Origin of the sequence: Tolypothrix sp. PCC 7601 (genome assembly GCF_025677855.1) — a bacterium.
In the GTDB taxonomy this organism is placed as follows: Bacteria; Cyanobacteriota; Cyanobacteriia; order Cyanobacteriales; family Nostocaceae; genus Aulosira; species Aulosira diplosiphon.
Genome location: NZ_CP064880.1, coordinates 57,672 through 115,342, shown reverse-complemented (window position 1 = coordinate 115,342; position 57,671 = coordinate 57,672). Strand labels below are relative to the sequence as shown.

Genomic DNA, 57,671 nt, shown 5'->3' with positions numbered 1-57,671 from the left:
GTAGATTTAGGACAAAACCACGTTGATGATTATGTAAATAATTGGGTCGAAAAATTAAGGTTATTTACTCAAGAAGATAAATACTGGGACTGGATATTTAAATTAAGATATATTGCTAATCAAGAAAATCTTGAAGGTTATGCAGTTGAGTGCGAAAACACAACTCAAGGTTTAATGATAATAGAAACACAAATGCACGGTTCCCGGTTGAATATTGGTAAGAGACTAGTTTATGTTGATGGTATTGCAACTGCCCCCACTAACCGAATTGAAATTCAGCGTCCGCCTCAATTCAAAGGTGTTGGTCAAGCACTTTTAAATTTCGCCAGAATTAGAAGTGTTGAGCTAGGGTATGAAGGTAGAGTTGGGTTGCATTCTTTACCAAGGTCTGTAGGGTTTTATGAAAAACAAAATATGTTTAACTGCGGGACTGAAGAAGAATACGATAATTTGGTTTACTTTGAGTATGGGGCATTGAGACAGAGAGCAGGTGAAAATTTATGAATCATCAACAGCAAAATAATAATTCTCAGGTGAACGAGCCAGTAACAACCCAAGAAGCTATAGATTTACTTTTTGGTGAAGGATGGCTCGATGAGGCTGTTCGTATCGAAGATGAAGCCAATTGCACTATTGGTGCTGGTTTAGATTGGGGTAATGCACTACCACCTTTAATGCTCAACCTTCCTTTATTTGGTCGCCTATCAACGCTGCGTGTATCACTTAACCGTGAAATCAGACTAATAATTGAAACATGGGATTTAGGTGTAGGTACAAAAGCGGCAACAGAGACTGCAAGGAGACGCATTAAAGAGCGGTTACTATCTCCTGCGCCTGAGCTATTACCTCACTTAGAAGCCACCCTACTGCAAGATGATTTATACGGTGAAGAGTTTATATCTAACCGTGAAGCTCTCAAATCACTACTTGCAGTACTGCTTACTGATTCTGATAGAGCAGAAATTGCAGAGACAGCTGCTAATTCAGTACGCGCACAAGTTATGTCGCAGGTAAATTTTTCCGAAAAACTTTCTGCTTAAATACTTAATATAAAAACAACAATATTGCATCAAATTCATCAAAGGAGCAACTGCAAGAGTAGTAGATCATCTGCGTCAATCATTAGCTTGCTCCGCTAGAAATCCGCACCGATATCAAAGACTTATATTTTATTTTTTGGCGTAACCTGCATTGTTCAATTACAATAATCAGTGCATATATATCCTTTTTTAAAAGTTAAGAGTCCCTTAACTACGCAAATAAATTTATAAACAAAACTGAATATAAAAAAATTAAGTATATTATGATAAACATTAACGATATAATCAAAATTATTTTTGTGTCACCCAAAAGGACTGATTAATGACTAGCAAAACCCGCAGTCGCTATTCTTCAAACTGGGATACTATCGCACTTGAGGTCAAATCAAAATCCGACTGGAAATGCACGCGCTGTGGTATACAATGCTTACGCCCAACTGATAAAAGAGATGGGTTAAATCGTAGAGAACGCAGTATTAAAACTTTAGTGGTTCACCACTGGAATTATCTGCCCGAAGATAATCGAGTCGAGAATCTCGCGGCTTTATGCACAGCTTGTCATCTGCTGTTCCATACGCGACGACGGGGAAACATATCACCAGGACAACTATCTTTGTGGTAGAAAAGCCAGTGGTTAAAGACAAATCAGTAGTAGATAGTTATGAGAAAGGTAAAAAATAAATATTATCTTTCTAAGTCAATATCACAACATTTGCTAACGCAATAACTTCATTGAAAAATTGAAGTTGTATAGACATGAAAACTACTACTAATTCTAATCTAAAAGCTAACAAAAAATTAGTAACCTCTGCCCAGCAAATTCAACAAATAAGCACCTTAATAAGCGAGGCGGATTACTACGACTATGAAGCAGAATTAGCACAAGAAAAGTCAGATTACTATCACTTGCGGTACGGGTACTAGATTCAATCTCCCTTCAAGCATCAACTCTTCCTAGTCAACAAGCAGTAGCAGGTAAATAGGTAACTGCTACTGGCTTTTCATATCAAAAAGTAAATCATGACTCAAGCAATTGAACGCGAAATCAATCAACTCACGCTCAAAGAGTTAAGTTTAGATGCTGCTAAACTCTGGTCACAGATAGAAGAAGCAAGCGAGTTAGGCGAAGAAGGTAAAGTAGAACAACTCGTACAAGAACTGATGGGTGTTCAAGATGGTATCGAAACTAAAATCGATGCGATCGCTTGGGTAGTTGACCAGCTAAATCTTGACCTTGAAACCTGGGAAGAAAGAAAAGTGCGAGTAGCCGAACTCCACGACCGGGTAATCTCACGTCGTAAAACTCAACTTGAACAAATCAAGCGTACCCTGATCCATCTACACGAGATTGGATTAATCAGTGACAAAAATATTGGTAAAGAAAGGGTAATTGAAATCAGGGATAACCCACCCAAAGTCGCTAACTTACTAGTAGAGGTAGACGATCAAGAATTTCCTGATGAATTTAGAGTTATTAAGTACCAAGCTAATAATAAGGCAATTCTTGAAGCCTATAAATCTGGTAAAGATATTAGCGATGTTGCTGAGATAACTATTGGGAAACAGGTAAGGTTTAAGGTGCAATCAGCTACTAAGGGGCGCAACAAGAAAAACCACAACTAATGGCATACGCCTCAACCATATAAATCAAACACAGGTATATCCCATCATTTTACAAATATATCATCAAATGGTTAAGAGTCAAATCTTAATCATTTTTATTTTTTCTAACAACTATACCTCAATTTTAAGCTTATTAAAAAAATCATCAAAACTTTGCTTAAATTTAAAATCAGTGAATATACAATCGGTAAAATAGTAAATATCAATTTTAGCAGCAGTAATTATGTGCCGAACTAGGTACAAACATCGTTACGATAGGTTGGTATATTTAACCTTCTGTAATGTGGTTCAGTAGGTAATTGCAATTGATTATGTATTTTCTAATTTCCAACTATCAAGATGATAATTCAAACTAGCCTTAAGTTTAATCTTCAGGTATGCAATCACCACAAATAAAAATTAAATATTAGCTATCGGGAGCCACCTTCAAATGTCATATCATCAAAATCGAAGTATAGTTATCCGTAACGCTATTATCAACAGTTTGTTTATTATTTGGTGTTTAGTTTGGCGTACTGGTTTGGGGCTAACCTTTTTCATCATCTATGCTTCCCTGGGCTACATATATAACTGGCCATTCTACCTTCCCATTTCGATTATTTTAGGATTTGTCCCTTGGGGCTGGAAGGTGCAAGAAGAAAGAAGGATTAGAGAAGAAGAACAAAAAATTAGGAATTTGAAAAATAAAATTGAGGATGGTGTTATCTATGCCAGAGCCGAATCAAATGTCGAGATAAATTACAGGGGAGTTATCTTCCTAAAATCAGTATTTGGTCTATTTGTTAGCGGATTTTTGGGAATAATACTTGGCTGGAAAGCTATTTTGGAAATGATACTACAGTTAGTTGATAATATTAGAACAGTTGTTAAATATATGTAGAGTGACATCTTTATCTAAGTAAACTAAGCGTAAGATATTTCATTACTATTACACCATTAATTTTTTATCGTATCTTTACTTCAGAGTAAATTTACACAAGCTCACGCTTTGATATAAATAGAAAGCTGGTATACCGCTTCATTAAATAGCCAGTTACTAATTATATCAACAGGAGTTCAAACAATGGAATTAGCACAGTATATGCTAACAGGGCTTCTCTACATTCTTATTTACGGATTTTCTACTCTCTTCATTTTCCAATTCTTGCTAGAGATATCTATCGCTTTTGAAAAGCACTGCAACTGCACTACACCTATAAAACATACTGTAACTCAACCCGAAAACTTAACTGATAAATCCAAACTTCGGATATCTAAAAAAAATCAAGTATCTACAAACAAACATATCACTGTTCAACAGTTAAGAAAAAGATGCTCACGAGCTGGAATAAAATGGAGTTACGCTATTCAAGTTCCTAAAACAGGCAAAAAACGACATCTCAATAGAGAAGAAATGTTAATAGCCCTAAGCCAGATTAAACAGTCAGCATAATAAAATATAAACTGATAGTAATTAATTCTATTATCAGTTTATATAAAATGGACAATTACTGTATTTGTTGGCGAAGAAAAAATTCTAGTAAAGACGCAACACCCCTAATTTTCAATCATCCAAATTCTAGACAAGAAGCAATGATGAAAGGTGATTATGGAGAGATGGAATTATGGGATAACCTAACTGCTGCTCAAGCAGAAGTAAAAAAATTTAATCACAGATATCCCAATCTTTTCTTTTGGGTAAAAGAACCAAATGTCAAATAATCATCCCTACAAAATGATTCCTGATAGAGTTATTAAACTAGCAGAAAACCAGATTTTTGTATTTGGCAGCAACACACAAGGAAGACATGGTGCTGGAAGTGCTTTATTTGCGCGACAGTACTGCAATGCAGAATACGGTAATCCCCAAGGACGGCAAGGACAATCCTGGGCGATCGTGACCAAAGACCTAAATAAGGGTATCCGGTCAATTCCCCTTCCCCAAATAAAATCCCAAATTGAGAAACTAGTCGAATATGCAAAGACTCATCCTGAACTAGAATTCCTAACAACTAGGATTGGATGCAATCTTGCAGGATACACTGACCTAGAGATAGCTTCCCTGATTAGCAATTTCAATCTTCCTCCTAATATCTGGTTGCCCCAAGAGTTTGTTGATTTCCTCATAGAAGATAAACCAACCCTAAAAGTAGCATTTACAGGAAACAGTCACAAAAAATTTGATGAGGAAGGATGGAAGCAGGTGCGTAACCGACTTGAAGCTATGATTGTTCGTGCTTGCGATCGCGCCCTTGAGTGGGGTTACAAACGCATCCAGTTCTATTCAGGCATGGCATTGGGAGTTGATACCGCAGCAGTAGAGATAATCTTAGGACTCAAGGAGAAATACTCCATTGAGATAAACCTCACTGCTGCCGTACACTGCATCAACCAAGATGCCAAATGGAATAATCTCGATAAGCAGAAGTATCATTGGCTCTTATCCCAATGCGACGCTATCAAATTTATTTCCAACTTACCTTATCAAGAAACTGGAGGAATCAAATGTTTAAATGCTCGTAATCGATGGATAGTTAATCAAATAAAAAATGCCCACGATATGATGATTGCTATCTGGGATGGGCAACCTGGAGGAACAGCTAATTGTATCGCTGATGCAGCAAAATTAAACCGGAGAGTCATAATTTATAACTGGGTTACAAACACTTATCAAAAGTTGGGAAATTGGTAAATTAATCAGCAGTCTTATTGATTGCTGATTCATGCTTACTAAGCATATCTTTAGTAATAGATAACATTGAAGTAGTGGATATCCAAGAAAAGATTGGGAAAATCAGGAATAATTACTCACCGTTCGCGTAATTGAGTCAGGAAATAAAAAATTAAGTCAAATGGCTAAAAGCTTTGTCATACATGAATAAAACACATTAACCATTGGGATATCTAGCCTTTGGAGACAATGACCGATAGAGTTCGACGACTTAGTTGAATAGCGTAGCCTAAACGTCTCAAGTCATTTCCCACTAGCACGACATCAGCAGTTTCCAACGCCACATCAATTTTGCCCACAGCAAAACTGACATCTGCGGCGGCTAGAGCAGGGGTATCATTGATACCATCGCCTACCATACCTACAACACTAGAACGACGCAGCTGATGAATAGCTTGCAATTTATCTTCCGGTAGTAATTCAGCCTGGTACTCCTCAATACCAACCTGCTGGGCGACCTGTCGTGCTACGGTTGAGCGATCGCCCGTCAGCATCACCAGTCGTTTGAGTCCAATGCGTTTGAGCAGACGCACAGCTTCTGCGGATTCCAGGCGTAATCCATCCGCCAAGGCGATCGCTCCTACTAATCCTTGTTGTGTTCCAATTAACACTGGAGTCTGTCTTTGAGATTCAATTTCAGCCAACAGAGATTTAGCAGCCACCGAAAGTTCAATGTTGTGTTCCTCAAACAATCGGCGATTGCCCACAAAGTAGATAGCTTGTCCAAACTTTGCCCAAATTCCCTTACCAGGAACAGCAGTAAAGTCTTCTGGAGTCTCCAAATCCAATCCTTGAGCCGTTGCCTGGGCTACAATGGCTTTTGCCAATGGATGTTCTGACTGTTTCTCTAAGGAGGCAGCAATTAGCAATACCATGTTGGCACTCATCGAACCCAAATGATGTACCTTCTGCACCACTGGCAGTCCTTGAGTAATCGTGCCAGTCTTATCAAAGGCTAAAGCTGTGAGCCGTCCAGCAGTCTCCAGCGCATTTCCACCTTTGAACAGCACTCCTTTATGGGTGGCGGCTCCAATCGCACTAATCAGTGAAACAGGTGTAGCAATGACCAAAGCACAAGGACAGGCAATTACCAGCAATACCAAAGCTTTGTAGAACCAGAGACCGAACGGCTGGGCAAAAAACAGAGGCGGAACAAGGGCGATACCAGCAGCCAGGAGCAAAACAATAGGAGTGTAAATAGCAGAGAAGCGATCAACCCATTGCTGAATGGGCGCACGGCTTTCTTGAGCCTCTTCAACCAGATGAACAATCCGAGCAACAGTTGTATGTTTGGCAGTATGCGTGACCTCAACTTCTAAAAACCCTGTCTGATTCAGGGTTCCCGCAAACACTTGGTCTCCTTTTTCCTTGTTTTCTGGCAGAGATTCCCCGGTAATCGGAGACTGATCGACTGCACTTATCCCAGACATGACTATGCCATCGAGAGCAATCCTTTGTCCGGGGCGGATGGTCAAAATTTCCCCTACTGATATACTTTCGACTGGAACAGAAAGCTCTTGCCCATTCCGCCTCACCGTTGCGGTGGCAGGAGTTAGATCCATTAAGTCTCGAATCGCGTTGCGGGTACGACCGAGTGTGTAATTTTGCAGCGTTGTTCCGAGCGCAAAGAGAAAAATGACGAGTGCGCCTTGAAACCACTGATTCAAAATTGCCGCCCCGATCGCTGCTAAGGTCATGAGCAGGTTCATATCAGCACGACGCAATTTGAATGCAATCCAGGCTGCCCTGAGAATGGGTGTGATGGCAACAATTAAACTGATAACATAGAATCCCTGAGCAACCAGAGGTAGTGACAGTAGCTGTTCTGCAATCAACCCCAGTATTAGCCCAACGCCACTCAAAACAACCGTTTGTCCCCGGCGAGTATAGAGCCAGAATTGCCATCCACCTAGATCAGACTTGCCAGATGGCAAATTATCAGCCTGGTTTTCTGTGGAAACATCTATATTATCTAGTTCGACTGTGTAGCCCAAATCAGTAACACACTTAACTATGTCGGCTTCACTGGCTTGTTGCGGGTCATAAATTACGTTCAACCGTTCTGAAGCAAAGTTAACCGTTGCCTCAGTTATTCCCGGTAACTGCTGTAAATTTGTGGCAATAGTTTTAGCACAGCCGCCACAGTCCATGCCGCCTATATACGCTTGTAGAGTTTGAGCCGATAGTGTTTGAACTTGAGTGGTCTGATTGGGAATTGGTTCAATGCTGTAACCCAAGGCTGTAACCCTATCTCGAATAGTGGCTTCATTCACCTGCTGCGAGTCGTAAGTTACACTAAGCCGTTGGGTAGCAAAACTGACTTTAGCTTCAGCAACTCCGGCAAGTTTTTGTAAAGTCGCTTCGATTGTCTTAGCACAACCACCGCAGTCCATTCCACCGATTTGTGCCTGGAAAATTTTCAGTGCTGAAGCTGAGTTCATCTTGCCAGCCTTTCAAAAACGTGCTTTTGTTGAGGTCAAACGTATCAGTAATTGCTGATATGTAATATATTATCAATTAGTGATATGTTGTCAACGTATCAGCCGTTGGTAATATGTCATGGTGTAAAGCACACAATAAGCAAATGACTACCTGTACTAAAACGGCAGATTTGAAGGCCAAACTCTTTCGAGGATTTTCTGATCCCTCTCGTCTGTCCATCCTTAACACGCTGCGTAACGGTTCACTAACGGTAAGTGAAATCGTTGACCAAACGGGTCTTAGCCAATCAAACGTATCTAATCATCTCAGTTGTCTGCGCTGTTGCGATCTGGTGGTACGCAAGCAGCAAGGACGGTTTATGTACTACGAGCTTGCCGATATGCGAATTGCGAAGCTTTTAGATTTAGCGGATGAATTGCTAGCAGACGTAGCCAAAGGCGTTCGTCAATGCTCTCACTATGAACTGTCAACAAAGTTGACGACCAGCGTTCAATGAGCAAGCCAGACTATCAAAAAGACATCCAGAGACGATTAGACCAGGTAGCAATCGCATTCTCTGGGCTTTGTACAATCCATTGTTTGCTAACTCCCGTCTTATTCATCTTCTTCCCAGTTCTGAGTGCAACATTCGTCATAGGTGAGGATTTTCATGACCTTCTATTGTGGTTTGTATTGCCCGTCAGCTTATTCGCTCTATTGCTAGGCTATTTCCGGCGTAGAGACAAAGTGGCACTCTTGTTAGGGGCGATCGGTTTAAGTCAGCTAATCATTGCTGCAATTTTTGGAAACGAGTTTTTCAATGAATTGAGTGAGGTAATCGTAACTTCCTTGGGTAGTTTGATTTTAATTGCTGGACATATCCGAAATTATCAATTGTGTGCTTGTGATGAGTGCAAAGTATAACGAGGTAACAAGGTCTAACTCAATAAAAAACTGGCAGTCTTACAAGTATTAAAGAGCTAATTTCACAGCTTGATTATTGTTTCTAGCTTCAAGGAGTGACATGCTTGAGAGCAAGGTTCGGAATCAATATAACCAGGTAGCATCAATCTATGGCCAGCGTTGGAATTATTACATTTCCAATACCCTATCATTTCTTAAAACCTGGGCAAATTTACCTCCTACCGCAACTTTACTAGATATTGCTTGTGGAATTTGATAATCCCAACGTTGCTTTAAACGAGATGAAGCGCGTTCTGAAACAAAATGGCAATCTAATTATTTTGGACTGGTGCAAAGATTTTTTAGTTTGCCGTGTTTGTGATTGGATACTCCAGCGCATTGATCCAGCGCATCAGCAGTGTTATACCCAAGCAGAATTTCACCAGTTGCTCTCTAGTGCTGGGTTTTGTGTTCGACAATCCTCTACAGTCCGGTTTAGATTGATTTGGGAATTGATGGTTGCAACGGCTACAACTCACTCAGTTCAGAGTTTGAATGCGTAATATAGCTATTCTGCGCTCGCTCTGATTCAAGCTTGAGAATCTGCCCTTCTCAGGCTCTGTTCTCATTGAATCGCTCCCTGGAAGCATGAACTTTCCTCAAGGCTTTCTTAGCGTAGTGAGAAGGTGGTACGGTTAATTATGAAAGAATTATGAAAAAGCTCTAACAATGGCGCTCTCCGATCATCCTCCTAGCTTGCCAGAGGTTCACCGCAGTATCTCGATTCCTGCTGCTAAAGGCTTTTGGCGTAAGTTGCTGGCATTTGCGGGGCCAGGATACCTCGTTTCCGTGGGGTATATGGACCCTGGCAACTGGGCAACGGATATTGCTGGAGGTTCGCGATTTGGTTACACCCTGTTGAGCGTAATTCTGCTCTCAAACCTGATGGCAATTTTGCTGCAATCGCTCTGTGTGCGATTAGGTGTTGCCACTGGAAAAGATTTAGCGCAGGCTTGTCGAGACTACTTCAGTCCACGTATTAGCTTAATGCTGTAGGTGTTGTGTGAGATTGCCATTGCTGCCTGTGATTTGGCGGAATTATTGGGAAGTGCGATCGCCCTACAACTGCTGTTTGGCATTCCGTTATTGTGTGGCGTGTGCATCACGGCGCTGGATGTTTTGGCGTTACTATTCTTGCAAGGTAAAGGCTTTCGCTATGTAGAAGCACTCGTCATTATGCTGGTAGCAACCGTTGGTGTGTGTTTTGGCGCAGAAATTTTATTCTCTCGACCCGATGTGGGCGGAATTTTACAGGGCTACTTGCCCAATCGGGAAATTTTGCGAAACCCAGAGATGCTTTATATTGCGATCGGGATTTTGGGCGCAACTGTGATGCCGCATAATCTCTATCTACACTCGTCGATCGTGCAAACTCGCGCTTGGCAACCTACACCTGAAAAGAAATGGGAAGCGATCAAGTTTGGCACGATTGACTCGACCGTTGCACTTTCTTTTGCATTATTCATTAACTCTGCCATTCTGATTGTTGCCGCAGCGACCTTTCATTTCTCTGGCTATCACGAAGTTGCGGAAATTCAGGATGCGTATAAGCTGCTATCCCCTCTGCTGGGGGTCAGTGCTGCCAGTGCCATTTTTGGATTGGCGTTGCTGGCATCCGGACAAAGCTCGACACTGACCGCAACTTTGGCGGGACAGATTGTGATGGAGGGCTTTTTGAGATTTCGCCTTCCACCCTGGTTGCGTCGATTAGCCACTCGCTTGTTAGCAATTATTCCGGCTTTGATTGCGATCGTGTTTTTTGGTGAGCAAAGTACCGGGCAACTGCTCGTTTTCAGCCAGGTGATACTGAGTTTACAGCTTTCGTTTGCAGTGATCCCACTGGTGATGTTTACGAGCGGTCGCCGCTTAATGGGTGAGTTTGTCAATCCAAGGTGGTTAAAAGTTTTGGCTTGGGCAGTGGCTTTGATAATTGTTGCGCTAAACGTTTGGCTACTTTTACAAACAGGAATGAGACTATTTCCCTTTTTAGGACTGGGCTAACCTTTTGATGGAGTCGATTAAATTTCAAAACTGATGAACGCTAACCGCTTTCAGCAAATTGTCTATTGAATACTTTTTCACATCCTTAGTTTTTCCTTTGGGCAAGATAACCTTGACGGTAATCACTCTTCTTTAATTTGGAAGCTTGACGTGCAGACCACTGACGCATAGGAGTAACTTTCTCTACATGAAGTAGCTTCTGGCGATAAGTATTATTATCTGTCAGTTGGGCGATCGCACCAGCAATAAATCGAGCGCAGCGTTCTGGCTGAGATGAGACTTGTTCTTCTGCAAACCGGATAACCAGCCAGTTTGCATCAACAAAACACTTGTTTCTATAGTCATCCTCACCGATACAGTGAGTAGGCTTCCCAGTCGCAAATGAGATAGGTTCATCAACTTCCAAGTCTATGTGTAAGCCAGTATTTGGTTCAATCAACAGAAAATCAGCCGTAAATGGTAGCCGATGCCCCAGTGGAAGCATCATCTGCTGGGGAGAAACAATTTCACCAAAATAATGTTTGAGAACATTTTCAAACAGCCCCTCACTTGCCCCAATTGGTGCATCTCCTTGTCCAGACGGAAAAACTAAAGGGGTAAACTGTTTTTTCTCTTTCACTAACTCTGGAATAACAACGATTGGATATTCCGGTGTCTTTGCCATAACTGAAAATCGAAACACTTGGAAAATCAGAGTTCTTGGCAATTATCTAAATTCACAACACCATTACACAATCAACAAAATACTGAAAAGAAACCAACTTTTTTCTAATTTTTTGGATTTAGAAATTAGAAAATTATCAGTTATCGTACAGCATCTCTTCTAGATAAGATTGCTTCTGATTACGCTACAAGCAACTAAGATGAAGTCTAGCTTTGAGTATCTAGAAGACCTGCTTGCGGACAATTATCCAATCATCGCCTGTGAATCCCCCCTCCAAGAACGTCACCGCTTCCTCATTCGTCTTACTACTTCCTGTCAGCAAGTAGGTAAAAAAGTCTATATATGGAATTTAAGCGAGGACAGTATTAAAGAATTGGTCGTAAGCACCGAAAATAATCTTATTCTTCAAGAGTTTCATGACTATAAACCTTCGATCAAACAAAATACAGAAGATTATTTTCAAGTACTCAATTTTTGGAGAATTTATTCTGGCACTGGAGTACTAATCGTTGAGAATATTTTTCCTTGGTTAAAAGAAAGCATAACTAAAGATACTGAATTTCTTCTTCTATCAGAATGGATTAAGTCATCGCTAGTTAATCTAAAATTTCATACAAACAAAATTGATAAGACTACCATATTACTAGGAGCCAATGCCGAGATAGCCAGCGAGATAGCAGCAGAAATACCCCTTTGGAGTCAAGAATTACCAGATACACAAGAAATAATTGCTAGTTTAATTAGCAGTAATTTATTTCCTTTAATTTATACTGAACAAGACTATTTAGAAATTGCTAACGCTAGTGCTGGGTTGTATATTTATGATATTATTCATTGCCTAACTGATATTAGAAAAAATCATGACTTAGGAAATTCCAGTGAGATAGCAAAGCTTCTACTGGCAAAAAAAATTCAATTACTCAACCGCTTGTATGACATCGAATTCTTACCTCCACCAAAAGTCGAACTTGGTGGGTTAGAACTCATGCAGCAGTCATTCAAAAAGTTCAAGCGATTGCTTACCCCGCGTGCCAAACAATACAATCTGCGCGTACCCAAGGGGATTATGCTTGTGGGGCCACCGGGGACGGGAAAATCACACTCAGCAAAAGCCTGTTCCCAGAATATGGGTATTCCCCTCATCATGGTCGATTGGGGCAACTTTAGAAGTTTTGGCAACCAAGCAGAAATGAAACTCAAACGCTTGTTGCGACTGGCAGATAGGCTCAACCAAGTAATTTTGTACTTCGACGACTTTGATAAAGGCTTCGCCGGGGATGATGACCTCGCCAAACGGCTGGCTGGTCAGCTGTTGACGTGGATGCAAGAGCGTACGTCAGATGTACTGGTCATTGCGTCAGTTAACCGCATGGAATGGTTGCCACCCGAACTCACCCGTGCTGGACGGTTTGACTATTTATTTAAAGTAGACCTGCCCAATAATGGGGAAAGATATAGTATCTTCAAACTGCACGCTGCCCGGTTTGACGAACGCTTTCGCAATGGCGGCGACCCCTGGAGTGAGGAACAGTGGCGCAGAATTCTTAAAGCCACCAATCGCTGTGTAGGTGCAGAAATCCAGACAATTGTAGAACGCGCCGCTAGTACGATATTCTGCGAAACCATAACAGAAGATACCTACTCAGAAAGCCAACTCTCCACACTTGAACTAACAATCGAGGCATTACTAGAAGAACGCCGCCAGATTAACCCGCTTGCCATCCGCGAAGCCGATAGAGTCGAGTCGATGCGTAACAAAGCTGACCAACAAGCTTTACCTAGTAGTCCCCTCGACGAAAGCAAGTTTGCTGTTGGCAACATTGATATTTTCAGCTAGCACGCCTCATCAATCAATTCAAAGTTTCATCATGTTTGGACGAAAGCAAATGTAACCAAAACATTTCAACAGTTCATAATGCTTGCCATTTCTAACCACCTTACTATCTTATTTAGCTAAAACTATGGAAGTTACAAGACAAACTGCTCAAACCAACATTCAAACTAAACAAGCACAAAATCTTGAAAAAAGCCTATTTTTCAAATTCATCAAATTTATCAAATTTGTTGGGCCAATTGCTGGTTTTACTGCTGCCCTCTCACCCCTACCGCTATACTTTTGGACTCGCCAGCCCCAGTATTTACCTATTGGTGCAACCTTTACCAGTAACAATCAAACAGTTCAACTCGAATTAGCAGACGATAGAAAAGAATATGCCCACGGTCTCAAATTTCGTAACTCGATTCCTGAAAATCACGGAATGTTATTTGTCCTCAACAAACCTGAAAAAGTTAAACTTTGGATGAAGGATACGTATATTCCTTTAGATATGATATTCCTCCAAGACGGAGTTATCAAATCAATCGTAGAGGCAGCTCCCCCTTGCAAAACCAAAACCTGTCCTAAGTACGATTCCATCTATCCTGTTAATCAGGTTATTGAACTACCTGCTAACAGTACTAAAACCCTCAATCTCAAAGTAGGTAAGAAACTCCAACTCAATTTCAACCCAAACAAAACGCAGAATTAGTTGACGGAGATTTGAGCCATCACAACAACCTAGCGGTAAATAACCGTAATTACACTACCTCATATATCAATGTTTGACCCCCGATATAGCCTATATCGGGGGTCAAACATTATGAAATCAACCACTGATTTAATTATTGGAAGTTGTCAAGCAAATTTGTCTGAGTTTTTACTGAATGATTTACTGAAAAAGATAGTGTCTAAAAATAGAAAATTTTTAGATGATTTTACGGTTATTAATCCCATAAAATAATTTCACAAGTGAGAAGTTGGAGCAGATATTTACTCCAATCAAAACTTTGGTAAAAAGCAGTGTTTCGACCTTAGTTACTCTACAAAGTTTCATCCACTAATTTCTGAAATAATCTTTTTATGAGAACAGACTACGAATCTGATTTTGGTAGTGATCGCGCTCCTTCCCACGAAGAATACGGATACCCTGCTTCCACCCGTCGCAAAAAGCGCAACTGGAAAGAAAACGCCAGCATCGCCGGACTAATGGCAGTTGGTACTGGTTTGATGATTGCAGATATCTCACTCCACCACATGGTGATGGCATCACTCGCGTTTGGAACTGGCATCGTAGCGTTACTACCCAAGGAAGCAAACTTGCTACTTTCTAACTTTGAGAAATGGCAGCGCAAGTATGGCATCAATATTTATACTGTTCTGTTTTGCTTGGTAGGTGTAGTATTTATGTTTGATATCGCCACTGCACCCGCAAACGCCCAGTTTATGCAAAACGCAGAGGACTTCTTCACAGAGTATTTTACTGGTGTCAATGAAGATATTATTAGGTACGTATTTGCGGTACTGCGCGGTTTGTTCCTAATTTATCTGGGTATTGGTCTTATTAGGGTTGTTCAAGCAGCCAGAAACGACGAAGATTGGCAAACGATCGCCCGTACACCAATTATCGTTGCCCTCACAGTTGTAGTCGGAGACTTGCTTGCAGGACTGGTAACAGGCTGATACGTCACTCGTCAAAAAAGCCACCACGAGTGGCACAATTCCACAAGTGCCACTCATCAAGATTTCAAAAACTGACTTTTGTCTTTCGTAATAATGGGCAGAGAACGGGAATTTCGTACTGTCAACCGCGTATTAGGAGAACAGCCGCGCCTTGGGCCATTCCCCGCCGACCAAATTGTTCCCTGGAGTGCGATCGCTCTCATCTCCTACATGGTAGTCAAGGGTTTTATGCAAGCTTCCTGGCTGGCAACCGGAATGGTAACTGCTTGGGGATGGGCAACTTGGTGGACGGTAAGTTCCAACAAAGCTTTTTTTGGTAAGTTTGTCGGCACACCCCGCATCACCCGTGGCTATAAACCTTTTGTTTCTCTCGTTAATCCTCTACAACCTCAATCCCAGAAAAAGCACCAGCTGAAAAAACGCAGATAAAGTTGCTCAAGTAAAAAATATTACCGAACGAAACTACAGGCTATGAGTTCGACCGCCTCCACGAAAACAAAGGACAAAATTGGTAAAAAATCCCTTGATACCGAACAATTAGGTGTTGTCAAAAACCTAACACCGTTTGAGGATATTACTCATTTAGCTGGGATTGCAAGTATCTCGCTTGCTGGTCGTAGAGATATCGGCGCACTCATCCTCCAGAAAAAAGAAGATATTCAAATTAAGTTCTGCTTCGACGTACAAGGAGTCCACCCATCTTTACCAGAAGAACAGATTCTCCCGATTTTTGAAAATATTGAGGGCGGACTCAAAGAACTTCCCGAACGCGAAACCTTAACAATTCATCTTGGTTCGTTCACTGATGATTTTCTCCGACAGCAAGAACTAAAAAAGATAGAGGATAAATGCGACCTAGAGCAATTAACTTTATTAGTGCGATCGGAACGTCTGCGAACAAGAGAACTCACTAAAGCGGGAACTCGTAAAAATAAGTTTTTACGTTTCTGGTGTACCTATAGTGTCCTGGCTTCTGAAGATAGTCGCTCAAATGATGCAATTGAAAAAACTATCAAACAATTGCAAAATGCTTGGTTCCAATTTACTGGACAAATTCACGGTGTTCGGCAAGAACGAATCGAAACAATTTTACGGGATAGTTTTACCTCTGGGTTTCAACGGTGGGAACAACTTTTGACAAACTCAATGGGGCTTTCAGTGCGAGCAGTCACCAGTGAGGAAGTATGGTCAATTCTTTGGAGTCAATTTAACCGTAGCGATGCACCCAAAGTTCCCAATCCCCTCATATTAGATGAAGAGGGACTTCGAGAAGTTCAAACTAGCGATTTCCACATTCGCCACCTGATGCTAGAGAACGAAAAATCTGTCCCGTTTCTCGATCGCAGCTGGGTAAGACTGCAAGACAAGTATATCAGCGTTCTGCAATTTAGCGAAAAGCCCCAAGGCTGGGTAGATGAATACGCCCAGCTTCGATATCTCTGGGAGGTAATATCCAAAGAAAAAATCTCCGATACTGAGATTATCTGCCAGCTATCTAAAGCCAACCAGGGACTTGCCAAAACTGCTCTGCAACGGATTACCAAACAGTCAATTACCTCCAGCGCGATGTCTTCTGAGAAGGGGTCAATTGACGTAAAAGCCAATATGAACATCGAGGAGGCAGTTAAGGCACAAGAAACTATCCTCAGAGGCAGTCTCCCGATTCATACTGCTGTTGTTTTTTGTGTCCATCGTCACAGCCGTCAAAAACTTGATGAAGCTTGCCAATACCTTTCTAGCTGCTTCTTACGACCTGCTGTAGTTGATAGAGAAATCGAGTATGCCTGGAAAACATGGTTACAATGTGTACCTGTTGTTTGGGAAAACTTACTTACAAGACCCTTTAACCGTCGCCTCCCCTATTTCTCATCAGAAGTTCCCGGACTCATGCCGATAGTCAGAACAGCTACAGGAGATAAATCCGGGTTTGAGCTGATTGCCGAAGAGGGAGGAACCCCAGTACATCTTGATTTGTACAAGCAGCACAAGAATCTCGCCATTTTTGGTACTACTCGTGCGGGTAAATCTGTATTAGTAGCAGGTTTATTAACACCTGCCTTGGCTCAAAACATTCCCGTAATTGCACTTGATTATCCTAAACCCGATGGTACTAGCACGTTTACTGACTACACCAAATTTATGGGAGAGGAAGGAGCATATTTCGATATTAGTAAAGAGTCGAATAATCTATTTGAATTACCAGATTTAAGGGGATATGAACCTGAAGTTATTAAAGAGAGAATGACTGATTTCAAGGAATTCTTGAAATCAACATTAATGATTATGGTGTTAGGGACAAATCCTGTAGGTGTAAGTCCGACAATGGTATCAAATATTGAAAGTATCATTACAATCACAATTGAAACTTTTTACAACGATGAGGATATCAAACTTCGGTACAAGCTAGCATTAGAAAATGGATTGGGTACACCTGAATGGGCAGATATTCCCACACTTAAAGATTTCTATAATTATTGTTCGCCTGGATTTATCAAGCTGGATTCCATCACCAATAATAGTAAAGAAATTCTCGATGCCCTTGACCAAATCAGATTGCGATTAAAGTTTTGGCTAAATTCACGAGTTGGGCAATCAATCGCCAATCCATCTAGCTTTAGAACTGATGCTCGATTGCTTGTATTCGCACTGCGATCGCTTGGGAGTGAAGCCGATGCCGCAGTCCTTGCCCTGAGTGCTTATTCCGCAGCTTTACGTAGAGCTTTATCATCTAAAGTATCAATATTTTTCTTAGACGAAGCACCAATTTTATTCAATTTTGAGAGCATAGCCGAGCTAATTGGTAGGCTCTGCGCTAACGGTGCAAAAGCAGGTATACGTGTAATTTTATCTGCCCAAGAACCAGAAAGTATTTTCCAAAGTAAGTCTGCTTCCAAGATATTTGCTAACATCACAACCCGCCTGATTGGTCGGATTCAAACATCGGCAGTTGACCCATTTGTGAACAGGTTTAAATATCCTTATGAAATTATCTCGCGTAATAGTACCGAAGCATTCTTTCCGAAACGTGAAAGTATTTATTCACAGTGGTTACTTGATGACAATGGCAAACTTACTTTCTGTAGATATTATCCTGCTTATTGCTTACTTGCAGCAGTCGCAAATAACCCGAATGAGCAAGAATTACGCACTCTATTTCTCAATAAATATGCCGATAATCCAATGCTGGGTATGGTGAAATTTTCAGAAAGTTACATACAAATGCTTCGGGGAGATGAGTTAAGCCAAGAAGCACAACAATTATTGGATAACAATAACAATCAGCAATTAAAGTCAGCATAAATTATAGAAGAAAAACTAAGAATAATCTGGATTTATAAAAATAAGAATCAATAATTCATAAACAAGTGGCTTAACTTTGATTGCCACATTGATTATTTTATCCACCAAAAGTATGAAACCAAAATTCAAGTTTACTAAGAAAGGAGTAATAATCGGGTCAATAATTGGTCTGGTTACATTACTCAGTACAGCCCCCAGTTATGCCTTTTCAATTGACGATTTCTTCAAGGTTTTAGGGAAATTCAATAACTATTTTGAGGAAACCAAAAAAGAACTCACCTCAGTAACTAATAAATGGGGTGGGATGAAAAGCGAAGCTAAAACTGCTATTCAGACTGGCAGTATGGATATGCCAGATCCAGTAAACTCAGCCGAAAAGCTCAAAGAGCAACTTAAGAACAAGGGTAACTGGAATGAAAGCAACACAGTTGAAGCTGCGGTCAGCGCAGCCAACGAACTGGAGAGAGAAACCACCCGCGCTACGATCGCCAGCGTCTTAGGGGAAGTCGGTCAGGAACGTACCAAAAATGAGATAGAAGCAACTGAACAAACTGTAGCCGAGGCCAAAGAACTCGCAGAATCTGCACAACCAATGGATGCTTCACAAAACATCCTCAAGGTCATTGCTGCCCAAAACTCACAAATTGTCTCAATGTTGGGTCAATCTCGCATTGACGGACTGCAAACACGGCACGATGCCCAGCAAACTAACCTAATGCTATCTCAACTTGCCGAACAAGGGGCAAGCGATCGCCGTCGTCAAAACCTGATGATGGACGGTATCAGCGCCCAGTATATCGAAATCAGTGGGTTTAGCAGTCTCAAAACTACCGCAGGTGAATAATTCACCCTAAATAGTTGGTCATCTCTGCAATTGAGATGACCAACTCTCTATCAGGTACATAATACAGACCATGTTAGAACATCTTGTAATTGCAACCGACCCATTTTTTGGGCAAGACATTTTAGAAAATGCGTCAGCTGGAGCGCAATTAGTAGCAGAAGGTTTCAATGAACTTTGGCAGGAAACCCTCAACGGTAATTTGTACGGCTCGATGTGCAAAGTTGGTCAGTTTTTTGCGATCGCTACACTCACCCTGTTTATGGTTGAGTTAGGCAAAAACTGGATAAATCAAGAAGATATGAAAGCTCTCTCCAGTTTGATATGGCCCATTCTGGTTATCGGACTACTAGCTAACAATGGCACTTTACTCAGAAGTGGAACACTCGCCATTCGGGGATACATTAATACTGTTAATAATGACATCCTAGAATTTACTGCTGCCGGAGCCAACCTAGAAGTAGCATTCAACCGCGCAGTCGGCAATATTGCCCTCCAGCAGCAAGTAGGGGCGGCAATGGAAAGATGCCGCTCCATCCCTGGTAACACGCAAGATTCAATCACCTGCTTGCAACAAGCAGAAGCAGAACTCAAAACCTCTGCTCCCGATCTATTTAAAGGAGAAGCCCCCGATAGCGGTAGTTGGGAATTTAACCCACTTCAAGCTTTATCTGATGCCAAAGACGCGCTCGAAAATCTCTCCCCTGGTCAAATCGCCGAAAAGATTGGTAATACTATCACCAGTACAATCGGTTCGATGATTACCGGATTTGTCGCAGTCATCCTCCTCGCCCTCAATAACGCTTACCAATGGGGTATCGAATTCACGATGCTTTTAACTGCCCTACTTGGCCCGTTGGCAATAGGCGGTTCGCTACTTCCCTTTGGCGCAAAACCTATTTTCGCTTGGCTAACTGGTTATTTCACCGTTGGAATGGCGAAACTCTGCTTCAACATGATTATTGGTTTGTGCGGACAACTTATCGCTAATTCCGAACAAAATCAACCGATGATATTTCTGCTTTTTGTTGGGTTAGTTTCTCCTATCCTTGCATCTGCATTAGCCGCAGGTGGTGGAATAGCTGTTTGGACAGGATTAGGTAAAACAGTAGCATTTGGCTCTGAAATTGCAGCAGGAATCGCTACTGGTGGAGCAAGTACAACTGCTACGGTTGCTGTCAATGCCACCAAATTTGTTAGTTCCAAAATCAAAGTTAAAAAGTAATTAACAAATAAATATGCTTAAACCTAAGTCTAAATCTCAATCGGCTCGGCTTCTCAGTTATGGGCAATCTACCTCCACACCTATTGCAATGGCGATCGCCGTAACAGCAGGAGGAACTATCTTATCTACCCTATTGCAAATCATAAATATTGGCATGAGTGCTAGCACAAATCATCATGTCAAAGGCATGACGATTGTTCAACTCCAAGATGGGTCTATTTCACCTGGTAAATTTGCCGCTCCCAACGAACGCGAAGCCGAAACTATCAAACGCTTTATCTCAGATAGCATGATTAAAATGTTCGGCTGGAACGGAATAATCGAAGCAACAGAGAATGGCGAAAATGTCACTAAACCTGATAGGGGAATAGATATTCAAACAACAAAAAATAGTAGAAAAAAAATTCCTACTAGAGCCTGGGAAGCTGCATTTGCACTATCTGAAAATCAAGATTTTCGGGCAAATTTTCTCAAGAAATTAGCAGAAATTGTTCCAAGTGGTGTATTTAACGGTGAAGTTCAAGTTTCACTCGTCACCCGCCATATCTCTGAACCCAGAAAAATTAAGGATGGGCAGTGGGAAGTCGATTATATCGCTACGCTCGTCAGCTTTAATAGAAACGAAAACCAAGGCAAAGGAATCGCTTTTAACAAAACAATTACTGTCGAAGCTGTCGATACTCCCAAGTTACCAAATAAGCCAACTGAACTCGATAAGAAAATTTATTTAGTACGAGAACCAGGTTTAGAAATTACTCAAATCGTTGATTATAACCTCGGTAAGAAATAAAAATCATTAGTCAAGTATAGAACTATGTTACAGCTAGAGAATGAGGCTACCAATAAACACATATCTTCCGTAAATAGTCTTTTACCAATCGATAGTGCAGAAGAAGATGAAGTTGAAAATTCACAATTTGAGGTGGTTGAAGAAGGTGAAACTGAAGTAGAAGACCCCGCGTTAATCCAAACTAAACACGACTTTGTTACATCTCCCTGGTCAAGGTTAGGAATTATTGGGGGTGCATTCGGTGCTGGGTTTCTAGTTATATTTGTTGTCCTCAACGGCATGATGAATGGGGGTAGTAAAAACGCCAAAAAACCAGAATTAACCCCTACCCCAACTCCCACAGTTGCCGCATCTGAGAAAAAAGAAGGCGATGTTTATGCCAAGCTTGCTCTCGCCAAGCAACAGGAAGAACTTGATGCCCTAAATGGTCAAGCTAACACGGGAGACAAAGAGGAGAAAAAGGAAACTACTGAAGAACAAGCCAAAAACCAAGAGAAAACCCGTTCTATTCGACAACGAAGGGTAGTTGCTCAAGAAACTCCCTCTACTTCCAGAAGACGTGTATACAGGGAAGAAGCACCCGAACGTGTTAGATCAACACGTAGAGTAGTCGCCTCACAGCCAATACCACCTCTGCGTCCTAGCGCTCCTCTGCCAAAATTTGCCAAACAAACAATTGCTAGCAACCAGAGTGTCGCCAAAGACCCAATAGCTGAACTCGAACGCCTGCGTAACCTGGGTTCGGTTGGTCGAGTTGAGTATATGCTAGCCAGTACTACTATCAGTGAACCTACAAACACGACAGTACAAGAAGTTACAGCTAAAACTGAAGAAACATTACGCCCAGCAGAACAAAATAGCGATCGCTCTCGTCGTCGCCGTAGCCGACGCAGCGAGAATACCGAAACAGTTACCAATACCCCTAATCAAGTTGAAGAACTGCGCCCGCGTTGGCAACCTGTAACCACAAACAACAGTACTCCTGAGTATAGCAATACTGATGACAAAGATAACAATCAAGCCGTGCCAGTTATTTATAGCTTCTCGGTAAAAGAGCCACAAATTAGCTCAGAACTTGACAAAGAAAAGTCCGTAGAATCCAGTTTTGCTAGTAATAAAGAAAACAACTCCACTCAGCAAATCGAACAAGTTGCAAATAACTACCTGCCAGAAGAAGCGCAGATACTCCAAGAAACACAACCGCAGTATTTAGTTGTCGGTTCGTTTGCAAGTGCAACCCTGGTAACTCCGCTCGTTATGCCCCAAACCAGTAATAACGCTCGTTCCCAAGAACAGACAAATACCTTACGGTTTGTCGCCCGGTTGGACGAGCCGCTTTATAGCAATACTGGTGAAATAGCCATTCCCGCAGGAACACAGGTAACTATCGCTATGATTTCGGTTGATAGCACATCAGGTGTGCGTGCCGAAGTCACGGCCATCCTCAAAGACGGCACAGAATATCCTCTATCACCTGGAACAATATCAGTTTTGGGAGAGACAGGTTCGCCCCTAATCGCCAGACCTTACGACGACAAGGGATCTGAAATTGCCAAATATGATGCCACATTAGGAACAATAGCTGGTCTTGCCAAGGTAGGGGAAATTATTAACCAGCCAGATGAAGAAGTCACAGAAGATTTGCCTTTAGGTGGGACAAGAACTCGCAGTCGCAATAATAACCGCAACTTAGGAGCTGCTTTCCTTGAAGGTGCTTTTGGCAAACTTGGCGAAACAGTCAGCAAGCGTACAGAACGCGCTACTGACGAAATCTATCGCCGCCCCAATGTTTGGTATGTGCCTAAAGACACCAAAATCACAATCAAAGTCGATAGGTCAATCAAGCTGTGAAACTAAGAGATATAGCAGATTTTAGTTTAAGGATGCCTTGGGCGATTGCCTTTGGTGGGTGCCTCACCATCGCCTCAGTGCTTGCACCAAACCAACTTGTACTAGCAAATACTATCCGTCAAGTTGCAGCGTCCCAGGTGTCAGGAGAAAATGCCCAATTGCAGACAGTTAAGGTCTGGCCTGGACATGGGGTATCAATATCGTTCTACAACACCAAAGAAATTATCAAGAAAATCTGGCTGGATGACCCATCTAGGTTTGTTTTTGATGTAGACGGATGTCTTGAGGGCTTGGGTAAGTGTTCTAGTAACAGCACGGGCGCTGGACTAATTCACGTTCGCCGCATCGAGACAGTCAAAATCCCCGGTTTACCACCAGCTCCTTACGGGGCGCACATGACGGTGATTACCGAATCTGGCTCAACAAGGAAAAGCTATCACTTCCGGATTGTAGCGGGCAGTGGCACACCAGAGTACAGCCAAATTGAAATTATTGGCGATACTCCCAGCAAACCTGAAGAAGTAAAACCAAAAGTCAGTTACACCGCATTATCTGATAGCAGACATATCGCCAAAGGGATGCAAGTTGCTCTCAAAAACCAGTGGGTTACGACAGACAGCAAGCTCTGGAAGCGTCTGAACCAACTTGTGGAGTTGCGATCGCAAGGAGAGGAACTTGTCGTCGCCGCCAGCACCGCCGGAGTATCAATGCAATTGGTTGAAAAACTCATGCTGTTGGGTGGAAAGCGCTTGTTAGAAATACCACCACAGCGCAATAACCCTCTCACAACAACAAATCCAGGTAAAACAAGTTTTAGATAACAGTGATGTATACCGAAAATCTGGCCACTAACAACCAAATTTTAGATACTACAGCAGAGGTAACTGCGATCGTACCAGTGAGAGCTGCAAGTCAAGAAACTACTCACAACAAAACCGACCGAGGGCTTGAGTATCGGATAGAAAAGTTTAATAAATTACGCTACCTAATGGTTGCAGGACTTATTGCTGGGCTTGCCCTACACGGATTAATCCGATATGGAGGTAGCTATAATATCGGCAGTCTCTTATTCGGCGATAAAGCGGTAGCTCAAACAGTTTCATCGAAGTATTCAAATTTGAACACTTCGATAAACAAGACAAAACAAACCAAACAGCCACAGCCAGTTGCAACTAAATATGTCAACGGCGCACCTACTCCCGATTGGAGCAGTATCACGTTTAGAAACATGAAGTTTGGCGGTGCTGGCAGCGTTGAATTCCCTAATATCAAAAACCCTGGTATGAAGGAAACACGCACCTGGAGTGCCGGACAAAGCCTTGCCGAAGTCATGGAACTGGGTGATTTTGAAGCAACTGAGTTCAAAATTGAAGATTTCACGCTTAAAGATATCGCTGACATCACGGGCATTCAACTTAAAAATCTCAAACTGTCAGATTTTGAAACACTCGATTGGCAAACACTCGAAGACCTCGCCGAAGCAATTCCTAATTTAGAAGATTCAGAAGTCGGAGCCATTCCACCAATTCAAGAACTAGTGACCAAAGTTACAGGCAGCACCGCAAGCTACCAAACTGTTGGTGAAGTGCTGGACAATTATCCCCAACTGGGAGAAGTGGAACTTGGTGAGTATGTCAAACTCGATAAGTATAAACTCACCAGTATCCCTGGTATTGAGGATGCACAACTAAAAGACTTTACTAACTGGCAAAATACAACAATTAACAAGATTCCGGGATTAGCTGATGTACCGTTCGATCAGTTCCCCAGTGTTCCCATCCCCGATGTTAGCTTTATCGGCAAAGTAGACTTACCTCTCGGTTCGCTTGAAAGCGGACGTTGGAAGTCTATATCTGGTAGCTATCAAGCTGGGTTTAATGTCCCGTGCGAGAAAACCTGTGGTCACATCGAAGTTTCGGGTAGCGATATTGTGACTGGCGCACAATGGATGTCCGGTAAAGACCAAAAAGTTAAAGGCGGATTCGGCATATTGGGCAGTCTCAACGGTGGAAAAGAACCCACAGGTCGCCACCCCTTTGGGAAATCATTTAAACAAGTCATCTGGGACATTAACGAAGCGGACGGCAGTATCACCACCGCGATGTTCTTCCGTATCTGCAAACGGGGGTGGGTTGACTTAGGTTGCTCGCCCTACTTCATTGGCCCAGTTCCCTTCTTCACCTACCGCGAGATAGACCCAATTATCCTTGGTACGCCCCTCACCGTACCAAAGAAGTAAAAAGTGAAAAAGCAATCATAGAAGAATTTATCCTCTTTAATTTTTGACTTAGAGAAGACACACCAGATAACTAATGAAGAAATATGCAACTTCACTGCACCGCATATTTCTTCCATTTCCTCATGCAATTAACACAGATTAATATGAATAATTATCTGTTTGCAACCGCTAAAGCTAAGACAATCAGAGAAGTAAAAGCAAACAATAAAAATAGCAATACTGACTTTAGTAAATATACAGATAAGTTCATGTCACCTCAAGGTTTGGCACTTGCCGGGGGAATTGGCTTATTGTTGCTTTTACAGCTTTTTAGTAATGGTAAAAAAGGCAAGCTTGCTACTAGCTATTGGGGTGGAGCAAAGGAAACCGCCCAAGCTAAGAAAAAAGCTCTCAAGCAAATCGTCGCTCCTAAATGTGATAGCGCCAGTTTATATATTGGAGTACACAAATACAAGGGTCAAAAATTACCCCAGGGGAGTGGGGGAGTTCCAGTTTATGTACCCGATGTCCAACGGGGAAGTGCTGTAATTGGCGCACCTGGTAGTGGTAAATCATTCTCGGCTATCAACCCGATGATTTACTCAGCAATTGACCAAGGCTTTGGTATAGTATTATACGATTTTAAGTATGCCAGTCAAGCCAAAATCGCCAGTTATGCCAAATCCAAGGGGTATGACGTACATATCTTTGCACCGGGATTTCCCGAATCAGAGGTATGTAACCCAATCGATTTTTTACGCGACAGTAGCGATGCTGAAACCGCACGGCAGTTAGCTACGGTAATTAACAAAAACTTCCGCCTGTTAGGTAATGCGTCTGAGGATGCCTTCTTTGGCCCCGCCGGCGACCAGTTGACCCAGGCTATTTTAATGCTAACTAAAGAGTTTGGCGACCGCGCTGATATTATGACGGCTGCGGCAATACTTTCTAGCGAGAAGATGGTCGAACGCTTGATGGCAGCCGAACTAAACCCTTGGATTAGGATAGCTTTTGGTCAATTATTTAGCTCGGCTGGCTCAGAGAAAACTGTAGCGGGTATCGCTGGTAGTGCTTCATTGATGTTCACCCGCTTCATGGCAAGGGGTACATTGGGATGCTTTGTCGGTAAAACAACCCTCCCCTTGGAGGTAAAACGCAAACAGATGATTATCTTCGGGTTAGACCGCGAACGTCGCGATGCTGTCAGCCCCCTGATGACCAGCATTCTCCACATGGTAGTTTCCCGCAGTATTGCCAAAAAACGTAAGGAAGACGGCCCATTGGTAGTGTGTCTTGACGAGTTGCCAAGTATCTTCCTTCCAGATTTATTTAGATGGCTTAACGAATCTCGTTCCGAAGGATTCTGCGGTATCCTGGGTTGGCAAAATATGGGTCAGCTTGAAAAGATTTATGGTAAAGAAATCTCTAAAGCTATCCTTGGTGCGTGCGGTACAAAATTTGTTTTTAATCCTGGTGAAGAAGAATCAGCGCGATTATTTTCTGCATATTTAGGGGAAGAGGAAATTAAATATAAACAAAAATCCCGCTCAACGGGAGGGGGTAAATCCAGCACATCTATCAGCGAACAAGAACGGACTCGCAAGCTATTCGAGCCAGCCCAATTCCTCAAATTACCACCTGGTAAATGTCTATTTATCAACCCGGCTTATAGTAATAAAAATGAGGGTTCAGTACCACTATTAAAAAATATCAAAATCCCCAAACATATCATTGGATTAGAACAAGAAAATGACGCTAAATGGGATAAATTCATCAAAGAGCTTGCTAGAAAAAGTACCCAGAAAAAACCCACACAGGAAGATTTAGATTTACGAGTCAAGGAAGTAGATCGGAAGTTCCCTATCCCACAAGCACCCGTACAAGCAGGCAATGCACCGTTACCTGTTGATGCGTACAAGAGCTTTTTCTAAAAACTTTAAGTTTAATGACCAACTGATTTTTATAAAGCACAGTCAGACTGTTTGAATTTATAGATTATTTTCACCACATTTAATATATGTTTGACCCCAGACAAACTCAAATTAATGAATCATATTTAGGTACAGCCGATACTGCAATTCAAACAAGTCGAGAATTAAGTAAAAGCCTCATCAATGTACTTACTAAGATAACTAAAGTAATTCTCGAAAAACTCAAAGAATCCCAAGAAGCAAGTAAAATTGTAGTTGAAGTTGGCAAAGATATCTACAATCTTGTACCTGATGAATCTACCCCTGGTGCATATAAATGGGAAAAGGTAGATTTAACCAGTCAAAGTATAAAAAGCCATCAAGAAACTAATATTGTGTTAATGCCCGATTTATTAGTAGAAGGTCAATACACAATAGAAACTGAACCTTTTACTGACTATCAAGCACAAACGATTGCTGCAAGATTAGTAGAAGATTTACCCAATTTCAATAGTAATTATCAGCAAACAAGTGATAATACTCTGAAAATTACAGCTTATCTAGAGTCAGATGGTTCAGAAAAACAAATCGTTATCTACAAACAAAATACCGAAGGTAAATGTACAACTAATCTCGTCACTGAAATACTTACTCCAGATGAAATAATAGATGTGGCAAGTGAACCATTAGTTAAGCTGCTACCTCCATCTGCTGACATTATTAACAATCATAAAGATACAAAAGAGTTATTATTTGATAATGGCAACCCAGATGTAACAGAAGCAACTGCACCATCAGACAATTTACCAGTAATACTGAATGAAGATAATCAACAACTAAATTATGAAATTGTAACTATATCAGTTAACTTGGATTACGAAGAAGAGGAAGCTGCGGTAGGTTTTCTAGATGATATCGATATTAGTAATCCACCCGACTTTGACTCCCCACCAGATGTTGATTATTATCAGTATCCTGTAGTCAAAAACTATCCTGAAGCAGTAGAGCAGACACTCAACGAACAATCTGAAACTAACATTCAAGCAGTCGAATCAAATGCTTCACAGCAATTACTACAAGAAAACAGCGAAAATAGTTCGTCTACAAATCAAGAAATCAACTTATCCGTTGAAATAGAGGTAAATAACAGTTTTGAAGATGATGTGGTCAATAATCTTCAAGAAGAAATCGCACAGTCCGAAGAAACTATTCAAATTCGACGGATAGTTACTAGTAACCATCAATCTCAAAATCAAGCTGGAGAAGAGGTAAATGAAAATGTAACTTCCAATCAGTTTTTTGCACAAGAGCTAGAGGAACAAGCAACTAATAATCGAAAAAAATATGCACCTGAATTTACCTATCAAGAAGTAGCTAATTCTCAAGATGTAGAGCCAGCAGCACAACAGTGGGCGCGTCAGGTTGAAGTACCTATTTATCAAATTAATAATAAACAAGCGCGGGAAGAACGTTACAACAGTGAAAATAAAGACATTGGTGAAACTGCGATCGCAATGTTAAAAAAATACGGCACTCTTGAACAAGATGGTTCACGTATTTACCGTAGCGATACATTTGTGATTCGCCAACAGGGAGACACTGTTAGCATTCACCGCCGCAGTGATGAACTATTTGGGTGGGAGAACTCTTTGATGGATTTTAAACTCAACAAAAAAGAGGAACCCAAAATCACGAAAAAGCCTACAGAGATGTTACCTGTTGAACGTCAGGAGTTTCTCATTGTGGCAGAATACTTAGGCGACAATGGCAAGCTACCTGACCTCAATAATGCCGATATCCGTGATGTAGCAAACAGCTTGGGAAGTCTTGCACCTGCCGGCACGATTAAAACGCTGGAAGTATTTAAACAAAATGAGATGTTGCACACCCTGAATAATGTCCTCATCCAGGCTGATAAGGAGGAACTTACAGTAGGTGAATTTACCATCAAGCGATCGCGCAACCCCGAAAAAAATCGAGCCAGCTTGCAATTATTTAAAACTACCGAAGAAAAAGGTACTCAGGAACTTGTCCGGTTTGACCTAACTAAAACCGAAGCCGGCATTACCAAAGAAGTCAGCAAGATGAATATCTCTGAGTACGATATCAACCAAATTAAGTTTATTGCCCAAAACGCCAGCAAACTCAACCTGGAGCAAATCTTTGGTAACGAACAATCTACTCCCACCGCCGCAGATGCACCCAAAAAACGAGTAATACAAGCAGCTGGCGATTTGCCTGTCACAGTTCACCCTTACATCGCCGAGGAATGGGCAAATATGGTCAAGCATGGTGGCCCTGACTGGGGAGGGGCAATGAATCAAGGCAATGAAGAAATTCTTCAACGGATAAATGATAACAACGGCAAGTTACCAATTGCCGACCAGCGAGAGATGTACTTCAAGATTATGACTTATAAGGCAACTGAGGCACAAAAGCAAGGAGAAACAGTCGTCGATTTTGTCCCGCTTCAAGATATTATGAATGACTTACAAATATGGCGAGGAGAAGAAATTCGGCAGCAATATACTCCTACTGAACGCATACCCTCCCCTCAAAAGCAAACTGTCGCTGCTGCACCTAAAACCAAGTCAAGAGAAGTTGAACTATAAATTACCCGTCACCAAGTTTGCAAAGTTGCATTGGCAATATAAAAACTTGGGTTTAGAAGTTCCGCAAATTTACATCAGTTGCAAAATTTCAACTCAACAAGCTTTTTATTTATTTTAATGATTAGTTTATTGTTTTAAATAACACAATTCAAGGAAAAATTACTACGTAAAGCTCACGCAGATACTCAATGTAGTATTTCAAGCGAAACATCAAAAAGTGAGCTTAACATCTGAATTAAAAAATAGAAATTCACCTATCAGGAGATGGTTTGATTTTAGACTAAACCAAACAGTTATTAAAATGATTACTAGCCATAACCAACTATTAGAAAATCAAAAAATTATCAGACCAGTCGATGGTGTAGATTTTCCATTAGTAGGAAATGCGATCGCCAAAGCACTTGCTAAGTATCTAGGAAGCGTCTATGAAGATAAAACATGGTTTACTAATTGTCTTGCTCAGGTTGGAGCTAAAGCCCTAAAAATAGAATATGCTTTTGATTACTGCGTTACCAATTCAACTTCCCTTGAAGAAGAAGCTCTAAAGTGTATGCTGCTGGGTGCGTTAGAAAATTATGCACGTAGCCGTAACATTCATGAAATTATTCAACCTTTTCTAAAAGGAGAAAAAACCCTTCAACTTGAATCAGAATATTTCAAAAAATGGCTTCCTAGTATTCAAGATACATCTCAAATTATTGGTATTTTACCCCGTACTTGGCAAACTGTAGCTAATCAAGTGAGTGGAAATATCACCTGCAATGCTTCATACCCTTTAAGTGAATATCTTGGAGGTGCTGATTGCCAGATAATCGCTGGAAATACTCTGATTGATGTACGAACAACTGCCAAGAAGCGTCCCTTCTCCCTAGAAAATTTTTACCAACAAATTAGTTATGTTTTGCTTGATAGCAATGACACCTATCGTATCAATCAACTAGTCTGGTTTTACAGCCGCCAACAGTCGGTATTCTTCTATCCCACTAACAAAATATTCCGCGACTTGCGAGCAACAAGGGAAGAATTTAAGAAAATGATTCTTGATAATTATGAAATAAATAGACTAGCAGAACACAATAAGTGTTTATATCTTCCCCAAGAAGGATAAAAATATGATTCAAGATTTTCAACTTAACCCTAGCTTCAATATTTACTTTGATGGCATGGAGTATCATGCCAAGATCCACTTTGATGATGCTTTTGAAACTGAAGCAGAAGGAATTGCAGCAAGTGATATTAGCACTCTTGCTACTAAAATCTATAATCGTTGGCGGCAGTATCTTCTAAGTATTGCAAATAAATACAGAAAGTAATTGAACAATTAGCCCTCTCCAAGCAGAGGGTTAAATTAACGAATAAAATTCAAAATTTGCTCATTTAAATACTATGAAAGTAGGTTTCTATCCAGTACTAGGTAAGAGCGATTTTGTCAGAAACAAGGGTGAAAAAATCCCGATTTGGCAGTTGCTTGAGTATCAGCCTGCGGGCTGGCTATACTCACTCGCTACAAAAGCAGAAATTGTTCCAGATAGTCTGATTATTCATGACTGCGGATCGTTTAACTACCGCGACCAAGATATTCCTACTCTCAACGGTAAATATGTTGATGCCCACTGGTCTATTCATAGATATCGAGAACGTTCAAAAGTTGGCGATATTATTGTTTGTCCTGACCATTTACTTGTAGGGGAAAATATTAGAGAACGGCAAGAATATAACCTTCAACAAGCAAAAACATTTATCCAACTTGCTAAAACTTATCTTCCCAACAGAATACCCCTAGCAGTCATCCACGGGCAGTCTCTTAGTGAACGCCTCGAAGTAGCTAAATATCTTCTGGGACTAGGATACTGCCATCTTGGCATCGGTGGGCTTGTTCCCCAGGCGAGGGAGTATTCAACTAACTTGCACATTATCAAAACACTCACTGAGGTTGTGCGTTCACGAAGTGACTCGGAACGAGTATCGCCGTTCGCGAAGCGTGTCCGACAGGACAAGGCGGGCGTTTCGCCATCGCACAGCGACTCCGCAGGAGTATTGCACGAGCCAAATGTTCATCTACACGTTTTTGGACTATGTTCGCCCCAGTATGCCAAAGCTTTTACTCAGATGGGATTATCCTTTGATGGTTCAACTTTTATCCGAGAAGGACTAGGCGGTGGGATGTTCGTCAGCAATGAGGAAAAATTAATTCGGATGCCAGCCTACTGCACGCCAAAGTGCAACTGTCATGTTTGCAGGGTTCTCAATCGACATAGGATTGACCCTCGGCTAACAAACAAAGGACGGACGCATATTATGGGAAGAATCGCCCACAACCTCAATCTGGCGATCGCCACCTACAGAAAGTTCACTCCCAAGGAAAAAATCTACCTGGTTGCTGGATGTGGCAAGCAGCTTCCCTACTCTGCTGCCGCCAAAGATTTATATTGTTCGCAGCACTTTCAAGCTTGCCGTCGCTACGTAGAAGAAAAAGAATCAAGATGGTATATCCTGTCACCTTTACATCAAGTTCTTAACCCAGAAACAATCATCAAGCCCTACGATAAATCCCCCTATTCCTTATCTCATCAGGAACGTATACTATGGGCGGAACAAGTAGCAGAAAACCTCATACAAGTTGCGTCTTTAGAAATAGAGTTTGTATTCTTGACGGGCAAGCTTTACAGACAGGAGGTAACACCCATTTTACAAGCGAAGGGATACGAGACAAAAGTACCCATGCAGCACCTAGCCATTGGACAGCAACTTGCTTGGATAAAGAAAGAACTGAAGCAAGAAAAACAACTTGTTTTAAATATTTAACCCAGCAGTAATAACACCAAAATGATTTATGGAGACTACAAAGCGAATAATTAATATAAGTGAAAAATTCGGTAGTTGGACTGTATTAGAAAAACAAGGAAAGCAAGTATTATGTAAGTGTGATTGTGGAATTCAGAAACTTGTCTACAGTCACACTCTCACCAATGGTCGCTCAACTAACTGCGGTTGTAAGAAAAGAAAAGAATCTATCCCAGCTGGTGCAAATTTTGGGAGACTAAAAGTTATATCTGATGTAGAAGTTAAGGGGAAAAGGGGTGAACTACTCCTCCTTACCTTATGCAGATGCGGAACCCAAAAATATGTTAGTAAAAATAGCTTAAAAAGAGGGCTTACACAAAGTTGCGGATGTTTGCAACGGGACAGCCTCAAGACCGATAAAACTATCCACGGTCACTGCAAAAGCCACGAGTATAACTCCTGGTTACACATCAAGCGCATCTGCTATAACAAGAACCACCATCAGTACAAATATCATGGTGGGTGCGGAATTGAAGTTGATGCATCCTGGCGTGATAACTTTACCCAATTTCTAAAAGATATGGGATTAGCACCTGAAGGAACAGTTATATCTCGTATTGATCAAGAGAGTGACTTTGCCCCTGGTAATTGTCTGTGGATACCCAGAAAAGAACATTATCGTCAAATACATGTATTAAGAAGAAAAGAATTTTTTATTTCTCAAACTTTACCCAAACCAGTCGTTACCAATAGTGAGATTCATGTTTCACCAAACGTTGTTCGAGCAATCATCAAAGATCATGCAAATGGTGAAGCCAACATGAATAAACTTGCTACACAATATAAAATCAGCACTCAAGACGCAATAAATATTATCCTTCACCACGTTTAACTATCAATTTAGTTTTAATAAAAGTGCGCCATCAATTAAAAACGCGCACTTTTTATTTTACAGTAATTATTTAGTTTTAAAACATACATCAAATTAGTAGATTAATTACCACAATTGTTACACACATCAGCAAGGTAGACATTGATTATAAGTGATTTAAGAAATAATCACTAATACCTAAAGTGTTGTACCTGAGTATAAAGTTTACTGCAATGAATAATATTTGCAATTTGAGACCAAGTATTCATACAAATATATGCGAAATCATTGTTCAGTAGACAAAGTAACTAAAATTTTTACCACAGACGAAGTTATTAATTAGCTGAACAAGCAAAGCCTCAAATCAAAATTATAAAACTTGCACATGATAATACACAACGGCTCTTATATCTGGTTTCATGCAGGACAAACTGCTAGATGGGGAACTATAAATGGGATTAAAGCATTGCCATACCTAATGATTGCATACCAAATCGACGGACAATGGTACAGTGACCCCTATTTTTCACAATCTAAAAATTTAGAAGATAAACCAGTAATCCCTATAAGTTCAGCAATTATTCATATACCAAAAATAACAGTTGAGTTACAACCAATTGTTCAATTATGTGCTGGATTTAGGAACAAAAGAATTCATGGTCTTTGGGTGGTTAATGCTCCCGATCAGGTATTGAAACATATATTAGAGTGCAGCCAATGGGACAGTATATCACTCAAGCAACTACTAGCAACTTTGCACGAATTAATTCTTTATGGCTATGAAGTCAAAATACTTCCCGCCAAAAAGGAAACCATATCCGCTATCGAATGGATGGAATAATAATGAATAATAGCAACCAACAACTCACACTTTACTATCCTTGTGTAGTTCAGATTTTAGATCAGTTTGTACAGACAATATCAGTTGAGTTTTGGATACAGAATCCAATAAACAAAAAATGGAATCTAATACCATTTAAAAATGGTGATATCAGTATCTCGAATTATACAGATGCGACAACATCACAGATAATGAAATATCTTAATGAAGAATATCCGTCTATAGAAGATTTTTTACGAGCGAAAAAAGAGGAAGGTGTAGACTATCCCATTCGACATAAAAGAACTTATCTTACAGTTAAGGGTGCTGCATCTCACAAACTATTCTGGGTATGGACAAATCCTCAGACTAATAAAATTGAACGCATTCATTGGCATCCTTTAGCTATAAAATCAAAGACAAGTGAAGATGACCAAACTGACTACTCAAATCTAACTCCAGTCAAGATTGTAAATGGAAAATTAATTACACTTGAAAAAGACAATTTACCATCAAATAGAGCAGCTTTTTCAGAGTTTATTGCAGACAGAGAAGAAAACCTCCGCCTTGCACTTGAAGCCCTGAAATCACCCAATCCTGATGCCGCACTCGAACTACTGGCCATCATGGAAGAAATATCCAAAGACTGCTTCTACGCCAGTTGGATTATGGGCAATGGATACAATTTAGAATCAATTCTTAAATCATGGGATGGCACTAGTAACGTTAGCTACGGTAGTGGGGAAATCACTTATGAACAATTAGCACTAATGCGCGTTCTTTGTGAATTATCTCAAGGTTGGTGGTTTTGGGATGAAGATAACGACACTGGGGTAATTTTCCAAAGTTAAACTTACAGGGGAATCGCCTGATTGTTGGGGCTGGGAGTCTTGCGATCGCTGTACACGATTGGGAATGCGCTTACGATTAACAGTAGCGCATTTTTATACTCAATATACAGAAAAAGGCCGCCCGCTGATGGCTGTTCGCTCTTTGCGTGTAGTTAGGTCTTTGGGGTGGACGATGGAAGCCTGTCCACTTCCATAGCTTGAATCAAGCCGTGTTCAAGGGTAAATCGATGGACTACGTGCTCATCGGCAATAACTGCGTAAGCCTTGTCACGCACGACCTGATGCACATCGACCAAAATCCGCCCGCCCTCCTCCAAGTAAAAGGAAATCGGCTCAACGTGCGGATCGATCTCGCTCCATTGCTCCGTCCAGTAAGCGCGAACTTCTTCAGGCCCACGGACAAAACCGCCTTTGAACGCTCTCGGCCAAACCACGTCCGGAGTCATGAGGGCAAGGGCAGCGTCAATGTCTCGCGCGTTGAAGGCTGCGTACGCTGCACGGAGCAGTTCGATTTCTGGTGCTCTTTGATCTGACATAAGCGGTATGGCGAACCAGATGCACTAAGGACTAATCTAATAATTTATTGTATAGAGTTTAGCTGAAGCTTTTTTTATCGACACTATCATGCCTGATGTCAGGTTTATTTCGAGGATTTCCTGTTTTTAATTCTTCTATTGTAAGGAAGGTTGTTTTATACCCACATTCCGCACTTCAAAATGAATTATCTATATTTTCAATCAAAATTCCTAATAATGTTCAGGTCATACTTACAATTCCATATCGCAATTCCGAGTTGGAGAAAATTGATATTGCCTTTGTCTTGCAGCCGCTATTTCAAAAGAGGTATCAAATTCCGTAACCTTTGTTCCAAGTTTTAATTCCTCGTATAAAGGCACACCATCACCGTCATTGTCACTAAGAAGAATCTTGGTCATGATATGAGCCGGGGCAACTTGCGCGAGGCGATTTACTACATTAGCAACAAACTCGTTAGATGCTTCGCAGCCATTAAGATATCTAATCAAAGCATCAGCAGTAGCCTCAGTCATCTTAGCTGGATTTTTTACCCACGCTTCCAGAATAAAGTCATCGTAAATAGCTTTCTCGCTATCAGTAAAATTTTCCTTGCAAGCTTGTTGGATAATGAATTCAGCCTGCTGTTGTTGATTTAAAATTGTCATAGTGGTTTTTAGATATTGTTAAAGGAGTAACAGATATGACACATTATGTTTGCGATTTATATGGCAATACAAACTGGAATCTTCCAATAGAAGAAGTCACTGCTAGAACATTCAATACAGAACAAGAAGCCGAACAATGGTTCAAAGATAAGTGTTCTGGTAACAGTATTGAATTTAGTGGCTTCCATGACACTGAACGCTACGTCACCAACTGGGTTTCCTGCGACGGTAAAGAAGTTGGTGAAATCACTAAACGCCCTAGTTCCAATGAATTCTAATTAGGAATTCAGAAGATTGTTTGTACCAGACAATTTTCTCCATCAAATTTAACTCCACATTAAATGACACTCATAGACGGACAATTAATACGAGAACACGTAAAGCAAGAATGTCAAAAATACAAATCCATTTTTCAAGCATCTCAAAAAGAAGTAGCAATCATCAGATTTGAGGCTTCAGAAAATGCCAGCAACGGACTAAGAGCTAGATACGAAGCAGCCAGAATCTCAGCAGAACAAAAAGTAGCAACATTCAACGCTATTGGCATTACTCCCAATTATATTGTGCTGTCACCCAATATTGCAGTAGAGCAATTTGACCACATTATCCAATCTATTAATGAAAACAGCAAGGTAACTGCTGCTATTGTTCAATACCCAATTCCAGCTAAGTTTACAAGTTCAATTGGGCTATTAGAACCACAAAAAGATATAGATATCGTCCGCAGACAAAGTAACAATTTCTTTGAAAGTTGTGCTACTGCTGAAGGAATCGCCAGAATTGTTGAATCCTATGCACAAAGGGATTCCAATGTTGCAGTTGTCGGCGGAGGTGGTTTTGTAGGTAATGGTGTCATCAAATATTTAGAAGCCAGTAGAATCAGCTGTTTCTGTTTGGAAGACGGCGATGACTTGAGTAGAACTCAAGCAGCTGACATTGTGGTATCTGTCACTGGAAGACAAGGAATTTTCACTCCTTATGTACTCCCCTCTCATCGCTTGATTGTCGATGGTGGCTTCACACCTACTGCTTCTGGTGCTGCTGGCGATGTAGATCGCAGTGCTTACAGCATCCCCCAGAACATTACGCCCGTCCCTGGAGGTGTTGGGCCGATAGAAATGGCAATTTTAGCAGAACGTTTGATAAAAATGGATTTGGGCGTAGAACTTGGGAAATGGAACTACCAGCAATTACAGCAAGAACAAATGCAACGCGCTACTATAATTGCCCCCATAGCTAGAGTGTTCTTCGCACAACAAGCAACTGCCTACCCTCAATCCATTCGCACAGAGAGAGAAAACCTATTTGTCTTGGAAGGCAGTAACTACCAGATCCGCTTCAATAGCACCACGCAAAGTTTGATTGTTGCCAGAACCAATGAAAAGCTAACGTTAATTCGGCTATCTCTTGCAAGTAATCAAATTGAAACCGCTAGAGGTATAACAAACGAGGACGTAACAAGATGGCAACAAATTCAAGCTGCGATCAATTCAACAACAACGCAATCAAATGATAGAGGTATGGAGCTTTGAAATTATCAATCATCACTGCAACATACAATAGACCTGTGCAGCTTGCATCTACTGCACTGCCAAGCATTCAAAGTCAAACTGACCGCAATTTTGAATGGCTCGTCATCAATGATGGCGCTAATCCTGACACCAGAGATATTATCACTAGCATTAGGGCAAAAGCTGATTTCCCTATCATCTACATTGAAATGGAACACCCTGAACCGAGCAGTGGCTTTGGCTTGTGCTACGCCCGTAACTTGGGACTAAATGCAGCTGGTGGTGACATTATTTCATACCTGGACGATGACAACAGCATTGCTCCTGAATTTGTTGGCTCAATGCGGCAGTACTTTAAACAACATCCCAATATTCGATATAGCATAGCAAGACAGCAGCGCCGCCGCGATGTCATCCGCAATGGTAATGTTATTCGCCAAGGAAAGCCGTTTGTTTCACCTAGCAATTGCTGCTCCTTACAGCAGCTTTTATGGCAACAAGAGATATTCGACAGCAATGGTTTCGTCCACTACCGAAACAATGCTCCTAGATGGAACCCCCAGTTTCAAGTATTCGCAGACTACGAGTATTTGCTGCAATCTGCTTGCATCTGGGGTGAAAGTGGCTTTGGTTTCAATGACAGCATTCTTGTTAACTATATCCAGTCTTCTACTGGTATTATTGGTAGTTCTAATTACGAGCAGTGGACAACTGAGCTATCGCTAATTGTCACTAATCAAGCTAACTATTCCATCCTTAAAGGCAGTATTGTTGAACGCTTAGAACAGCTTGTAGATAGTTATAGTACCAAGGCACAAATTTCATCAACGCCAAAAGCATTTGCGTTCTGACAATATAAAGCAGAGCATCAATAGTATGGCAATAACCAAAACCACTACTTTGGACTAACGCCTACCTGCTAAAACAGCAAGTAGGTATCTTTTTATGAACCAGCCTGAATGGTTAGAAGCAAACAAGCAGGTTTATTCCAAAGAACATGGTGTTATCCATATCGCCGCCATTATTGAGAAAAACCTTTACTTTAAAAAGGGTAGTTTAAACCAAATTATTTTTGACTGGGAGCATGAGGTAAATAGCAGTAACTTATTACCTCTAAACCAAGCACCAACAGGTAAAAGCATTCTCTACCAAGAGGTAGCTGCTATACTTGATGGCTCTGGAAAACTACAAAGCTGTGAAGTAATTCCTGCTCAAGAAGCTAAACTTTATCCTATCCCAGATGATATTCATCCTCTAGTTAAACTAGCTTTAAGTAAGTCAGGAATCAGTCAATTATATTCTCATCAAGTGGAGGCATGGCAAGCTTACAAAAAAGGAGAAGATATAATTCTCCAGACTCCTACCAGCAGTGGTAAAAGTATCTCTTTTCTAATTCCAATCGTTCACGAGTGCTTAAAAGGTAAATCAGCTTTAGTATTCTTTAACTTGAAAGCACTGGCATTTGACCAGGTAGAGAAAATACGTTCCTTTGTTAGCCACTTAGATGAAAATATTCGCCCCCAAATTCTCAATATTAATGGTGATATTCCTCCCCAAGAGCGCAAACAACTTTACAGCAATCAACCCTCAATTTTATGCGTGACTCCTGATGTATGGAACCACGAGCTAAACAACTACCAATTCGATTCAAACTGGGGATTTAGAGAAACAATCAGAAAACTTTCAATCATTGTCTGTGACGAAATGCACTTTTATCAAGGCATATTTGGTTCGCATTTTGCACTACTTAATCGGCGAACTCAACTTATGATAGAATCTGTCGGCAATGATATTTCAAAATTACAGTACATCTTTGCTTCTGCAACAATTAGTAACAGCAGCGAAATTGCCCAGAAGATATCTAATCGAGAAGAACAAAGTAATCTTGCTATTATTGACCAAAGTGGGGCAAAACGCTCGGAAATTACTTTTATTAGCCTCAAACCACGGAATAATACACTTTACCAAACTGCCCAAGTCGCAGCTATGCTCGTAAGTAAAGGCATAGTCGGGATTTGTTTCTGCGATAGTAGGGAACTGGTTAAGGTTTTAACTAATGCCATCCGTAAAGCTTTAATCGAGATGCAACTGCCCCACCTGGGAGAAACCATCTCAGCATTTTATGGAAGCATGAAGGCAAATCAGCGTAACAAAATTATTGCAGATATACAAAGCGGGAAGGTCAAGTTCATTATATCTACCAGTGCTTTGGAGGCGGGTCTAGATATTGGGTGTATTGATGCAACTATCGTACATAGTTACCCCGGCTCAATTCTTGCCTTTCGCCAAAGGGCAGGACGTGCGGGGAGGCAGCAAGCAGGACTATTGGTGTTTATTCCGTCGAAAAGGTCGATTATGGATTCTTACTACGCCAATTACCCAGAACGCCTTTTATCCGATCCTCCAGAAATTATTAACTTTAACCACAATTATGAAACCACTTTGGAGCAGCACATTCTCGCCTGTTGCAAAGAAAGTAAGCCGACACAAGCTCAAATTGCCCGACATTTTGGTAGTTCTGGTAATGCGATCGCCCGACAGTTAATCGGTGATAATCAACTGATATTCAGCTACAATCAAAGACTGACAACTAATCGAAATCTCGGTTATGTCCACTCAAAAATTAAAGTTAGAGGCAACACCGATCAAAACATCAGTTATATCAATCAAGATAGCGCAGAAGAGTTTGAGGAAAGTTCGGCATCTTCTGCACTAAGAGAAGTTTACCCTGGTGCTATATATCTTGCTCAAGACTTTGATGGCAACCCCGTACAGTATAAATCACAAGAGCTAAATTTAACCGAAGGGAAAGCAATTCTCAAGCCAATTGAAACAACCAATTTATTTAGTCGTCCTGAAGGAAGCCTAAATTTCGAGGAAATCAAAATTGTCGGGGAAGCCAAAATTATCAATCTTCCCCAAGGGGCTGCTAGATTTACACCTGTTTCAGCCAAAATCAAAGAAGAAATTTATGGCTACAACTTGTACAGGCTGGAACAAAAATGGACTTGCACTAATAACAGATGTCGCAACTTCAATTTAAACTTACCTGGACACTTACAAACTTGCCCTGCTTGTAAAACCCAACTGATTGAACGAGAATTTGTCGAACTATTGGAGGAAAATAAATACGAAGAATCACTTGCTCTTAACTATAATACATTCTGCGTCAGGGTTGAAATTAACGCTGATGCACGAAAATATTTTTCAGTTTTGGTCAAAAATCACAGAAAAGAAATACTTAATAAACAGAAATATATTACCAATGAGGAGAAACAACTATTTGAAAGCAATGAAACCCAAATTTGCGTTCATACTCTCGCTCATCACCTTATACTCAGTTTACCACTTGTTGAACATGGAGCAAACAGTCGAGATATAGATTTCATGTTAGTAGAAGTGCCGTCTAATACTAAGATAGTTGGCTATTTCTTTGATACTTGTGAACATGGTACAGGTATGTGCGATACCCTCATCAAGTATTTAGAGACTGCCTTTATTAAGGCAAAGTTTCTAGTCGATAATTGTCCTTGTAAATACGGCTGTTCTTCTTGTACAACAATTCAACGCTGTCCTGATGATAACGAAGCACTGTTTAAATCAGTTGGGCTATCTCTACTAAAGGAAATAATCAATCCAACAGAGACAAGAACTATTAATCAATAGTTAAGATAATCCTATCCAGCTTGGGTAGGATTATTTTTTTAGTAATTCAACCACATACATCGCTTACGCACAAGATTGATGAAAGTTTTGAGAATAAGCGATGTACGTCGAACTATTAGCTGATTCACATCCAAACCCTAAAAAATTTCAAATTATTCACGCACCATCATTTTTACTTACAGAAACAAATTTTCAAATAGGAGATTTTGTCGAGTCGAACAATATTGATTTTATTATCAATCATGCTGTTAATCTAGGGTATCAGGTAAAAATATCCCATCCTAAAACCCAACAATATAATAAATATCCTCTTCCCAAAATCAGTGATGAACTAGCCGATTTGATAATTAATTATCCATCAGACTTAACACTACGAACTAATGGGATGGTTTTTGAACAAAGGGCATATTTAATGTCTAAGGTTTACGATGAAGTGTGCCAAAATCTTGAATCAAAAGCTCTTTTAAGAGAAGCAGAGTATTGGCTGATAAATTACGCACGAGAAGTAATTGCCAAACAATGTCATTACTTACCAGATATATTAATGAAATTAGATAACCCAACTGTGAGAGCAATGGCAATAGATACACTCATGCTCTGGCAACCAGATTGGAACAAAGCTATCTCTCAATATAGAGGAAGTAGATTTGAGGCTGGCAATAATGAGTTTGAGGTTATCAGCTACTATCAAAATCAAAAAAAGAAGGGTAGGGAGGGGATAATGGTACTGTGCAAGGTAACAAAAACTATGAATAAACATCTTGAATTTCCCACCTTTCCTTGCAATGCAAACTGTACTCTTGGGACTTATCAAGTCGAAAATGCACTTAACCAAAGGTTAGGTTAAAACATAATCATTATCTGAAATATTAATCATGGACGAGCAACAAATCAACTATTTCATAACAGGTATTTGTACGTTTCACTGGAATGCTGATTTTCATAAATTCTGTCAAGTTTGCAACTTTGACCCTAACCACACCTATTCAAAAGAGAAATGGCAGCAGTGGCAACAATTTGTATCCGGTATTAAAGCGTTTGACCAAAATACACTTGTTAAGCTAGTTGAAGCTGGCCATCAATTAGCATGACAGTCATAATCTCAAACCACTACGGTTACTAACGCACCAGTGCATGAATTATCGAAATAATTAGCCACATGAATTCATGCACGCCCAAATCCGTCATTTGGTATCTTCGCTTGACAACCTACCCGAAGAAGGGTGAACGAAAAAAGGTGTGGGAGAGTAGTTAGCGGATTTAATACGCTAACATAGCTCTTGATGCGATGCAACCAAACTACCCATGAACAACCTCCAATCAATTCTGTCTCACATTCATGACACACTCAATTCCTTACCGGAGTGGAACCATTTAGAAGAATTTGTGCGCGAATTCTACAGTATGTGGCTAAAATTAGGGAACGAGGTGCAAAAAAGCTTATTTCAAGCCAAAATAGAAGAAAAAGAAGCCCAATACTCACATCCGAGAACTAAACGAGAAAAAAGATATTACACTCCATTAGGTGAAATGGTTCTTGTACGTAGAGCTTACGTTACAAGAGATGGTATTAAGGTCAAGGTTGATGAAGAGTTAGGTCTACCAAAAGATAAATGGCTACCAATGGTATTAGAATTAGCCTGCGCTTTGGGAATCAGTAGTGAGTTTCCTAACTCTCACTCCTTGTTTCAAAAATGGACAACGTTAGAGTTAGCAGAAAAAACTTTAGCTAATCAAGTAGAAAAAATCGGAAATGAACTACAAACACAAGAGTTCGATGGAGAATGTTTGCCAGACACTTCTTCAGAGTTTGAAGTCCCTAATTTAGAGGATGAGCCACCAGATTTATTATATGTGGGAGTTGATGGAGTCATGACTCCCTTGAATCAAAAACAAGGATATAAAGAAGCAAAAGTTGGTGTAATTTTCTGGAGTAAAGACCATCAAAAAGTTGGTAAAAAAAGAGGTGTGATCCGGGAAAGGGAATATGTAGCTACTTTAAAATCGCGGAGAGAATTTAGGGATAGAGTCTCCCATTTATATCATCAAGTAGCTCTTACAAAACCCACAAAAACTGTAGTGATTGGTGATGGCGCACATTGGATTTGGTCGATGGCATCAGAACAATTTCCAGGTTCGGTGGAAATTCTCGACTTTTTTCATCTCTCAGAATATGTGTGGTCAGTGGCGAAAGCCGCTTATCCGAATAAAGAAGACACTCAAAAAGATTGGGTGAAAACCCAACAACAATTACTGAAGAAATCTGAATGGACTACAGTAATTGAAAATTGTCATCAATTCCCAAAAAAGAAGAAAGATTTAACCAAAGCAATTACCGATTTAGAGCGTTATTTAACTAATAATCAAAGTCGAATTGATTATCGCTCTTATTTAAAAGCTGGTTTAATGATTGGTTCAGGAGTTGTTGAAAGTTCTAATCGGCGTGTGGTTACACAAAGATTAAAACAAGCAGGTATGCATTGGTCTTTTTTTGGAGCCGAAGGAGTTATGGCTCTTAGGGCAGCATATTTAAGTTCTTCTGAGCGATGGTCAAATTTTTGGTCATCCTTATCTTACAATCAAATTAAGTTAGTGTAAGATTCACGCTAACCTTGGACTTTTAAGCTTGTATTTAATAGTGGTCAAAACAAGAGAACAGAGTCTTTCAGATTTAGCACACAGAGTAGAACTTTTAATTGCCAAAAGAGAAGAAATCAACCAAGAAATCTCTACTCTTAACAAGAGTGATGTAGCTTTTTCTGGTTGTTGGATTGTTCGTTACCGCGCCAAAGGTAAGGGCGGAGCTTATTGGTATTACAAGTGGCAATCAGGATCACCTATCTTTGTTACCAAAAATGGTAATAAAAGTTGTCATCAATATATTGGTAAAGCAGGTAGTCCAGCTTTCTTAAAAGCAGTTGAGATGATGAAAAATCGGACAAAAATCGAAGCGTTAAACCAGGTGCTTCATACACTAGAGCTAGGACTCAATGACCTAGTTGAAGAAGCGGCAAGATTTCAAAAATAATTCATATCGAAGTAAGAGTTAACATCTACATCAGTCAGAGCTTAGTTAGCGTAAATGATACGCTAACTCGTTTTTTCTTCCCCACACTTTTTTTCGTTCACCCCCCGAAGAATGGCGAATCGTTCCTACTTTTGGTAAACGTCCTCTAGGGAAAGAATGGGAAAAAAATACTTACTCTCCCAAAGAACTACAAACTGAACTCGTCCGCCGTCGGCTAAAATTTTGGACAAATAACAGATTTATTACCCCCACTGGTGTAGCCTTGGTTTGCGGTTTCAATCATCCTCAAGGGTACTTAGTAGCTATTGACTGCGATGGGGAAACATCCTGGCGACAAATCATCCAAATTAACGAACACCTAGAACCAAAAGAACTTAACCTGCTAACACCCATCAGCAAAACTTCTACAGAATCGTTATGCGATCGCGCTCAAAAATACCTTCCTCCCACAATTGCATTTACCTCTGGGAGGAAATATCGCAGCCAACGCTTATACCTCATCCCAAATTCAAAAGCTTGGGAAGTAAAGTCTCGCAAAATCAAAACTGGGAAGGACGAACACCTGGAGTTCCGAGGCAAAAACCTAGCCTCAATTCTTCCCCCGTCCTTTCACCCAGAAGGTAGAAATTACAGATGGCTTCCCGGCTGTAGTCCATCTGAACGCCAAATAGAAATAGCTCCCGACTGGGTAATTGCCCAAATGCTTGCCAAACAGGAGAAAACAAGAAAGTTTAACCTACCCAAAGAAAAATATAACCACAGATATGGGGTAGGCAGGTACGCTCATTTAATTCCCTCAATAGAAACCAATATTCAAACCGCACTTGTACTACTCGAAGTCATCCACCCTCGGTTTGCAGATGATTACCATTCGTGGATTCAAGTCGGGATGGCACTTCATAGTGTTAGTCCCATTTTATTTAAGGCATGGGACACCTGGAGCCAACTTTCTCCTAAGTACAAACCAGGCGAATGCGCCTACAAATGGCAGTCTTTTAACAAGACAGGTATCACCATCCGCACCTTATTTAGATTAGCTAATCTCTCTTAATCATGAGCAATCAAACATCACCTGACGAGAATGCAACTGGCTTTGAACATAACTATAGCAGTAAAGATTTTAATCCTGATATTCAGGACAATCTAAATTTAGAAAAAACATTAGATGAATCAGTAAATACTGAAGTTATAAGTCAAGATTCATCTAGCGGGATAACTTTTACCAAAACCGCCATAATAACAATTCAGTTAACACCAAATTCAGAAAAAGCAATTGTCTCAATTGGAATTCAAGATGCACCTCCGATTATTAAGATAATTAACTTAACTGAGATAACATCTCAGCCTATCATAAATAACTGGCTAAATGATTTAGAAAAATCTCTTCCACAAATGTTAAATATCTACAAACAAAGGATGGAAAAGCAGACTAAAGTTCAGAATCGACAGGAACAATCCAGACAAGTACAAAAGCGTAACCTACCTGAAGATAAAGATAAAAAACCTGCGCCTAATAACCAACTGTCACTATTTTAATTATCATGAAGTACATTGCTATTATCGAAGGGCAAGAAATTCCTCTTGATGAGGCGCTCGCCCAGGATGACAATACACTCAAAACAGCGATTAGCGTCTACTTTCCAGAGTATGCTAATGCCGAAATTGAACGACAAACAACTGATGATACAGTTTCAATTCGTTTGGTAAAAAAGGCAGGTACTAAGGGAAATAAATTTAGAGAATTGAAAAACTGTTTTGAAGAAATAAATCCTGCACTAAAGTTAGGATGGCAGATAAAGCTTTTAGAGATAAACAGTCAAATTACTCTTGAAAGTTTAATTACTTTACAACCTGAGATAGATAAAGCTATCAAGCTCGGTCAATCTTGGGAAACCTATAGCGAAAAAGTTGCTCAAAGCCTTAAACAGCAACCTGCTATTACGAGTAAATATCCTGTAGTTTAATCACAAATTTATGGCCGCTATAATTCGTAGCGGCTGATTAATTATGCTTGGCAACATCCACTCATTCAAAATACCCATTACTTGTATAACAGCAATTAATTATCTAGAAAATCTTTCCGAACGAGTAAATATTTTAAGCCTGTATCAAAAATTATTTCCAGAAAAATGGTTAGAATCAACTATTCCTATTAATAAACAATCACATCCATCAAGTGCTTACCTAGATAGAGAAATTGAATTTATTAACCTAGTGAATGAAAATCTATTCCCAGTAGAATATATCGATGAAATCGAGTTTAATTCTGAACGTGATAGTATTCTAGTTTCGCCACAAAGACTTGAGTGGTGGAATGAAGATTTTGAAGAACTGGTATACTCGGAGAAGTTCCTACTGTCATTGATGGGGCAAGGGTACAATATCAGCCAATGGAAACTAAATTTTGGTTTTACTCCTGACTACATTGCTCCAGCAGAAGAAATTTATTTCGAGAAATTCGTAAAGCTGTGTCGTCGTTACAAAAGTCCCCTGCAATATTTAGATATAGCCATACGAATTATAGATTACTCAACTGAAAATATTTGGCTAGATATTACGTGTGAAACAAGCGATTGGCTGGACTGGACTTATGAGAATATCGTATTTCTCGCTCAAAAGTGGCGAGAAGCCGTCTCGATGATGGAGAAATCAAATGAGGTTAGCCATTTGTTAGAAACATCTCTTTCTGCTCGAAAAGTAGCAGTGAAAATTTGGAATCAAGCATCAAAAGCATGAATGTAGACACAAATATATTACCAATAATTAACTTAGAAAATGTCTCCCAAATCCTGCTGGCCAATATTCCACAAGATGATTTACTAGGGCAGTTAATTATCCTCAAAGGACAGTTTATTTTAGTCGAACGTGAAGGCAAAGAGTCTAAATACAAATTCCTGTCTCCTGAAGCAGTAGAGAAAGCCTTCACAAGTAAAACTGCCGCATCTGGATGGCTTTCTAGCAACACAATTTGGTGGGGTAAAAATCCAGAGGGAGAGGCCATTATTCAGTTTTATTCTCCCCAAAAATATCAAATTCAAATTATGGGACAGGAATTTGAAGTAATTACTGTACCAATGCCTGCATTCTTATTTGCTGGATGCGGTAGTAGATATTACCTGTGGGCAGTTAAAGGCAGGGTATTTAAACCAGACGCACAACTGTACAAGCCTCCTTTACCTAATATTTGGGACGACTCTAGTATTTGCTTTGGGGGAAATTCTCTCAGTATGTGCAGTGCTGCAACCATAAGCCAAGTTTGGGATCTGTTCTGGAAATCACCTTTTAACAAGGACTTATCTCAAGGCAAGTCAAAAACTCATCCTGATAATATCTGCAATCAACTAATCAAATTACACGAATCTAAAGCTAAATTCTACCCTTCAAATGACCTTGTTCCCGTTCATAGCTGGAAAGTCACAACCCCAGAAGACATTATCAATCATTTGTTCAGTTAACAATGAATCCCTTTATCGGTTATCACCTCGCTACAAGTAACAACTTTCCTCCTTACAGTCAAAAACTCCAGGAATACTGGCTGGCAGCAAATGGGCTTTTCTTGCGATCGCATCGCCGCGAGTTAGAGGTTTGCTTGCAACTAACTCAAACTCAAGTCGCTGGACTCCAACCCCTTGAACCCTACTTCCGTCTGAAAGTCCCAAAAGTTCCTTGCCAAGCGATCGCCGAGATTATCAATGCTGTTAGTATCAACCCCCAACAGGAAATCCTATTCTACTTGGGAGTGACAAACAACCAATGGTGGTGTCACACTCCACTGCAAACTGCGTCCTCTACTCACGTCTTATCTTTAGAAAGCGCACTCGATAAAAGCTATACAGATTGCTTAGTGGAAATGCACAGTCATGGAACTCTAGCTGCTTATCCATCAAGTGCAGATAATCAAGAAGAAAAAGGCAAATTTCGAGTGTTCGCGATTATTGGCACACTGAATACGATTCCCACAATCTATACCCGAATCGGGATATACAATCACTTTTTCGACATCAACCCCAATCAAATATTTGAACTGCCGCCACAGGTAAAATGCTTGAATTAACTACTTACCAACAAGCTTTACCCGTCTTACCTCGCAATCATACTCGTATCAACTTCGTCTTAGTAGGAGTAGGAGGAACAGGCGGGTTTCTTGCAGAAGATTTATGTCGAATTATTCTGCAACTCCAGCACACTAGAAAAGAAATTAACTTTGCGATCGTCGATGGTGATATTGTCGAACTCAAAAATATCAGCCGCCAAAATTATCAACAAGCTGAAATTGGGCTACCAAAGGCAGAAACACTGGCTGCAAGATGCAGTGCTAAGTATGGAATAGAGATTACAGCCGTTTGCGACTGGTTTGAAGAAGACATGATTCGCACGGCCAGTTGGTGGAATACCCTAACGGTAATCATTGGCTGTGTAGATAACAGCACAGCCAGGAGCAAAATTCACTCTGTTCTTAAAATCAACAGTGCAAATGAGCCAGCATCTCTATTTTGGCTGGATTGTGGAAACAGCAACTACTCTGGACAAGTAGTAATTGGAACGCACTCTAATTTTGATATAGTCCAAGCTTCCAATAACCCAGACAAACCTCAATTCTGGTTGCATCTTCCCTCCCCGGTGCTGGTTCACCCAGAATTGCTAGTTCCTCAGCCAGAAGAACTTAGCGACAACAACCTTTCATGTGCAGAAATCCAAGCACGGAATTATCAATCACTATTCGTCAATAAAATGACGAGTGCGATCGCAGCCCAGTATCTACTAGAATTAACCCTCACTGGGGGGTTGAAAAAGTTCGCTAGTTATTTTGACCTCAAAGCAATGTCAACTAAAAGTTTATATACAAGCATCGATCAACTCAAAAAATACTATATTCCACAAACAAATTACCACAAATAGCTTACGCATATATATCCCAAAAACTAAATTTGGGATATATTTTTATGAATCGATTTAATCACAAAACACTTGAGCTAGTCGAACAGAATCCAGAATATTTATCAACGATAAGTTATCGTAATCTAACTATCAAAAGTGAATCTGAAGTTGCTGGTGGTCAGTTTCACCTCATTATGCAACAAATTGGGTTAGGGCTACCAGTCGAAGCTTTATTGAAGGCATACCCCCAAATTAATAACTGGGTCGATAAGGTAAAACCTTTTCTAAATATTCCTGGCAACAAACAATGGAACGCCCAACTTCAATATTTATACCACGATATTCTTCTCTACAGCGAGTGCGACCTCATTATCTATGGTGAAAATCAAGTAGTTGGGTTTGACTGGACTATTCAAAAACCTCCTAAATTTGAAATTCTTGAGAGTAAATGGCAAACTCAACTGAGGTTATTTCTCCTATACGAACAAACTGGAATACCATTAGAGCAAATTAGCCTGGTTTACTTGTTCGTTAACACTGATAGTATTTACCAGTTTACTTATTCTGAAGATAAACATTTAAATTTCAAAGCCCGGCTAGAAGAAACACTCGCGCCTTTTGTAAAAGACGATAAAGAGAAAAAACTTTTAACCCACAAAATGACCCCTCAAGAAGCACATGATAAATGGCTAGCAAAAGAAATATCAACTATGGAATATTTAGCAGCAATTCCTGAAGTTGAGATATGAATCCAACAGAATTAAATATCACCAAAATCGAACTCACTCCTAACAGTGGTTGGACGCTCAATATTCTCTCGCGTCGGGTAGCAACGATTACCGACCCCCTGGGAAACAGAAAAACCAGCTACTTCGGGTTCGATACCAAAGAACAAGCCGAAAAGTTTAGAAATTGGCTTGTCAGAAAAAACAAATGTAGTAGTGCAGTTATCCGTCACTCAGAACGATTAGCTACTGAATGGGAGGTAAAAGCTTGGAATGTTCCAACCTCCCTAATTCTTGAATGCGCCGTCAAAGATTTAAAGGAATCAAGCAATGCAACTATCTCTACTAAATCTACCCTACAACGAGAATAATTCACCCTTAGCAGATATTTTCAATATTCCTCATTTAGAAAAAGCAGAAGCCCTTCGTAATTTAGCTGCTTCAATGCAGCCAACAATCGACCAAAAGAAAAATCCTGCTATTGGAAATCAAAGGGTAACAAAGCATCGTAAAACTATAGCTCAAGGAATAATCCAAGAAGGACTTGAACTTGAGATTATCCAGTCTTGGTTATTTGCGATCGCACAAATGTGGGAAGTAGGAAATATCCCACCAATACTACGCGGTATATCTCACAAATCGCAAGTAGAAGTCCTATTTAGAATTTCCCAAATGGGAGAAACAATTCAGAAAGTCCAAGAAAAATTGGCAGGCGAATATTACCAAGACTGGGTAAAGTCTTTAAGTCGCGCCGGATTACATACACCAAGCGAAATCATATCCGCAATAACAGAAATTCAACAGGTAGTAAAACCTGAAGCAATTAATACTACTAAGGAACAACTCAATAGGCTTGAGTTAGAAATTATTGGGATGAAAGATGGAGATTTCTTCCCTACTCCTAAACCAGTCTGTCAACGGCTTGTTCAACTGGCAGATATTAAACCAAATTGGCAAATTTTAGAGCCTAGTGCAGGTAGTGGAAATATTGCTGAGTATATCACTAATACCTACCCTAATGTTCAACTAGAAGTGGTTGAGATTAATTACGATTTACAACAAATTCTAGAACTCAAAGGATTTAATATCGTAGGGAAAAACTTTCTGGAGTTTAACCCCAGTCATTTATACAATGCCTGTATCATGAATCCTCCATTTTGTGAACTTGTCCAACATATATATCAGGCTTGGAAGTTACTCATAACGGGTGGCGTATTAGTTTCAGTCATACCTGAATCAGTTTTCTTTAATCGTAAGTACAAAACCTTCAAAAACTGGCTAATAGCCAATAATAGCTATGTAGAAATGGTAGATAAAGATGCCTTTTTAAGTTCAAATAACCCTACAAACGTAGCCACCAGAATCATTAAACTCATTAAACCATAGTGTACTACAAGCGCATGGCATACTGCCAAATTGATAAAACTAAATATGTCACGTATATTTTCCCTATATGGGGACAATATATGAGATACAAAATCCTTACACAGCAAGAGTTAGAAGTAGCACTAAATAAGTGCAAGCTTGCTGGTTGGAATGTCAGTAATATCACCAAACTTAGTAATAAAATGCTTGAAATCAAACCCCAACGAACAAGGAGATAAATATGACAATTGAAACTATTGCTTCTTATAGATTTATTCCTGGTAAAGACAGTCAAATAACTAGTTATGGATCTCCTGAAGAACAAACAGTCGCAATTCATAATTCAAGCATGGCATCTGTGTCACTGACTTTCACAACTGAAAACACATCTGTTCTTAGACAAATTATCATCAGTGTTCAGCAAATATACCAGATACTTATAAATACTAAAACTGAAATTATTCAGGAAGATAATTGCATTGACAGCTTTACAGGCTTAAGGGGAGAGTGTGATGAAAAGTCTATCTAAATAACTAAGTATCAATCAATCTTTTAAGTCGTCTTAATAACAGACGACTTTGATTTTTTACAACGACTTTTTGCTTTACGCATTAAATATTGATTTCCATTAATTAAAATTATGCCAAAAAGTCAAACAAAGCCTACTAATTCTGCTACTGAAGAAAGCACAGTATCCCAGTCTGAATCCTCTGAACAAACAGTTCAGAATAATACAAACATACAAAAGCGTAAATTAGCTATTTCTAAATTTGCAAATCCTGAGTACAATGCGCCGATTAGTAATATCTGCATCTGCCAAGTAATCAATCACATGGAAGCAGAAAAAGTCGGATTGTTTATCAAAGATAAATACTTAGCAGCTATTAACTGGCAAGGACAAGAACCTACACACAAGCACACTTTCTCTAGTGGCACGCCAGAAATGGGAGTATTGCTGCAATCGCCCAGGATGCACATTCTTGATGTTTCTCCCAGATATATTGAGCAACGCGATGATGGCAAAATTGTAGGAGTGTACGAATCACCTGATGGGTACGAAATGTACCAAGCACTTGGCAAAGATGCCGCAGTATTGAGACGGTTTTATTTGTTGCAGCTTGTTGATGAAAATAATCATAACCTGCACTCAGTACCAATTGTCTTATCAATCAAAGGCGTTGCATCATCAAAATTTGGCGAGGCTTATAAACAGTTCCAACGCGAACTAGAGGTTGCATTCGCACGATTTACTGATAAAACTGTCGCTGAAAAACGTGCAGAGTTTCATCGTCTCGGTGTATTTCAACCCACCTTTACACCATCTCTTGAACCTAAAGAAGCAGTCAATCAAAGAGATAAATCTTGGGTAGCAGTTGTCACTTCTTATAAATCACCAAATCCTGATGGAAGTGATTTTCTCGAATTCTTCTCAGAAGAGAAAGAAATCGATATCCAAACAACAATGCAGGCAAATCCTGAATTCTCTCACCGCATCGGTAAAACATCAACTGTTGTAGCAGAACATAATCGCCTGGTAGGTGCAGCTGATATGCCAGTAGCAGCACTTCCTCCTAGTACAGCAGGTCAGACTTATACAGCATACAGTACTGAAATGGAAGAATTGCCTTACTGAAACAACTATCTCATGTAACCGAAAAGGGTGCTAGAAATAGCGCCCGTTCAAACATCATCTACTAAAAGCAAAGTAACAAATGAAACTAAACATTGAACAAGCTAAACTCGCAGAAATTCTAGAAACCGCTTATCTCGCAATTAGTCCTAAGCCTACTGACCCAATTTTAGGAAATATCTTACTGATAGCAAATGAAGATGGGATAGTATCAGCAACAGGAACAAACCTCAACCTCACAATTCATACTACAACGACCGCAAATGTGGAAACGTCAGGTCAGGTAGCACTACCAGCCAAACTATTAACTGACACTATTAACAATGTCAGAGGAGAAATTACCTTAGAGGTAGAAAACCAAGCCTGCATAATTACTCACAATAGCGGTAAATGCCGTCTGATTGGCGGAAAACCTGACGAGTTTCCAACTCTTCCCAAGGGAGAAAATCCAATAGAAGTAAATTTAAGTGCCAAGAAACTCCAAGCTGCACTTGAAGGGACACTCTATTGCACCAATGGTGACGAAACAAAGTTAGTTTTAACTGGTGTCAACTTCAAAATTGATACTAATAAGTGGCAAGCTGCTAGTACAAATGGTCACAAATTAGCACTAGTCACAGGAATACTTGATAGCGAATATTCTGACCCAATTGACTTTACTGTTCCAGGTAAGTCACTTAGCGAGTTAAACAAAATTCTCTCTCAAAGTGCCGATACAAGCGTGTGCAATATTCTTCTATCAAATAAAACTATTGAGTTTAGTCTTCCTCACACAAAAGTCATTTCCCGACTTTTAGAGGGAGAATACCCCAAAATCAATAGTTTGATTCCCAGAACATTTGAGTATGAATTTACATTAGAACGCAAGGGATTTGAGAGCGCACTGAAGCGGGTAAGTTATCTAGCCGAACGCAAGCAAAAGGTTGTCAAAATTCTCTGGGAATTGGAAGCTACACAGGCAACACTTTACACCGAAGCTACTGATATCGGGGATGCAGTTGACTCGGTACTGATGAAACCAGCAACTAGTCATTCAGAAAACATCAGTATTGGATTAAATATCGACTACCTTATCGAAGGATTGAAGCACATCAGTACTGATGAAATCGTGGTGCGGTGTAACAAACCTACGCAACCAGTCATTATCTGCCCAATGGGAGGACTGCTCAATCAGCTGTATCTGGTAATGCCTGTAGAAATTAAGCAGGGGTTTGAAAAGGTAAATAACCAAAGTACAAAGACAGAAGCCAGCACTCAACCTGAGCCTAGCACTGAAGAAGTAACAGATATAGCGCAGGCAACAAATGATAGTGACAATTCTGAAACAGAAATACAATCTTTAGTAGCAAAAGATACTACTAAAGGTAAGTCAACCTCACGCTCGTCACGAACGAAAAAAGAAGCCGCGACTGCTTAAAAATTAAACTCCTTATCAGTGCAGTTGGTAAGGAGTAAATAAAACACTTTTAATCATCAAAACTATGTACCAACCACTACATCTCAAATACCGTCCCCAGACTCTTAGTGAAGTTATTGGGCAAGAACATATTGTTCGCACTCTTATAAATGCGATCGCTCTCCAAAAGATTGCACCTGCTTACCTATTTAGTGGCCCCAAAGGTACGGGCAAAACCAGTACCGCCCGCATCATCGCTAAATCTCTTAACTGTCAGTCAAGCAATGAGCCGACAACTAAACCCTGTGGAGAATGCAATTCATGCAAGGGAATTACAGCATCTTCTTCTGTTGATGTAACCGAACTGGATGCAGCAAGCAATAGTGGAGTAGAACTGATCCGAGAGCTTATATCCACTACCCAGTTTGCACCAGTGGAAGGTAGATTCAAGATATTCATTATTGATGAATGTCATGCCCTAAGTAGCCAATCGTGGCAAGCACTCCTCAAAACTATTGAAAGCCCTCCCCGTCATGTAGTATTTATCTTCTGCACAACCGAGTTACACAAAGTTCCAGAAACCATTGTCTCCCGTTGCCAAAAGTTTGACTTTAAGAGAGTTCCTGTCTCGCTAGTTGCAAGCTACCTAGAACAAATATCTCACCAAGAAAGTATCAACATTGCGCTATCAGCAGTTACCACCGTAGCTAAAGCAAACAAGGGACATCTGCGTGACTCACTCAAACTACTAGATCAGCTAACCTTACTAGGTGAAGAGGAAATTACCTCTAATTGGGTTTGGGAACTATCAGGCACTATTCCCGAATACGATCTACTCACCGCCTGTGAAAATATCATCAAAGGAGAAATTACGGGCAATTTAGGCATCCTTCAAGATTGGATTGAATCTGGTAAACAGCCAACTGCCATTCATACAAGTCTTGTCAGTTTCCTCAAAGACTTACTTGTGTGCAAAACTAATCCTAATGGCAGACATCTTACACAGCTAGAAGAGGACACCTGGGAGGAATTAGTAGGTATCTCGCAGTTGTGGAATATCGACCAGATCCAAAATGCGATCGCAATCTTAATGGCACGCCAAAATCTCATGCGGGATGAAGACGCGCACCTTTGGTTAGAAGCTACACTTATCGAGATAGTTCCAACCACAAAGGTTAATCCTCAATCCCAACCCTGGAAAGATTGGAAAACTGCCCAAGATGCGATTAACTGGGGCAAGGAACAGTTACCCCACTTAACACAAGCGCAGTTACAAGAACACTGGCAAAAGCTGACACCTATTAATGGTAAAAAGGCACCTGCTTGGGTAGAAGCTGTCCAAAAGCTGCAACAAAAACAATTACAGCAAGCTTAACTGTAAACAGGGTTATACATAGTTATAACCCTATCGCCAATAGTACATTCGTGAGAGTTGAAATAAAGTATCTTTTGTCAATCAGTTAAAATACTTACAATAACCTTAATAAAAACAATAATTTTGACAGACCCCTTGCTGATTCTAAAATAAAATTGGACTTCATCGCTGAGACTCCCTAGCTTATGCAAGACTCTAGACAAGAAATAAATGCCAGAGCTTCTATGGATTTGGAACAGCGAAGGACTTGGTATTCCCCCGTTGCTGATGTTTATTACAACGCAAGACCGCACTATCCAAAGGAACTAATTGATCGGTCTATCGCTTTAGCCCAACTTGACTCAGATGCATCGATTCTTGAGGTTGGTTGTGGCCCAGGAAATGCGACAGTGGCTTTTGCTGGATTTGGTTTTTCCATGACGTGTCTTGAGCCAAACCAGGATTTTTGTCATTTGGCACAACACAACTGCGCTCAATATCCAAAAGTTACAATTTGCAATACATCATTTGAGGAGTGGGAACTAGAAGCAAAACAGTTCAATGCCGTTCTATCAGCCAATGCTTTTCACTGGATACCGCCAGAGATTAGATATACCAAGGCAGCAGAGGCAATGTGCGATAACGGTTTTCTTATCCTGCTATGGAATCTGACCCCAGAACCGAAATACGAAGTTTACAAAGCGATTAAGGAAGTATATCAAGCTTATGCGCCCTCACTTGTTCGATATGAAGGTGCAGAGATTCAAGCGGAGATTTTGAGGGGGTTTGGACAAGAGATTTTAGACTCCAATTGTTTCAAAGAGTTGGTTATCGAGCAAACTGCGTGTGAAGTTACCTATAGCATTGATGACTACTTCAAGCTTTTGAGTACCTTGAGAAGACTAGAGCCACAAGCAAAAGAGTTACTATTTGCCGGATTGCGGGAGAAGCTAGAAAAATTTGGAGATAGCGTACAACTCTCGTTCCTTTCTGCTGTTCATGTTGCCCGCAAAGACAGCTAAACTGTTGAGGTCGGATAACGCGGCAGAACAACCCCAACCGTGAGAAGCTAGGAGAATTGCACAAATGCCTGATACCAATTCACAATTCGCAATGACGCTCGCAGGCTCGCTCTAAGCGAAGCTATGCCGCAGGCTTTACGCTGCGCTACGCAATTAAAAAACTTAGATACAGCAAAGCTTTCAGGGCTTACATCTGTATCAAGATTTTCGTGAATTGGTATGAGAGGGTGCGAAAAAAGCAGACAGTGCTGAGTGCTGAGTTAGAAGTTAAGAGTTTGGTTTTGAATTGGAATGTCTTTCTTGCATATTTTGCGGGAGCGAAAAACGCGCCCGTGAGAGCAATATCCTCAAGCATCGTAATACATCCTTGACTCAAAAAAAACCTCATTTACCATTATAAAAATCTCTAATTCATGAGTTATAACCACAGAGATTTTGTGAAAAAATCTAGGGGTATAATCATTGTTGATGAAGACCAACTAAACATTTATTGGAAAGACCCCACTCCAATAAAACCTTGGCAGCCCAAAATACAACTCAAGCCGTATCAGGAACTTTCACAAATATTTGTTGATATCGAAACAGCAGGAATAAACCCATTTGAAAGCCGGATTTATGCTATTGGCTGTATGGATTCAAGGGGATATTCTACTATTTTCATGGATATCTCAGAAGCTAAAATACTGACCAAATTTATCAACCATCTCAGTAAAAGAAATCCAGATGTAATTTTCACATATAACGGGATGGCATTTGATATTCCATTTATTATTACTCGATGCAACTTGCACGGTATAAAACACCCATTTCAAGTTGCATCCAAATCTCGGACTATTCGTACCGCCCAAGTACGGGGCGAGCCACTAAAAATTCAGGAGGTATTCATCCGAAATAGCCAACACGTAGACATTTATATCTGCG

The 57,671-nt window shown here is 40.4% G+C and carries 58 protein-coding genes and 2 pseudogenes (2 of these 60 cut by a window edge); 56 read left to right on the top strand and 4 right to left on the bottom strand.

Going from position 1 to position 57,671, the window contains the following annotated elements; genetic code table 11:
• The 9 genes from HG267_RS37105 to HG267_RS37065 all read left to right on the top strand — a co-directional run.
• Positions 1-504, top strand: the 3' portion of a protein-coding gene (locus HG267_RS37105) for a GNAT family N-acetyltransferase (protein WP_045873808.1). 60 nt of this gene lie to the left of the window's left edge; the window shows 504 of its 564 coding nt (coding positions 61-564); the start codon falls outside the window, past its left edge; it ends in the stop codon at positions 502-504.
• Complete coding sequence (locus HG267_RS37100) at positions 501-1,040, top strand: hypothetical protein (protein WP_017307475.1); 540 nt, start codon at positions 501-503, stop codon at positions 1,038-1,040. Before HG267_RS37105 ends, HG267_RS37100 begins: the two co-directional genes overlap by 4 nt.
• A 322-nt stretch (positions 1,041-1,362) precedes the next feature.
• Positions 1,363-1,662: an HNH endonuclease gene (locus HG267_RS37095; protein ID WP_071524687.1), complete on the top strand. Its 300-nt coding sequence runs from the start codon at positions 1,363-1,365 to the stop codon at positions 1,660-1,662.
• A 134-nt stretch (positions 1,663-1,796) separates the two neighbouring features.
• Positions 1,797-1,964: a hypothetical protein gene (locus tag HG267_RS37090; RefSeq protein WP_010993844.1), complete on the top strand. Its 168-nt coding sequence runs from the start codon at positions 1,797-1,799 to the stop codon at positions 1,962-1,964.
• Positions 1,965-2,060: 96 nt separating this feature from the next.
• Positions 2,061-2,663, top strand: coding sequence for a siphovirus Gp157 family protein (locus HG267_RS37085; protein WP_045873809.1), 603 nt, complete (start codon positions 2,061-2,063; stop codon positions 2,661-2,663).
• Positions 2,664-3,093: 430 nt separating this feature from the next.
• Positions 3,094-3,543 carry a hypothetical protein gene (locus HG267_RS37080; protein ID WP_045873810.1) on the top strand — a complete coding sequence of 150 codons (450 nt, stop codon included), beginning with the start codon at positions 3,094-3,096 and terminating at the stop codon, positions 3,541-3,543.
• Between the two features lie 183 nt (positions 3,544-3,726).
• Positions 3,727-4,095, top strand: a complete 369-nt coding sequence (locus HG267_RS37075; RefSeq protein ID WP_045873811.1) for a hypothetical protein — start codon at positions 3,727-3,729, stop codon at positions 4,093-4,095.
• A gap of 47 nt (positions 4,096-4,142) precedes the next feature.
• Positions 4,143-4,364: a hypothetical protein gene (locus tag HG267_RS37070; protein ID WP_045873812.1), complete on the top strand. Its 222-nt coding sequence runs from the start codon at positions 4,143-4,145 to the stop codon at positions 4,362-4,364.
• Complete coding sequence (locus HG267_RS37065) at positions 4,354-5,334, top strand: SLOG family protein (protein WP_052335394.1); 981 nt, start codon at positions 4,354-4,356, stop codon at positions 5,332-5,334. Before HG267_RS37070 ends, HG267_RS37065 begins: the two co-directional genes overlap by 11 nt.
• Positions 5,335-5,546: 212 nt before the next feature.
• Here the strand turns inward: HG267_RS37065 and HG267_RS37060 are convergent, their stop codons facing one another.
• A complete protein-coding gene (locus HG267_RS37060; protein ID WP_081584143.1) occupies positions 5,547-7,814 on the bottom strand; it encodes a heavy metal translocating P-type ATPase in 2,268 nt (755 codons plus the stop codon).
• 143 nt (positions 7,815-7,957) lie between these two features.
• Here HG267_RS37060 and HG267_RS37055 point away from each other — a divergent pair, with 143 nt between their 5' ends.
• The 4 genes and pseudogenes from HG267_RS37055 to HG267_RS37040 all read left to right on the top strand — a co-directional run bounded on the left by HG267_RS37055 (position 7,958) and on the right by HG267_RS37040 (position 10,758).
• Positions 7,958-8,311 (top strand): ArsR/SmtB family transcription factor, encoded by a 354-nt coding sequence (locus tag HG267_RS37055; RefSeq protein ID WP_045873859.1) that lies wholly within the window; start codon positions 7,958-7,960, stop codon positions 8,309-8,311.
• A complete protein-coding gene (locus HG267_RS37050) occupies positions 8,308-8,718 on the top strand; it encodes a MerC domain-containing protein (RefSeq protein ID WP_045873813.1) in 411 nt (136 codons plus the stop codon). The genes HG267_RS37055 and HG267_RS37050 overlap by 4 nt, the downstream gene beginning before the upstream one ends.
• 100 nt (positions 8,719-8,818) lie before the next feature.
• Positions 8,819-9,260 (top strand): annotated as a pseudogene (locus HG267_RS37045) (hypothetical protein).
• Between the two features lie 166 nt (positions 9,261-9,426).
• Positions 9,427-10,758, top strand: a pseudogene (locus HG267_RS37040) (Nramp family divalent metal transporter).
• Between the two features lie 85 nt (positions 10,759-10,843).
• Here the strand turns inward: HG267_RS37040 and HG267_RS37035 are convergent.
• Entirely contained in the window at positions 10,844-11,422 is a 579-nt protein-coding gene (locus HG267_RS37035; RefSeq protein WP_045873814.1) for a hypothetical protein, read from the bottom strand.
• Between the two features lie 199 nt (positions 11,423-11,621).
• Between HG267_RS37035 and HG267_RS37030 the strand changes: the two genes are divergently transcribed.
• The 19 genes from HG267_RS37030 to HG267_RS36940 all read left to right on the top strand — a co-directional run bounded on the left by HG267_RS37030 (position 11,622) and on the right by HG267_RS36940 (position 34,994).
• The gene (locus HG267_RS37030) at positions 11,622-13,259 is read left to right on the top strand and encodes an AAA family ATPase (RefSeq protein ID WP_045873815.1); all 1,638 of its coding nucleotides are present in this window, start codon (positions 11,622-11,624) and stop codon (positions 13,257-13,259) included.
• A 124-nt stretch (positions 13,260-13,383) separates the two neighbouring features.
• Complete coding sequence (locus HG267_RS37025; protein WP_045873816.1) at positions 13,384-13,950, top strand: DUF192 domain-containing protein; 567 nt, start codon at positions 13,384-13,386, stop codon at positions 13,948-13,950.
• 371 nt (positions 13,951-14,321) lie between these two features.
• On the top strand, positions 14,322-14,921 hold the full coding sequence (locus HG267_RS37020) for a hypothetical protein (protein ID WP_045873817.1): 600 nt from the start codon (positions 14,322-14,324) through the stop codon (positions 14,919-14,921).
• 93 nt (positions 14,922-15,014) lie between these two features.
• The gene (locus HG267_RS37015; RefSeq protein ID WP_045873818.1) at positions 15,015-15,350 is read left to right on the top strand and encodes a hypothetical protein; all 336 of its coding nucleotides are present in this window, start codon (positions 15,015-15,017) and stop codon (positions 15,348-15,350) included.
• Positions 15,351-15,392: 42 nt separating this feature from the next.
• A complete protein-coding gene (locus HG267_RS37010; RefSeq protein ID WP_045873819.1) occupies positions 15,393-18,221 on the top strand; it encodes a hypothetical protein in 2,829 nt (942 codons plus the stop codon).
• 112 nt (positions 18,222-18,333) lie between these two features.
• Positions 18,334-19,065, top strand: a complete 732-nt coding sequence (locus HG267_RS37005; RefSeq protein ID WP_045873820.1) for a hypothetical protein — start codon at positions 18,334-18,336, stop codon at positions 19,063-19,065.
• 70 nt (positions 19,066-19,135) lie between these two features.
• Positions 19,136-20,287, top strand: a complete 1,152-nt coding sequence (locus HG267_RS37000; protein WP_011316863.1) for a hypothetical protein — start codon at positions 19,136-19,138, stop codon at positions 20,285-20,287.
• 13 nt (positions 20,288-20,300) lie between these two features.
• A complete protein-coding gene (locus tag HG267_RS36995; RefSeq protein ID WP_062243192.1) occupies positions 20,301-21,077 on the top strand; it encodes a hypothetical protein in 777 nt (258 codons plus the stop codon).
• 24 nt (positions 21,078-21,101) lie between these two features.
• Entirely contained in the window at positions 21,102-22,928 is a 1,827-nt protein-coding gene (locus HG267_RS36990; protein WP_045873821.1) for a TrbI/VirB10 family protein, read from the top strand.
• On the top strand, positions 22,925-23,749 hold the full coding sequence (locus HG267_RS36985) for a hypothetical protein (RefSeq protein WP_045873822.1): 825 nt from the start codon (positions 22,925-22,927) through the stop codon (positions 23,747-23,749). Before HG267_RS36990 ends, HG267_RS36985 begins: the two co-directional genes overlap by 4 nt.
• Before the next feature lie 5 nt (positions 23,750-23,754).
• Positions 23,755-25,167 carry a hypothetical protein gene (locus tag HG267_RS36980; RefSeq protein WP_045873823.1) on the top strand — a complete coding sequence of 471 codons (1,413 nt, stop codon included), beginning with the start codon at positions 23,755-23,757 and terminating at the stop codon, positions 25,165-25,167.
• Positions 25,168-25,310: 143 nt separating this feature from the next.
• Positions 25,311-27,077, top strand: a complete 1,767-nt coding sequence (locus HG267_RS36975; protein ID WP_045873860.1) for a type IV secretory system conjugative DNA transfer family protein — start codon at positions 25,311-25,313, stop codon at positions 27,075-27,077.
• Between the two features lie 86 nt (positions 27,078-27,163).
• Positions 27,164-29,668 (top strand): hypothetical protein, encoded by a 2,505-nt coding sequence (locus HG267_RS36970; RefSeq protein WP_045873824.1) that lies wholly within the window; start codon positions 27,164-27,166, stop codon positions 29,666-29,668.
• Between the two features lie 301 nt (positions 29,669-29,969).
• Positions 29,970-30,776 (top strand): hypothetical protein, encoded by an 807-nt coding sequence (locus tag HG267_RS36965; RefSeq protein ID WP_052335396.1) that lies wholly within the window; start codon positions 29,970-29,972, stop codon positions 30,774-30,776.
• 4 nt (positions 30,777-30,780) lie between these two features.
• Positions 30,781-30,981, top strand: coding sequence for a hypothetical protein (locus HG267_RS36960; protein WP_045873826.1), 201 nt, complete (start codon positions 30,781-30,783; stop codon positions 30,979-30,981).
• 73 nt (positions 30,982-31,054) lie between these two features.
• Positions 31,055-32,473 (top strand): DUF6884 domain-containing protein, encoded by a 1,419-nt coding sequence (locus HG267_RS36955; RefSeq protein WP_045873827.1) that lies wholly within the window; start codon positions 31,055-31,057, stop codon positions 32,471-32,473.
• A gap of 28 nt (positions 32,474-32,501) precedes the next feature.
• Complete coding sequence (locus tag HG267_RS36950; RefSeq protein WP_045873828.1) at positions 32,502-33,344, top strand: hypothetical protein; 843 nt, start codon at positions 32,502-32,504, stop codon at positions 33,342-33,344.
• Positions 33,345-33,708: 364 nt separating this feature from the next.
• Positions 33,709-34,164 carry a hypothetical protein gene (locus HG267_RS36945; RefSeq protein WP_045873829.1) on the top strand — a complete coding sequence of 152 codons (456 nt, stop codon included), beginning with the start codon at positions 33,709-33,711 and terminating at the stop codon, positions 34,162-34,164.
• A gap of 2 nt (positions 34,165-34,166) precedes the next feature.
• Entirely contained in the window at positions 34,167-34,994 is an 828-nt protein-coding gene (locus HG267_RS36940; RefSeq protein ID WP_228045067.1) for a hypothetical protein, read from the top strand.
• 152 nt (positions 34,995-35,146) lie between these two features.
• Here HG267_RS36940 and HG267_RS36935 read toward each other — a convergent pair whose 3' ends face one another.
• Together HG267_RS36935 and HG267_RS36930 are read right to left on the bottom strand one after the other, a co-directional pair.
• Positions 35,147-35,530, bottom strand: coding sequence for a nuclear transport factor 2 family protein (locus tag HG267_RS36935; RefSeq protein ID WP_045873831.1), 384 nt, complete (start codon positions 35,528-35,530; stop codon positions 35,147-35,149).
• Between the two features lie 231 nt (positions 35,531-35,761).
• Entirely contained in the window at positions 35,762-36,175 is a 414-nt protein-coding gene (locus HG267_RS36930; RefSeq protein WP_045873832.1) for a hypothetical protein, read from the bottom strand.
• Between the two features lie 35 nt (positions 36,176-36,210).
• Between HG267_RS36930 and HG267_RS36925 the strand changes: the two genes are divergently transcribed.
• The 24 genes from HG267_RS36925 to HG267_RS36810 form a co-directional block, all read left to right on the top strand.
• The gene (locus tag HG267_RS36925) at positions 36,211-36,453 is read left to right on the top strand and encodes a hypothetical protein (RefSeq protein ID WP_045873833.1); all 243 of its coding nucleotides are present in this window, start codon (positions 36,211-36,213) and stop codon (positions 36,451-36,453) included.
• A 63-nt stretch (positions 36,454-36,516) separates the two neighbouring features.
• Complete coding sequence (locus tag HG267_RS36920; RefSeq protein WP_045873834.1) at positions 36,517-37,707, top strand: bifunctional 5,10-methylenetetrahydrofolate dehydrogenase/5,10-methenyltetrahydrofolate cyclohydrolase; 1,191 nt, start codon at positions 36,517-36,519, stop codon at positions 37,705-37,707.
• On the top strand, positions 37,704-38,537 hold the full coding sequence (locus HG267_RS36915; RefSeq protein ID WP_071846708.1) for a glycosyltransferase family 2 protein: 834 nt from the start codon (positions 37,704-37,706) through the stop codon (positions 38,535-38,537). Before HG267_RS36920 ends, HG267_RS36915 begins: the two co-directional genes overlap by 4 nt.
• A gap of 94 nt (positions 38,538-38,631) precedes the next feature.
• Positions 38,632-41,352: a DEAD/DEAH box helicase gene (locus tag HG267_RS36910; RefSeq protein WP_045873835.1), complete on the top strand. Its 2,721-nt coding sequence runs from the start codon at positions 38,632-38,634 to the stop codon at positions 41,350-41,352.
• 100 nt (positions 41,353-41,452) lie between these two features.
• Positions 41,453-42,199 (top strand): hypothetical protein, encoded by a 747-nt coding sequence (locus tag HG267_RS36905; protein ID WP_045873836.1) that lies wholly within the window; start codon positions 41,453-41,455, stop codon positions 42,197-42,199.
• 28 nt (positions 42,200-42,227) lie between these two features.
• Complete coding sequence (locus HG267_RS36900; RefSeq protein ID WP_045873837.1) at positions 42,228-42,443, top strand: hypothetical protein; 216 nt, start codon at positions 42,228-42,230, stop codon at positions 42,441-42,443.
• Positions 42,444-42,657: 214 nt separating this feature from the next.
• Positions 42,658-43,950, top strand: coding sequence for an ISKra4 family transposase (locus tag HG267_RS36895; protein ID WP_081584134.1), 1,293 nt, complete (start codon positions 42,658-42,660; stop codon positions 43,948-43,950).
• Positions 43,951-43,990: 40 nt separating this feature from the next.
• On the top strand, positions 43,991-44,380 hold the full coding sequence (locus HG267_RS36890) for a hypothetical protein (protein WP_045873620.1): 390 nt from the start codon (positions 43,991-43,993) through the stop codon (positions 44,378-44,380).
• A 118-nt stretch (positions 44,381-44,498) separates the two neighbouring features.
• Positions 44,499-45,431, top strand: a complete 933-nt coding sequence (locus HG267_RS36885; RefSeq protein ID WP_045873684.1) for a bifunctional DNA primase/polymerase — start codon at positions 44,499-44,501, stop codon at positions 45,429-45,431.
• A gap of 2 nt (positions 45,432-45,433) precedes the next feature.
• Positions 45,434-45,916, top strand: coding sequence for a hypothetical protein (locus HG267_RS36880; RefSeq protein ID WP_045873685.1), 483 nt, complete (start codon positions 45,434-45,436; stop codon positions 45,914-45,916).
• Positions 45,917-45,921: 5 nt separating this feature from the next.
• A complete protein-coding gene (locus HG267_RS36875; RefSeq protein WP_045873686.1) occupies positions 45,922-46,344 on the top strand; it encodes a hypothetical protein in 423 nt (140 codons plus the stop codon).
• A gap of 43 nt (positions 46,345-46,387) precedes the next feature.
• On the top strand, positions 46,388-47,116 hold the full coding sequence (locus HG267_RS36870) for a hypothetical protein (protein WP_045873687.1): 729 nt from the start codon (positions 46,388-46,390) through the stop codon (positions 47,114-47,116).
• Positions 47,113-47,835 carry a prokaryotic E2 ligase family D protein gene (locus HG267_RS36865; protein WP_045873688.1) on the top strand — a complete coding sequence of 241 codons (723 nt, stop codon included), beginning with the start codon at positions 47,113-47,115 and terminating at the stop codon, positions 47,833-47,835. Before HG267_RS36870 ends, HG267_RS36865 begins: the two co-directional genes overlap by 4 nt.
• A gap of 2 nt (positions 47,836-47,837) precedes the next feature.
• Positions 47,838-48,434, top strand: coding sequence for a Mov34/MPN/PAD-1 family protein (locus HG267_RS36860; protein WP_045873689.1), 597 nt, complete (start codon positions 47,838-47,840; stop codon positions 48,432-48,434).
• Positions 48,422-49,279, top strand: coding sequence for a ThiF family adenylyltransferase (locus tag HG267_RS36855; RefSeq protein WP_045873690.1), 858 nt, complete (start codon positions 48,422-48,424; stop codon positions 49,277-49,279). Before HG267_RS36860 ends, HG267_RS36855 begins: the two co-directional genes overlap by 13 nt.
• 44 nt (positions 49,280-49,323) lie before the next feature.
• Positions 49,324-50,007, top strand: a complete 684-nt coding sequence (locus HG267_RS36850) for a hypothetical protein (protein WP_045873691.1) — start codon at positions 49,324-49,326, stop codon at positions 50,005-50,007.
• On the top strand, positions 50,004-50,354 hold the full coding sequence (locus tag HG267_RS36845; RefSeq protein WP_045873692.1) for a hypothetical protein: 351 nt from the start codon (positions 50,004-50,006) through the stop codon (positions 50,352-50,354). Before HG267_RS36850 ends, HG267_RS36845 begins: the two co-directional genes overlap by 4 nt.
• Entirely contained in the window at positions 50,314-51,369 is a 1,056-nt protein-coding gene (locus tag HG267_RS36840) for a type I restriction-modification system subunit M (RefSeq protein ID WP_045873693.1), read from the top strand. The genes HG267_RS36845 and HG267_RS36840 overlap by 41 nt, the downstream gene beginning before the upstream one ends.
• A 220-nt stretch (positions 51,370-51,589) precedes the next feature.
• Positions 51,590-51,877 (top strand): hypothetical protein, encoded by a 288-nt coding sequence (locus HG267_RS36835; protein WP_045873695.1) that lies wholly within the window; start codon positions 51,590-51,592, stop codon positions 51,875-51,877.
• A 111-nt stretch (positions 51,878-51,988) separates the two neighbouring features.
• Positions 51,989-52,981, top strand: coding sequence for a DUF5895 domain-containing protein (locus HG267_RS36830; RefSeq protein WP_081584137.1), 993 nt, complete (start codon positions 51,989-51,991; stop codon positions 52,979-52,981).
• 79 nt (positions 52,982-53,060) lie between these two features.
• Complete coding sequence (gene dnaN, locus HG267_RS36825; RefSeq protein WP_045873696.1) at positions 53,061-54,395, top strand: DNA polymerase III subunit beta; 1,335 nt, start codon at positions 53,061-53,063, stop codon at positions 54,393-54,395.
• A gap of 64 nt (positions 54,396-54,459) precedes the next feature.
• Positions 54,460-55,749 (top strand): DNA polymerase III subunit gamma/tau, encoded by a 1,290-nt coding sequence (gene dnaX, locus HG267_RS36820; RefSeq protein WP_045873697.1) that lies wholly within the window; start codon positions 54,460-54,462, stop codon positions 55,747-55,749.
• Between the two features lie 185 nt (positions 55,750-55,934).
• Positions 55,935-56,750, top strand: a complete 816-nt coding sequence (locus HG267_RS36815) for a class I SAM-dependent methyltransferase (protein ID WP_045873698.1) — start codon at positions 55,935-55,937, stop codon at positions 56,748-56,750.
• A gap of 413 nt (positions 56,751-57,163) precedes the next feature.
• Positions 57,164-57,671, top strand: partial view of a 3'-5' exonuclease gene (locus HG267_RS36810; protein ID WP_045873699.1) — the 5' portion only. The gene runs 1,310 nt beyond the window's last position; the window shows 508 of its 1,818 coding nt (coding positions 1-508); the start codon lies at positions 57,164-57,166; its stop codon lies beyond the right edge, outside the window.

Excerpts from the sequence above, each read along its gene's own strand:
- HG267_RS37020 (WP_045873817.1), top strand. The coding sequence starts at position 14,322 with ATGAGAACAGACTACGAATCTGATTTTGGTAGTGATCGCGCTCCTTCC.
- HG267_RS36960 (WP_045873826.1), top strand. The coding sequence starts at position 30,781 with ATGATTCAAGATTTTCAACTTAACCCTAGCTTCAATATTTACTTTGAT.
- HG267_RS36815 (WP_045873698.1), top strand. The coding sequence starts at position 55,935 with ATGCAAGACTCTAGACAAGAAATAAATGCCAGAGCTTCTATGGATTTG.
- HG267_RS36935 (WP_045873831.1), bottom strand. The coding sequence starts at position 35,530 with ATGTCAGATCAAAGAGCACCAGAAATCGAACTGCTCCGTGCAGCGTAC.
- HG267_RS37095 (WP_071524687.1), top strand. The coding sequence starts at position 1,363 with ATGACTAGCAAAACCCGCAGTCGCTATTCTTCAAACTGGGATACTATC.
- HG267_RS36895 (WP_081584134.1), top strand. The coding sequence starts at position 42,658 with ATGAACAACCTCCAATCAATTCTGTCTCACATTCATGACACACTCAAT.
- HG267_RS36855 (WP_045873690.1), top strand. The coding sequence starts at position 48,422 with ATGCTTGAATTAACTACTTACCAACAAGCTTTACCCGTCTTACCTCGC.
- HG267_RS37080 (WP_045873810.1), top strand. The coding sequence starts at position 3,094 with ATGTCATATCATCAAAATCGAAGTATAGTTATCCGTAACGCTATTATC.
- HG267_RS36850 (WP_045873691.1), top strand. The coding sequence starts at position 49,324 with ATGAATCGATTTAATCACAAAACACTTGAGCTAGTCGAACAGAATCCA.
- HG267_RS36830 (WP_081584137.1), top strand. The coding sequence starts at position 51,989 with ATGCCAAAAAGTCAAACAAAGCCTACTAATTCTGCTACTGAAGAAAGC.
- HG267_RS36880 (WP_045873685.1), top strand. The coding sequence starts at position 45,434 with ATGAGCAATCAAACATCACCTGACGAGAATGCAACTGGCTTTGAACAT.
- HG267_RS37050 (WP_045873813.1), top strand. The coding sequence starts at position 8,308 with ATGAGCAAGCCAGACTATCAAAAAGACATCCAGAGACGATTAGACCAG.
- HG267_RS36905 (WP_045873836.1), top strand. The coding sequence starts at position 41,453 with ATGTACGTCGAACTATTAGCTGATTCACATCCAAACCCTAAAAAATTT.
- HG267_RS37010 (WP_045873819.1), top strand. The coding sequence starts at position 15,393 with ATGAGTTCGACCGCCTCCACGAAAACAAAGGACAAAATTGGTAAAAAA.
- HG267_RS37055 (WP_045873859.1), top strand. The coding sequence starts at position 7,958 with ATGACTACCTGTACTAAAACGGCAGATTTGAAGGCCAAACTCTTTCGA.
- HG267_RS37030 (WP_045873815.1), top strand. The coding sequence starts at position 11,622 with ATGAAGTCTAGCTTTGAGTATCTAGAAGACCTGCTTGCGGACAATTAT.
- HG267_RS36980 (WP_045873823.1), top strand. The coding sequence starts at position 23,755 with ATGTATACCGAAAATCTGGCCACTAACAACCAAATTTTAGATACTACA.
- HG267_RS37070 (WP_045873812.1), top strand. The coding sequence starts at position 4,143 with ATGGACAATTACTGTATTTGTTGGCGAAGAAAAAATTCTAGTAAAGAC.
- HG267_RS36995 (WP_062243192.1), top strand. The coding sequence starts at position 20,301 with ATGCTTAAACCTAAGTCTAAATCTCAATCGGCTCGGCTTCTCAGTTAT.
- HG267_RS37035 (WP_045873814.1), bottom strand. The coding sequence starts at position 11,422 with ATGGCAAAGACACCGGAATATCCAATCGTTGTTATTCCAGAGTTAGTG.
- HG267_RS36965 (WP_052335396.1), top strand. The coding sequence starts at position 29,970 with ATGATTACTAGCCATAACCAACTATTAGAAAATCAAAAAATTATCAGA.
- HG267_RS36975 (WP_045873860.1), top strand. The coding sequence starts at position 25,311 with ATGAATAATTATCTGTTTGCAACCGCTAAAGCTAAGACAATCAGAGAA.
- HG267_RS36835 (WP_045873695.1), top strand. The coding sequence starts at position 51,590 with ATGACAATTGAAACTATTGCTTCTTATAGATTTATTCCTGGTAAAGAC.
- HG267_RS36920 (WP_045873834.1), top strand. The coding sequence starts at position 36,517 with ATGACACTCATAGACGGACAATTAATACGAGAACACGTAAAGCAAGAA.
- HG267_RS36950 (WP_045873828.1), top strand. The coding sequence starts at position 32,502 with ATGGAGACTACAAAGCGAATAATTAATATAAGTGAAAAATTCGGTAGT.
- HG267_RS36845 (WP_045873692.1), top strand. The coding sequence starts at position 50,004 with ATGAATCCAACAGAATTAAATATCACCAAAATCGAACTCACTCCTAAC.
- HG267_RS37015 (WP_045873818.1), top strand. The coding sequence starts at position 15,015 with ATGGGCAGAGAACGGGAATTTCGTACTGTCAACCGCGTATTAGGAGAA.
- HG267_RS36990 (WP_045873821.1), top strand. The coding sequence starts at position 21,102 with ATGTTACAGCTAGAGAATGAGGCTACCAATAAACACATATCTTCCGTA.
- HG267_RS36875 (WP_045873686.1), top strand. The coding sequence starts at position 45,922 with ATGAAGTACATTGCTATTATCGAAGGGCAAGAAATTCCTCTTGATGAG.
- dnaN (WP_045873696.1), top strand. The coding sequence starts at position 53,061 with ATGAAACTAAACATTGAACAAGCTAAACTCGCAGAAATTCTAGAAACC.
- dnaX (WP_045873697.1), top strand. The coding sequence starts at position 54,460 with ATGTACCAACCACTACATCTCAAATACCGTCCCCAGACTCTTAGTGAA.
- HG267_RS36955 (WP_045873827.1), top strand. The coding sequence starts at position 31,055 with ATGAAAGTAGGTTTCTATCCAGTACTAGGTAAGAGCGATTTTGTCAGA.
- HG267_RS37005 (WP_045873820.1), top strand. The coding sequence starts at position 18,334 with ATGAAACCAAAATTCAAGTTTACTAAGAAAGGAGTAATAATCGGGTCA.
- HG267_RS36840 (WP_045873693.1), top strand. The coding sequence starts at position 50,314 with ATGCAACTATCTCTACTAAATCTACCCTACAACGAGAATAATTCACCC.
- HG267_RS37075 (WP_045873811.1), top strand. The coding sequence starts at position 3,727 with ATGGAATTAGCACAGTATATGCTAACAGGGCTTCTCTACATTCTTATT.
- HG267_RS36910 (WP_045873835.1), top strand. The coding sequence starts at position 38,632 with ATGAACCAGCCTGAATGGTTAGAAGCAAACAAGCAGGTTTATTCCAAA.
- HG267_RS36865 (WP_045873688.1), top strand. The coding sequence starts at position 47,113 with ATGAATGTAGACACAAATATATTACCAATAATTAACTTAGAAAATGTC.
- HG267_RS36970 (WP_045873824.1), top strand. The coding sequence starts at position 27,164 with ATGTTTGACCCCAGACAAACTCAAATTAATGAATCATATTTAGGTACA.
- HG267_RS37060 (WP_081584143.1), bottom strand. The coding sequence starts at position 7,814 with ATGAACTCAGCTTCAGCACTGAAAATTTTCCAGGCACAAATCGGTGGA.
- HG267_RS36945 (WP_045873829.1), top strand. The coding sequence starts at position 33,709 with ATGATAATACACAACGGCTCTTATATCTGGTTTCATGCAGGACAAACT.
- HG267_RS36860 (WP_045873689.1), top strand. The coding sequence starts at position 47,838 with ATGAATCCCTTTATCGGTTATCACCTCGCTACAAGTAACAACTTTCCT.
- HG267_RS37090 (WP_010993844.1), top strand. The coding sequence starts at position 1,797 with ATGAAAACTACTACTAATTCTAATCTAAAAGCTAACAAAAAATTAGTA.
- HG267_RS36930 (WP_045873832.1), bottom strand. The coding sequence starts at position 36,175 with ATGACAATTTTAAATCAACAACAGCAGGCTGAATTCATTATCCAACAA.
- HG267_RS36925 (WP_045873833.1), top strand. The coding sequence starts at position 36,211 with ATGACACATTATGTTTGCGATTTATATGGCAATACAAACTGGAATCTT.
- HG267_RS36900 (WP_045873837.1), top strand. The coding sequence starts at position 42,228 with ATGGACGAGCAACAAATCAACTATTTCATAACAGGTATTTGTACGTTT.
- HG267_RS37100 (WP_017307475.1), top strand. The coding sequence starts at position 501 with ATGAATCATCAACAGCAAAATAATAATTCTCAGGTGAACGAGCCAGTA.
- HG267_RS37085 (WP_045873809.1), top strand. The coding sequence starts at position 2,061 with ATGACTCAAGCAATTGAACGCGAAATCAATCAACTCACGCTCAAAGAG.
- HG267_RS36940 (WP_228045067.1), top strand. The coding sequence starts at position 34,167 with ATGAATAATAGCAACCAACAACTCACACTTTACTATCCTTGTGTAGTT.
- HG267_RS37000 (WP_011316863.1), top strand. The coding sequence starts at position 19,136 with ATGTTAGAACATCTTGTAATTGCAACCGACCCATTTTTTGGGCAAGAC.
- HG267_RS37065 (WP_052335394.1), top strand. The coding sequence starts at position 4,354 with ATGTCAAATAATCATCCCTACAAAATGATTCCTGATAGAGTTATTAAA.
- HG267_RS36870 (WP_045873687.1), top strand. The coding sequence starts at position 46,388 with ATGCTTGGCAACATCCACTCATTCAAAATACCCATTACTTGTATAACA.
- HG267_RS37025 (WP_045873816.1), top strand. The coding sequence starts at position 13,384 with ATGGAAGTTACAAGACAAACTGCTCAAACCAACATTCAAACTAAACAA.